Here is a 55,229-nt window from a genome sequence, read left to right as displayed (position 1 = left end):
AATAGCGTATTGGCGCGCTGTGGGAAGCGCGTCTTTCACATAATCATGCCATTAACCGCGTGCGTGCAGGGAACCAGGACGCGTTAGCGGTCGTCTGGCGACAAAACGGATAACACAATGAATAACAAGATTAAGTCCCTGACCTTATTGGTCAATCTGGGCATTTACGGGGTAGCGCTACCGCTTCATGCAGAGGAGCCGCCTGCTGGGGATGACACTATCGTTGTTACCGCTGCCGAGCAGAATCTTCAGGCTCCCGGCGTCTCGACCATCACTGCCGATGAGATCCGCAAAAATCCGCCTGCCCGTGACGTCGCTGAAATTATTCGTACCATGCCAGGGGTAAACCTCACCGGTAACTCTACCAGCGGCCAGCGCGGCAACAGCCGTCAGATCGATATTCGCGGCATGGGTCCGGAAAACACGCTGATCCTGATTGATGGTAAACCTGTCACCAGCCGCAACTCGGTACGTCTGGGCTGGCGCGGCGAGCGTGATACCCGTGGCGATACCAGCTGGGTACCGCCGGAGATGATCGAGCGTATCGAAGTGATCCGTGGCCCGGCGGCGGCACGCTACGGCAACGGCGCGGCGGGCGGCGTGGTCAACATCATCACTAAGCAGTCGAAAAACGAGTGGCATGGGGCATGGGATACCTACCTCAACGCGCCAGAGCACAAATCCGAAGGTTCAACCAAGCGCACTAACTTTAACCTGACCGGTCCGTTGGGGGGTGATTTCAGCTTCCGCCTCTATGGCAACCTGGAAAAAACGCAGGCCGACGCCTGGGATATCAATAAAGGCCATGAATCCTTACGCACCGGCAGCTACGCCGGTACCATGCCGGCTGGGCGCGAGGGGGTGAAAAACAAAGATGTGAACGGTCAGCTGCGCTGGGATTTTGCCCCCATGAACTCGCTGGAGCTGGAGGCGGGCTACAGCCGTCAGGGCAACCTCTACGCGGGCGATACTCAAAATACCAACACCAACGCGCTGGTGAAAAAGAATTACGGTAAAGAGACCAACCGTCTCTATCGCCAAAACTACGCTTTGACCTGGAACGGCGGCTGGGATAACGGCGTCACCACCACCACCTACGCGCAGTACGAGCACACCCGTAACACGCGGAATAACGAAGGTCTGGCCGGTGGCACCGAAGGGATCTTCTCCGACGAGAACTTCTCTAATATCGACCTTGCCGACGTGCTGCTGCATAGCGAAGTCAACCTGCCGCTGGATCTGCTGGTCAACCAGACCCTGACGCTGGGCAGCGAGTGGAATCAGCAGCGCATGAAGGATCTGGCGTCCAACACCCAGTCGCTGACCGAAGGCGGCACCCTCGCCGGGGTTAACCCAACCAACCGCAGCCCCTACTCCCAGGCAGAAATCTTCTCTCTGTTTGCGGAAAACAATATGGAGCTGACCGACAGCACCATGCTGACGCCGGGCCTGCGTTTTGACCATCACACCATCGTGGGCGATAACTGGAGCCCGTCCCTCAACCTCTCCCAGGGGCTGACGGACGACATTACGCTGAAAATGGGCATCGCCCGCGCGTATAAAGCCCCAAGCCTGTATCAAACCAACCCGAACTACATCCTCTACAGCCGCGGCCAGGGCTGCTACGCCAGCGCCGGTGCCTGTTACCTGATGGGCAATGACGATCTGAAAGCAGAGACCAGCATCAATAAAGAGGTCGGCCTGGAGTTCAAGCGCGACGGCTGGCTGGCGGGTGTGACCTGGTTCCGCAACGACTACCGGGACAAGATTGAAGCGGGTTATGCGCCGATTGGCAGAGCATCGAAGGCCACTACGGACGTTTATCAGTGGGAAAACGTGCCTAAAGCGGTAGTAGAAGGCCTGGAGGGGACGCTGAACGTACCGGTGACCGACACCGTAAACTGGACCAACAACCTCACCTACATGCTGCAAAGCAAGAACAAAACCACTGGCGATCGTCTCTCTATCATTCCGGAATACACGCTGAACTCAACGCTGAGCTGGCAGATCCGTCAGGATATCTCCGTGCAGTCCACCTTCACCTGGTACGGCAAGCAGCAGCCGAAGATTTACAACTACAAAGGCAACCGCGCCACGGGCAGCGAAACCGATGAGGTGAGTCCGTACAGCATTGTTGGCCTGAGCGGCACATGGGATGCGACTAAAAACGTCAGCCTGACGGCTGGGGTGGATAATCTCTTCGACAAACGTCAATGGCGTGAGGGCAATGCCCAGACCACGGGCAACGACACGACGAAATCCTATATGTACGGTGCAGGCGCAGCGACCTATAACGAGCCGGGCCGCACCTGGTACATGAGTGTAAATACGCACTTCTAATCAACAGCAGTAAGATCTTAAGCGCCTCTTCAGTATGGAGGGGCGCATCATCCCGCCGAATATCACTCTCCCAACGCCTAATAATAGACACGATAACTTACAATTTAAGGAAATTCTTAGATTGCCCCTCTATTCCACTTTCGCTAAATTGCCTGAGTAGTAAACATATACAGATCACGTTTTCGCCTTTAAAAAAATCAATTACCCATAAATCACTGCTATTATTGAAGTTATTAAAACACTCGTTTGTTAAATAGTGTTATACAATTGATAAAACAGTCTTATTAGCAACAACGCTTAAGCACTACTAATGCTTTTCCTTCTTCATTCAACACATAAAATGACTATGCATATGCTCTTAAATAAGTGGCGGCTCGACTCATCGCTCAATGCGTTGGTCCACGTTGAAACAGGTGAAATTCAGCGACTAGGTGAATTTCACTATATTCTTCTGGAAACGCTGGTGAGCCACGCTGGCGACGTTTTATCGCGCAATTTTCTTATCAATACGGTATGGAAAAACCGGGTGGTGGGCAATAACAGCCTGCCGACGGCTATCTATGCCTTACGAGCGGCGTTGGGTGACGACGGCCGCTTACAGGAGATCATAAAAACCGTACCGAAGAAAGGCTATGTTTTTAATAAAGATTTTATTACCTACACTGATGTAACCGCTACAGCAGAAACAGTGCGTCAGGAAGAGAACAGCGCGTTTGCGGCGGCGTTATGTCCCGAGCAGCCCGAGCAGCCCGTGAAAGAGAGGCAAGCCGTTATAAAATCAAAAAAAACTATTTTTATATCAATCATAGTTATCATAGCACTGGTTTTTGTCGTGAAATCATATTCCCACCTTGTCCATATTAATCAAACCATTAAAACGCTCTCTGCCCACACGGGATTGATTGTGAAAGAGGAGACAACGAAGGACTACTCACGCATCCGAATTTATCATCTGCATTCGGGTAATGACCCAGGCCATGAAGCACAGCTGGCGAAACATATGCCTGATGCGCTGAGCTCGATAAATCGGATGCTGCAGGCGAAGCAGATGACGGCTGTTTTCTACTACAGTGAATCGGTCGCTAAATTATCCATTAGTTTTATAGTTCAAGATAATTGCCATAATCAATATCAATTAATGTTGGGCATTCAGAACTGGCAAAATAGCGTAAAAGATTTGAATGATGTTGTTTATCAAGCGACTGAGAAAACTATTAATGAAATTCCTGCATGTAATTAATCCTTTTTTATTTTTAACATTCACCATATTAATAAGTTGCTTCTCGCTATCGGCAGCGGCCATTGTGCGAACCGACGTGGTTTTTTATGATTTAGCGACGGCTAACCAGCGTAGCTACAGGTTAGACATGCTTCCTACGCCAGGTGGCGCACACGCTACGCTGCAACGCGATGACAGCGCATTCGCTTTGTCAACGGATATTGCAACCTGCTTAAATACTCAGCCGTCCGCAGACCCGAAGGGGTATCTGCGGCTGAAGGCGCGGGATACCCAGCACGCCGATCCGGCTCTGGCCCCGTTTATGAACTTTACGCAGAATAACAGGCTGCGCGTTACGATGAAGCCGCTACCGAACGCGCAATACCTTCTGCTGGACAGGGACAGCCTGACCGTAGTGGTAGTGGATCCCACCATGATGACCATTAGCACAGCGGGATGCCAGCGCTAGCCGAGCAGGTTTTGCACCGTCAGCGCCGGAAGATTAGCCTGGCCGTTTACCGCCTGTGCCAGCGTAGCGTAATCATGGCCGACCCATGCGAGGGTCTGCCCCAGCGCGGCCGACGCCCGCTCTGCACCCTGTGCGTCAGGAATACGCGCCATCTCATCCATACGCTGGCGCGCCCTCTCCTGCGCCGACGACAGCAGCTGCCGCTGCTCCCCCACCTGGCCAAGCAGACTCTGCACCCTGCCCTGAAGGCCGTCACGCGACCCCGTCTCCAGCGCAGCGCCTAACGCTTCAGAGAGGGCAGGCTCAGCATGAAGAACGGGCCGCTCCGGATGTGCCCCTTGCGCATCGGCAACGGTAAACGAACGCTGTATCTGCGACCAGCCAGCCTCAGCGGTAGTAAATGTCCATCCTCCCTCGCCGTAGCGTGGCATAATGCCCGTCCGCTGCAGCGCGTGTTTAATCTGCATAAGCGGATTGAGCGTGTCGGCCGGATTAGCCAGCGATACGGCCGCCAGACGCCGCCCGCCCTCCGCGTCAGCGCTGAACATCAGCGACACCGGCTGGCTGCTCTCCTCTAGCAGCGCGGCCAGCGCCGGGGCATGGAAGATCACCTGCGGCTCCCCTTGCAGCACCGGCAGCAGCTGTCTGTCTATCCGGCCCGCTGAGAGCTGAACCCGGTTAATCAGCAGGTCCTGAAGCGCTTCGCTCTCGCCTCCTCGCCGCCCGCCGGAGGTGGCATAGCGATGATCCAGCAGCGCTTTTTCCAGCCGGGAGAGGTAGCTGTCCGCCTGCTGGAGAGCAGTAAGCTGATCGTTGAGCTGCACGCTGTAGCGCTGGGGACGAATGGCGAGCAGCGGCGAGGCAGGATACTCCTCGCGCCCAGCCCGTCTGGGGATCGGCGGCACCCGTAGCGGGTCGCCGATCTGCGGCGGAGCGAGTTCCCCGCCAGCGGATCGCGTCGTTGTCTGTAAGCCAACCTGCATGGTCACTCCACCGAGCTGCATTAAATAACGTTAAACAGCGAAAGATCGCTGACTTTAGCGTAGGTCTTCATCGTCGCCTCCATCGCCATCTGCAGGCCGGTAAAGGTGACCGTTGCCGGGCCATAGTCAAGATCGCCAAGCTGGCCGATCAGCACACTGTTGCTGTCGGCTACGCTTGTCTGCGCATCGCTAAGCATGGTCAACGTATTCTGCCGCTCACCCAGGCTGGCAATGACGCTACTAAGCGATTCAGAGGCCGCGTCGAGGGTGTCAATGGCATGGGTAATATCGCTCTGCAGCTGTGGGTCTGCCGGATCGACGCCAGGGTTCTGCAGCTCCGCAGCCAGATCGCCAAGGGTGTTTAACACGTCCAGATTCGCACCAAACATGTCGCTTACCGTCACGTTGGTCTCGATCTCAATGCCGCTGGCAACCGTCGCTGTCCGGTGCTCGCCGTTGCCCTGGTAAGCATACTCATCCGGCTTGCCGTCACCGTCGGTATCGTCATAGCTTACGGGCGGGGTGGTGTTTTTCGTGCCGCCAAAGAGATAGTGGCCCTGCCCGTCCTGATAGTTCAGGGAGGCCATCATTGACCGGGTCAGGGAGGCGATCTCCTGGCCGAGGTTAGTCAGCGTCTCCGGCGTGGTGGTGCCGTTCGCCGCCTGGATCAGATCGTCGCGAATGGCCAGCAGGCTGTTGTTGACGCCGTCGAGCAGGCTCTCCTGCTGGCTCAGGGTTGCCGAGACCGCCTTAATATTGCTCTGGTACTGCGTGATAGCGGACTGCTGGCTGTTAAGCTGGTTAAGACGGGTCATGGCGATGGGATCGTCCGACGGCAGGATCGCCCGCTGGCCGGTGGCCATCTGGGTAACCACGTGATCCAGCCGGCCGGAGAGCTCGGTGAAGCGGCTGGTCATAGAGGTATAGGCTTGTTGAGTGCTTATGCGCATAAAAAGTGTTTTCCCACTGGGTTAAAACATCTCCAGCACGGAGTCAAAAATCTTCGCGCCGGTAGAGATGACTTTCAGGTTGGCCTGGTAGATCTGGGTGTAGGCGATCAGATTGACAGCCTCCTCGTCCATGCTAACGCCGCTCACGCTGCTCCACTGGTTCTGCGCTTCGCTGTAGACGTTGCTTGCCGACTCGGCCTCGGTCTGGTTCTGACGGCTGTAGATGCCAATGTTGCTGATAATGCTGGTGCAGGCGCTACCGACGGTGACTGTGCCAAGGTTGGCGATGGTCAGCGGCTGGCCAGCAATGCCAATCAGCGCCTGTAAATTGTTGCCATTGCCGGGGGCGTCTGGGGCGCTGGAGAACGCCAGCTGGTCTGGCGTGATATCCGGGTTGATCATCAGCGGGCCGTCCGGGCTATCCCCAGCATAAATAAAAAGCGGCGCGCCGGGGTTGCCGTTGAGATCGTATCCCGCCGCCAGCTGGCTATTGACCGCCGTGGTAAACTGCTGGGCAATGCTGTTGATGGTGTCGGTGAGCGGATCCAGCACCTTGTGCTGGTAGTCAAAGAGCGCCCCCAGCGAGCCGCCGGTCGCCATCGTCATGTTGCTGGTTGTCCCGGCAAAGGTGAGCGTCAGGCTCTGCTCTCCCCCGCTGCTACTCTCCATCTTAATGGTGGCGCTCTGCTGACCGCTCACCAAGGGCTGACCGTTTTGCAGCGTAACGTTGTAGTTACCCCGGTCGTCGATATTGACCTGAATATCCACCATCCCGCTGAGCTGCTCAACCATTTGGTCACGCGCGTCGTACAGCGCTGAAGGGTTGTCGCCGTTGGCCTCGGCCTCGGCGATCTTCTGGTTGTAGTCCGCAATACCGACGGTCAGGGTGTTGATCTGCGAAATAGTCGCCTGCTGCTGGCTAACAATCTCGCTGCTCTGGGAGTGAATATAGCGGGTAGTATTATTGAAGCGCAGCGCCAGAGCATTGGCTTCGCTGAGTACCTGCTCCCGCAGGGCCGGATCGTCCGGCGTGGTAGAGGCGGCATTCAGCGCTGCAAAGAAGTTGTCGAATCCGGCATTCAGGCTGCTGTTCTCGTCGCTGAGCACCGTCTCCAGCTGGGTCAGATACTGCTGCTGGGTGGTGTAGTAGCCATAGTCGGTGGCGGCAAACCACACCTGGTTGACCAGGTACGGGTTTGACACGCGGCAGATGCTGTCGACCTGCACGCCGTTGCCGGCGCTGTTCAACGCCCCCGGACTGGCCCCCATCGTGCTGGTCTTTGCAACCTGCCGCGTATAGCCTGGCGTCATGGCGTTGGCCGTATTCTGCGCCGTAACGTTAAGCTGCACCTGAGCCGCCGACGCGCCGCTGTAGCCTATATTGATCATATCCATGCTGTGAATCTCCTTGCTGTCAATCACGGTGCGCCGAGAGCTGCTTAACGAGCAGCTCCGCAATACCGATACTCTGCTGATTCGCCAGGCTATCGCAGAGCGCATCGTCGTACACCCCCTGCATCATGCGCCCGGCATCGCTGTTGAAAGGGTTATCTTTAGACTCAAAAAGGGCATTCACCTTTCGCATCTCCTTAAGCATCTGGCGCATAAAGATCGCCTCAAACTGCTGGGCGGCCTGCCTGAGATCGTTCTCACGTACGGCGGACGTATCGGTAACGTCGTCAGCGCCCTTGCGCAGAGAGGTTAAAGCGTTAAGGGCATCCATTAGATCACCTCCAGGTCGGCATCCAGCGCGCCCGCCTCGTGTAGGGCCTGCAGGATCGACATCACGTCATCCGGCGAGGCACCGAGGCTGTTCAGCACGTTCACCAGCGTCTTCAGGCTGCTTGACTCCGGCAGCGTGACCATCTGCGCGCGCGGGGTAGTTACATTGACGCTGCTTTGCGGTGTGACCGCCGTGCGGCCACCGGCCAGCGCGTTAGGCTGAGTGACGCTGCTGCTCTCGGTAATCGAGACCGTCAGGCTGCCGTGCGATACCGCCGCGGCGTGAATCTTCACCCCCTCGCCCATCACCACCGTGCCGGTACGGGCGTTGAAGACGACCCTGGCGCGCACGCGCTCCGGCGTAATCTGCACGTCCTGCAGCTGCGACATAAAGGCCACCCGCGCACCTGGGCTGGTGGGCGCCGTCACCTCTACGCTGGTGGCACTCTTCGCCGTTGCCAGCCCGCCGCCGAAGGCGCTGTTGATAGCATTGGCAATACTGTTAGCGTCCTTGAAGCCGGGACGCTTCAGGTTAAGCATGACGGTGTTGCCCATCTCAAAATCGCTGGCGATCTCGCGCTCCACGGTGGCACCGTTGGGGATCAGCCCGGCGGTGGGCGTGTTGACCGTCACGCTGGAGCCGCTGGCCCCGCTGGCACTCATACCCCCTACCACCACATTGCCCTGTGCCAGGGCATAGATCTCACCATCCGCGCCGTGCAGCTGGGTCAGTAGCAGCGTGCCGCCGCGCAGGCTTTTCGCGTCGCCAATAGAGGAGACCGTAACGTCAATGCGCTGCCCCCGGGCGTACATGGGGGGCAGCGTGGCGCTGACCGCCACTGCGGCGACGTTTTTCACCTTGGGATCGATCTTGTTCGGCAGCTGCACCCCAAACTGGCGCAGCATGTTGGTAAGGGTCTGGTTAGTAAACTTGACCTGGTTTTTATCACCGGTCCCGTCGAGACCGACCACCAGGCTGTAGCCAATCAGCTGGTTGCCGCGCACGCCCTGAATATCGATCAGCGAGGCCAGCGGCTCCGCCACTGCCGGCACAGCGTAGAGCAGCAGTAGAACGAGCGGGACGATACGGGCGCATCCTGAAAAACAGCGCATAACATCTCCTGGGTTATAGCGGGAACAGCGGGTGGTTAAAGAGACGGGTCAGCCAGCCCGCCGCGTTGGCATCGCTGAGCGCCCCGCGTCCGGCATAGGAGATACGGGCGTTGCCGATGCGCTGGGAAGAGACCGTATTGTCGTTACCGATGTCGTCAGCTCGTACCAGCCCGCTCAGACGCAGATACTCGTCGCCCTGATTGAGGGTAAGCCACTTCTCACCGCGGATCTCCATCACCCCGTTGGGCAGCACCTGGTGCACGGAGACGGTGATCGACCCATGCAGGCTGTTCTGCTGCTGGGAGCTGGCGTTGCCGTCAAAGTCCCGCGAGGCCTCGGCGGAGCTGGCCAACTTCTCCTTTGCTTTTCCAAACACCGTCGGCACGCCCACGTCGAGGCTGCTCTCCTTGCCAAAATTGGTTTTGGCCTGCTTGCTGGACTGGGTGGACTCTTCGAGGATCACCGTCAAAATGTCGCCTACCCGGTAAGCACGCCGGTCGGCGGTCAGTGACCAGCTATAGCCAGTCTCGAACACGCCACCTGCCCGCCCCTCTGGCGTCGGCTGGGCCTCCATTTTGGGCGGCGCGTAGGCCTGGTCATCCTTTTTGACCAGGAGCGCCGGCGATTCGCAGCCCGTCAGCCCTGGAAGCAGCGCCATTAACCACAGATATCGTTTCACGTGTGTGCTCGCTACAGATTCTGATTGATGTACTGCAGCATCTCATCGGCGGCAGAGACCATTTTGGCGTTCATCTCATAGGCGCGCTGGACGGTGATCATCGCCACCATCTCGTTGACGATGTCGACGTTGGATCCCTCCAGCGCGCCGCCTTTGAGCGTGCCCAGTGCGTCCTCACCCGGCGTCCCCTCCGTCGGCTGACCGCTGGCCGCCGTTTCGAGATAGAGGTTATCTCCCTCTGCCAGCAGGCCCGCCGGGTTGGTAAAGTTCACCAGCGTGATCTGCCCCAGCTCGCTGGGATCGCTGTCGCCCGGCATTGTGGCCATCACCGTGCCATCCTCGCCGACGGTGACGTTGGTAGCATTGGCGGGAACGTCGATCTCCGGCTGCAAGGGGAGCCCCTGGGCGTTAGTCAATACGCCGTCGGCATTGACCTGCAGATTACCGTCGCGGGTGTAGGCAATGTCACCGTTAGCCTTCTGCACCTGGAAAAAGCCTTGCCCCATGATAGCGACGTTGAGCGGGTTGTCGGTGGTTTCGATATTGCCTTCGGTAAAGGTTTTCTGTGTCCCAACTACGCGTACGCCGCTACCGTACTGAATGCCGGTGGGGGCGATGTTGTTTTGATCCAGCATGGCCCCGGGCGCTCGCTGATTCTGGTAGAAGAGATCCTGAAACATTACCCGGTCGCGCTTGAAGCCGTTGGTATTAACGTTGGCGATGTTGTTGGCAATGGCGCTCATCTGGGCATCTTCCGCCGACAGGCCGGTTTTACTGATCCATAGTGCTGCATTCATGCTGCGGTATCCTTAAATTAGAGACGCAATCAGGAGCCGCGTAGCAGGCGGTTGCCTGCCTCGCTCAGATCCTGGGCCGCCTTCATCATTTTGATTTGGGCTTCGAACTGGCGGCTAAGCGAAATGGAAGCCAGCATTTCCGTGACCGCCGTAACATTGCTGCCCTCCAGGTAGCCGCCGCTGACGTTGATGTTCTCATCCAGCGGCGCACGGCTGCCGTCCGCCGTCACGATCATTCCCTGGCCATTTTTAGCCAGGTTCTCCGGCGGAATGGTCACCAGCTTCAGGCGATCGATATCCATAGTGGCGGTGACGTCGCCGTCATCCGGCGTAATCGACAGCGTACCGTCGCGGCCAAAGGAGGCGATGGCGTTGGGCGGCAGCACGATCGGGCCGTTATCGCCCAGCACCGGATAGCCGTTGATAGTGAGCTGACCCGCCTCGTTCTGTACCATATTGCCGTTGCGGGTATAGACCTCGCTGCCGTCGCTGTTCTGCACTGCGATATAGCCCTCCCCCTGAATCGCCACATCCAGCGGACGGCCGGTCCTCTCGGCAGCGGCGGAGCTGGCATCGACGCCGCTGGTCTGCGGCTGGACCATCACGCGGGTGGCAAACCCCAGGCCCCTAACCGCCTCGCTCTGGGACAGCGCTATATCGGCACGAAAGCCGGTGGTATTGGCATTCGCCAGGTTGTTGGCGCTAATCTGCTGCTGCATCAGCGAATGGCTGGCCCCGCTGACGGCGGTAAAAAGTAAACGATCCACTGCTCTGCTCTCTTTCCGTTACATCGCCTGGAATAGCGCCTGGTCCAGCTCGCTGCTGGCCGAGATCACCTTGGTATTGGCCTGGTAGTTACGCTGCGCGGTCATCAGATCCACCAGCTCGCTGGTGATATCGACGTTGGAATTCTCCAGCATCCCCGTAGAGAGCGCCCCGAAGGTGCCGCTGCCGGGCGTTCCCACCAGCGGCGTGCCAGACTCGCCGGTCTGAACCCACGCCGTTCCGCTGATGGCCCGTAATCCGTCCTCGTCCGGAAAAGTCGCCAGTACCAGCTGGCCCTGCAGCATGCGTTCCCCGTTGCTGTAGGTGGCATAGATTTTACCGTCGCCGTCCACCTGCACGCCGTTTTGCTGCGCGGAGGCGTATCCGTCGGCGGCATTAGTGGTGACCGAAAAAGCGGAGCCGTACTGGGTACAGGCTGCATAGTCAAAGGTCATCGCAATGGGTGCTGCACCCGGCGCGCTGAAGGTCATCGGCACCGCTGCCGCCGGGCTAACCAGCTTGCCCTGCTCGTCAAAGGCCAGCGTCGTGGTGGTGGGCTGGGTCGCCCCATCAAAGCTGTAGTGCACCTCCCAGCTGTTATCCGCCGTTTTGGTGAAATACTGGCTGACCGCATGCTCGTTGCCCAGTGAGTCATAGACCGTGGTGGTGTAGGTGGTGTTATATGACGCGGCGTTGGCCGGGTCGAACGGCACCGCGCTGGTATCAATGGCCGTATCGGCGGCGTTGAAGTTAGCGCCAAAGGTCAGAGTGCTGGTTGCCCTGGCGGGTAGCGAGCCGGTCTTGATCTGCAGATCCGTCACCGTACCGGTTTGCAGCGCCCCGCTCTCATTAACCGGGTAGCCCTGCAGGAAGTCGCCGGAGGCGTTGACAATATAGCCATCCTTATTTGTGTTGAACGATCCCGCCCGGGAATAGGTGACGTTGCCCGCGCTGTCCTGAAGCATAAAGAAGCCGCCGTCGTTGATTGCCAGATCGAGGGCGTTACCAGTAGAGACCATAGAGCCGCCGCGGGAGATGCTCTGGGCCGTTCCGGCCACGCTTACCCCCATCGCCTGGGTTCCGGCATACATGGCGGAGAAGTCGGTAGTCATGGACTTGTAGCCCACCGTTCCTGCGTTGGCAATGTTATTACTGATGCCATCCAGCTGCTCATTCACCGCGTTCAGACCGCTAGCTGCAATGCTGTAACTCATAACTTACTGCTCCTTTTAAATTGTCAAACTATGTCCTGGGTCGGCGTCTCATCCGGCGTGCCGAACTGGCTGATCATGGTGAAAGGCACCTCTCCTACGCCACTGACGTTGAGCAGCGGCGTGCCGCCATCCAGCGGAATGCGCACGTCGGTCACCATCCCCGTCACCTCGACCGGCACCTCCTCCTCCCCGGTATCGGTGACCACCGACACGCTGTAGTCGCCGGAGGGAATACCGTAGTCCGCAGGGTCGATGCTAAAGGGGACGCCCCCCGGGCCAAACGACGTTCCCGTCAGTGGAATGTCGTAGTCGTTTCCGACCTCGTCGGTGAGATGGATATCAACTCGGGTACAGGCGTCATCCAGATCGATACGGCCCTGAATAGCGCCGTCACCCACCTCCAACGTCGTGGTCTGGACCATGATTGGATCGCCCACCATCTTGCCCAGCGCCATCACCTGGATATTGCTCATCAGAATGGCGTTGGTGTTCATCTCCGTGGCGACCTCCTCCGCCATCGCCACCTGGGCCATAGAGGCGAGCTGGGTCACGTACTCGGTGGGATCGGTCGGATCGGTGGGATCCTGGTTCTGGATCTCCGCCACCAGCAGGGTCAGGAAGGTGTCGGCCATCGACGTGGCGGTCGTCGTTGTCGTGGTCGTCGCTGTCGTTGTCGCAGCTGTAGCGGTCGTGCTGGTTGTGCTAGTTGTGCCTGGCCCGGCATAGGGTGCGTTCAGCGATACGGACGAACTCATGTGCTCTCTCCCAGCTTCAGCAGGCTTTGCTGCATGCTTTTGACGTTGTTCAGCACGTCAACGCCGGTCTCAAAGTTGTGCGAGGCTGACATCATATCGGCCATCTGCTCGACCACGTTGACGTCCGGATACCAGACGTAGCCATCCCGGTCGGCGAGGGGATGGTGTGGTTCATAGCGCCGCACCGCGCTGCCGCTCTCGATAACGTCCTGTACGCGTACGCTGGCTCCCGTCAGATCGTGCTGCCCCGCCTGCACCAGGCTGCTGTGGTAAACCGAGGCGAAGACTGGGCTGCGCGATTTATAGACCGCCGCCTCACTCTGCGCCGGCGAATCCGCGTTGGCCAGATTGCTGGCAACGGTATTGAGCCGCACTGTCTGGGCGGTCATAGCCGAGCCGGCGATCTGGTAGATGTCAGAAAATGACATAGCTATTTCCCTTCGATAGCGGTTCTCAGGCCGCTGATAGACATATTCAAAAAGGTCAGGCTGCTCTGATAGTCGAGGCTGTTTTGTGAAAACCGCGCCTGCTCGCTATTCAGCTCTACCGTATTGCCATCCTGTGTCGGCTGCATCGGCAGGCGGTACATCACCTGCGCGTTAGGCAGCGTGCCGCCGCGATTTGCCCGTTGCATCTCGCGGACAAAATCAATATCTTTGGCCTTGAAATTTGGCGTATCGACGTTCGCCAGATTGGCGGTAAGCAGCTCGGTCCTCGCAAGACGTAGCTTCACCGCCTGTGGGTGTACACCCAGTGCTTTCTGAAAGCTGATCCCCATTGTGCATTGCACTCCTTTCCTAATAACGCATGCGCGTGCCTATAAGGCAAAAAACGTGCCAAATATTAAGTTATTGAAAAGGTTTACTTTATGTACACTGCAGCCGCTGTCCGGAAAGTTTTTTTCCGCATCCTGACCACCGTTCTTTTTTCCGCCCCGCCGCTCGTCGCGGCGCAGACCTCACCGCCCACGGCTCGCCAGCAGATCAATGAGCAGGTAGTGCATCTCGCCGGAGAGGCCATCGCCGGGCTGGCACAGCGCGCGAGCTGGCACGACTACCGCTACACCCTCAACGTGCTTATTCCCGGCAGCGTCGCCGCCCTGCCCGCCTGTAGCCAGCCGCTGCGCCTCAGCGGCGAGCCTCTCCAGCAGAAAAATCTGGCTCGCCAGCGCTACAGGGTAGCCTGCGGCAGCGGCGCGTCGTGGCAGGTATTAGTCACCGTTAAGGCCGACCTCTACCTGCCGGTGGCAATGGTCGCCAGAGAGATTGCCCGAGGTGAAGCCATTACCGCCGACAAACTGGTAATGAAGCGGTATAACATCAGCAACCTGAGCGGCGATCCGCTACTGAGCGTGGGCGACGCGGCAGGACGGCTCGCCAAACGTACTTTGCGCCCGGGGAAGACGCTGCTGCGTAAGCAGCTGCAGCAGCCGCTGCTGGTAAAGCGTGGCGCGGCGGTGACTATCGTTTCGCAAACGGACGGCATCAGCGCGCAGACGGCGGGCGTAGCGCTAAAAGAGGGACGCCTGCAGGAGAGTATTAAGGTGCAGAACAGCAGCAGCGAGCGGGTGATTGATGCCATCGTTGTTGGTCCCGGTCGGGTGAGCGTTGGCGGTGGCACGCAATAATTTTTTCACTGCCGCTTAAGTTTTTGCTTTACGCTGCCGCTTTCCCTGCGTAACCGATAAAAACGTTCTGCGATGAGAAACCTATGACCCTCACAACTCCTGGCATAACACCCGGGCAGCTTGCCTCCTGCGATGCGGCAGCGCTCGTCCCGTCGCCGCCCGAGGCGGCAAAAGTCGAACCTGTTGCCCCTGCCCCATCCTGTGCAGACGATATCACCCAGCAGGGTCTGCAGGCGGCGCAGCGCAGCCTGACGGAGGCTTCCGTCTCTGACATCGACGCGGAAAGCGTGGGTCAAATGCAGGCGCTGCTGGCGTCGCCGCAGTTTTCCATTGACGCCGATGCGCTGGCCTCTGCCATGCTGGACTTTTTCAGCACCAGGGGGGCGTAGTGAGCGCCAGACTTGAGCAGGTGAAGCTGCTACTACGCGGGATCCGCCTCGATAGCGAACGTTACCAGCAGCTCTACACCCTGCTGGAGGAGCAACGCATGGGCATGATCCGCCGCGCCAGCGATGCGCTGGCTGTCGTGAATGGGCAGATTGATCTGCTCTACCCCGCGCTGAGCGCGAGCACCCGCACCCGCCATGAAACGCTGCTGTCACTGGGCGTTACGCCGGATAGCGCGGGCATGGCGCAGGTGTTCAGCTGGCTGCCTGCTGCGCAAAAGGCGGCAGCGAACCAGGCGTGGCAGCAGCTGGCGGGTAGCGTTGCGGCGTGCAGACGCTTCAATGAGAAAAACGGCGAGCTGCTGATCCGCCAGTATGCATTCGTGCGGGATTTTTTGGGTTTTGAGCCTGACTTTATCTATCGCCCCTGACGTCCAACCCGCAGTTGGGTTGACCCGGTGATGACCATCGTTACCGCTCCTGCTCCGTCAGGCGCTGGGTGCGCAGCCAGCTTTGGCTGGCGATCTCATCAACCTCTTTCTGTTCGCGGCTGGCCTGCTCGCTGGCCGCCCTCTCTCGCTGATCGTCGAGTGTCAGAGCGACAATTTTCTCCTGGCAGGCCGCCTGCAGGAGGCCTTTTTGCAGCTGCTGCATTTTGATCTCCGCCAGCGCCTGCTCCTGCTCCTGCCACTTCATGACGCGCAGCAGGTTACCTTTATAACCCGCCATATTGCTTAGCGTCTGAGGGCAAAAATGAGGCTGCGCCTCGGCACGGGTCTTCGGCATGAGCTGCCTTAGCGCCCTGAGGTTGTTCTCGTACTGGATAGCGACCTGCCGCTGCCGGGCCAGCGCCACCGTTGTGGTTTGCACCGTGCTGTCGCGAAGGCGTTGAAGCTGGGCAAGCGTGTCAAGCATCTGCTTCACGAGTTCTCTCTCTGCGCCTGTGGAGAGGGAAACAGCGCGGCGATTTGCGCCTGCACCTGCGCCAGCGGAGCCGGTTCGTTTACCTGCTGGCGCAGAAAACGTTCAATGGCTGGAAAGCATTTCACGGCCCTGTCAACCAGCGGATCGGCCCCCTCGACGTAGCCGCCAAGCGGGATCAGCGGTTTGATCTCCATGTAGGCGGCATAGTGCCGCTTAAGCTGGCTTACGGCCTGCTGGTGCCACTCAGGGGTAATCTGCGTCATGCAGCGGCTGATTGACTGCCCAATATCGATCGCCGGATAGTGCCCGGCCTCGGCAAGCTTGCGGGTTAAGACGATATGGCCGTCCAGCACCGCCCGCGCGCAGTCAACGATGGGATCCTGCTGATCGTCCCCCTCCGCCAGCACGGTGTAGATGGCGGTCATGGAGCCGCTGCTGTCGCTGTTGCCCGCGCTCTCCACCAGCCGGGGGATCATGCCAAACGCCGAGGGCGGGTAGCCTTTAGTGGCTGGCGGCTCCCCCAGCGAGAGGGCAATTTCTCGCTGGGCCATGGCGTAGCGGGTGAGGGAGTCAACCAGCAGCAGCACGTCAAAGCCGCGATCGCGAAACCAGGCGGCAAGCGTATGGCACAGCTCGGTCGCCTTCAGGCGCATCAGGGGCGACTCGTCCGCCGGTGCGACCACGACGATAGATTTAGCCAGCCCTTCGTGGCCCAACGCCCTATCGATAAACTCTTTTACTTCGCGGCCCCGCTCGCCAATCAGTCCGACCACCACAATCTGGGCGCTGGTCTGACGGGTAATCATGCCAAGCAGGACGCTTTTGCCGACGCCGCTCCCCGCCATCAGGCCAACCCGCTGGCCTTTGCCAATAGTCAGCGCGCCGTTGATCGCCTTTACCCCGACGTCCAGCGGCTCATCTACGGGTCGGCGGGTTAAGGGATTGACCGTCGGTGCCATGGAGGGCAGCGGATGAATACCGCCCAGTCTGCCTTTGTCATCGATCGGCTCGCCCAGCCCGTTAACCACCCGACCCAGCCAGCTTTCGCCGACCAGCAGCTGCCTGGCCTTCTGCTGGGGAAAGACGCGCGCCCCTGCCATCAGCCCTGTCGGCTGTTTAAACGGCATCAGATAGGTCACGTCGCGGTTGAAGCCCACCGCCTGCGCATCGATAAAACCGCGCTCCGCGCTCTCGATGCGGCAGAACTGCCCCGTCGCCAGCTGGCAGCCCACGCTCTCCAGCAAAACTCCGTTCATCCGCACCAGTCTGCCCGCCACGCGGGTAAAGGAGATAGACTCAATGGAGCGCAGCGCGTCGTCAAAGGGATGCGGAGTGTTCATCCGTCTCTTCCGGGGTCAGGGTCTCTTTCAATACCGTCATGCACTGCTCAAGCCGATGTCCACAGCCAACGTCCAGCTCCGATGCATCGGTCACAATGCGGCACTCTCCGGCGGCCAGCTCCGTTGAAGCCGTCAGCCCCCATGCATTAACCTTTTCCGGTGCCACGCTCTGGATGCGGCTAAACTCATCGGCGCTAAGATAGACCTTCAGCGGATCCGGCACGGCGGGCATAGCAGCGATAGCCTCCTCCACCAGCGCCAGCAGCTGGGTTGGCTGCAGCGCCAGCTCGCAGCGGATCACCTGGCGGGTGACCTTCTCCACCAGCTGCAGCAGATCCTCCCGCTGCTTACGCTGAAGATGGGCAAAATAGTCGTTGAGGCTGCCGACAATCGCCTCCAGCGGCTGGGCGGCCTGGGTAAACTGTGCCAGTCCATCCCGCTGCCCTACCAGGCTACCTTCAGCAAAACCTTGCCGATAGCCTTCAGCCTCTCCTTTTGCCAGCCCCTCCTGAAAACCGGTCTCCTGCCCTTCGCTGACCCCCTCAGCAAAACCCTTCTGTAGCCCCTGCTGATAGCCGTCCATGAGCTGGCGCTGAAAGTCGGCGCTGCCTCCCCCCGGTGCAGCACGTTGGGCGGCCGCATTGCGCGGCGGGAAGCGGTGGAGGCGGTAACGGCCCCGTAGTGTCTGCATCGGTTCTCTCCCTACTCTGCCGTCTGCTCGGCGAAAAGCTGAAGCTGGATCTCACCCGCCTCCTCAAGCTCGCGGGCGACGGCCATGATTTCACGGCGGATCTGCTCAATGCGGCTGATGGGCACCGGCCCCAGCCGCGCGGTGATGGTCTCTAGCTGCTGTGCCTGGCGTTTCGGCATCACGGCAAAAACGGCACGCCGGAGCGGCGGCTCGGTGCCTTTTAACGCCACGGCCCACTCCTCCATTGGGATCTCGTCGAGCAGGCGGCGGCGCACCTCTTCGCTCTGTCGGCTGAGGATAAAGAAGTCGTACATCTCATCCTGCAGCTGTTCCAGCACCGTCGCATCCAGCTCGCGCAGGCGATCGAGGATCTGCTGCTGGTTACCCTGAAAGCGATTGACGATATCCGCCGCCTGCTTGATCCCTTTTACCTTTGAGCCATGTTCGGAGAGCACCGACAGGCCGCGCTCAATCAGGCGGTCCAGCTCATCGACCACGTCGCGGTTAACGTCGTTGAGCCTGGCGATGCGGTAGAGGATCTCGTTCTGCACGGCGTCGCTCATGTAGGTGAGCACCGTGGCCGCGATCTCCGGCGTCAGAAAGGCCAGAAACACGGCCTGGAGCTGGAGGTGCTCCTCGGCAATCAGCACCGCGAGCTGACGGGGATCTACCCACTGCAGGCGTGCCATGCGCGAGCGGATCTCATCCCCATAGATGCCGTTGATTACGCTGCTGGCAATCTCCCCGCCCAGCGCTTTATTGAGGATCCCTTGCAGCATCATGCGCGACGCGCCGTTGATCCCGCTCTGCTCGCGAAACTCGTCAAAGAAGTTGTTGATCACCCTTCTCGCCTGGCTAGTTTTTACCCCGGAGAGACGAGCCATATACTCACTCAGGCGCACCACCTCCTCGCGACTCAGCTTCTGCATCACCGTGGCCGCCGCCTCTTCACCCAGGCACAGCAGCAAAATGGCCGCCTGCTCAAGGTAGCTCGCGCCGCCAGGGCTTTTATTTACTGTCAATTCGCTCATTGCTGGTAATCCACTGTCTGATCACTTCGGCGACGCGGTCGGTATCGCTAATCGCCAGTTTTTTAAGGAACTCCAGCTTGGTTTCAAGACCAGAGCTCTGCGACGGCAGGGCATCATCGCCGGTAAACGAGGGCAGCTCCACGCCTCTGCGCTCGTCGTCATCCAGCGTTGCTGGGAGTGAGGGGCCACTGCTGCCTGCTGTTGGCAGCGTTGCAGGCTTCGCCTGGCGCGTAGCGATAAGGTGCTTCATCAGCGGACGCACGATAAACAGCAGCGCCAGCAGCAGCAGTACGCCGCTACCGCCGAGGCGGCACCACGCAAGGATGTCACTGTTCTGCCACCACTTCACCGGCGGCAGTACGACTCTCTCCTCCGGCACAAAATGCATTAGCGACAGCGACAGCCTGTCTCCCCGGGACGCATCAATTCCGGCGGCGCTATTGAGCATCGCCGTAACCTGGGCCGTCTGCTCTGGCGGCCAGCGCTTAACGGCGGCGGCATCCTGATTGAGCACCACGGCAACGTTCAGACGCTTAAGTGCAAAACCCGGATGCTGGATATGCTCAACGGTACGGTCGTAGCTGTAGTCCCGCTGGCTCTCCTTATGTTCCGACAGAGTGGCAGAGGGCTTCTGAGCCGTCGCTTCCGTGGCCTGTGCCGGGACAGCCTCCGGAGGTCGGTTGCTGAGCGCTCCGGGAATGCCAACGGCGAGACGATCGCTACTCTTATCCTCGGAGCTCTGCTCCCGGTTAACCTTTGGCGTATCGCCGTAGCGCTCCCGGGTCTCTTCGATATGGCTCAAATCCAGCTCTGGCATAACGCTAATGCGGAAATTATTTTTACCTACCAGCGTGGTCAGGACGTTAGCCAGGCTGGCGCGGGTTTGATCCTGAATACCGCTCACTAACTCGTTCGCTTTGTGGACGCTGGCTGCGGCGTTGCCCCCCTCCGCAACGCCCTCCGACAGCAAATTCCCTGCCTGGTCCACGATGCTGACCTGAGCAGGTAACAGTCCCGGCACGCTACCGCTTACCAGATGGATAATGGCGTTGACCTGCTCGCGGCTCAGGCTGCTGCCATAGTGCAGGCGCACCATGACCGAGGCGCTGTTTTGCGGCGTGCTGCTGATAACAAACGAGCTCTCTTCGTTCAGCGCAAGGTGAACGCGGGCCGTTTCTACCGCATCCAGCGACATGATGCTCTGCGCCATCTCCCCTTCCAGGCTGCGCTTGTAGCGAATATTTTGCACAAACTGGCTGCTGCCGAGCACTTCGTCTTTGTCCATTAGCTCATAACCCGCCGGGCTGATCGCCTGCACACCCTTGCCCGCCAGCGTCATGCGGATGCTGGAGAGCTGCGAGTCCGGAACCAGGATCTGGCCGCTGGCGGGGTCAATTCGATAGGCTATTTTTTCCCCGTCCAGCACGGTGATAATTTGTGAAAGCGGCAGATGCTCCTGGGTACCAAACAGCGCGGTATAGCCGCCGCTGCTGCTGTGCCACAGGCCACCGACGATAGCTGCAGTGAGCAGCGCCGCGCCAGCCGCCAGGGCAACCCATTTACGGTTGCCCGGAAGCAGAGAGGCGAATGCAGTAACGGCGGCATTAACAGAGGACAAAAATCTCTTTTTCATTTTTATACAGACATGTTCATCAGATCGTTAACACCGCTCGCCACCTTGTTTCTGACCTGAACAAGCGCCGAGAACGCAAGGGAAGCCTGCTGGCTGGACAGCATCGCGCCAATCAGATCGTCACTTTGCCCGCTGCTCACCGCGTTTCGCTGGGCGCTGGCGCTCTGCTGGAGGCTGTCAACGCGCTCAAGTGCATCACGCATGATCTGATGAAAGCTTACGTCAGAGAGAGAGCCTCCATCCGGCACCACGCCGGGAAGCGTATGCGCGGAAAGAGGTAAAGCAGCAGCAAGGCGTCTCATGCCACTCATCTCCTGCTGCATTAAGGAGAGCGAGATGTTACCGATTGTTTTCATAGGGGAGTGCTCTTTCGTAAAATAGGAGATAGTCAGCATCAGAAGCAGACTTCAATGCCATGCTTGCGCATTGAGGCGAGCCGGTAGCGCAGCGCCCGCGGCGTGATGCCTAAGCAGTCGGCGATCTGCGAGCGATTACCCTGGTATTTACGCATCAGGTCGGCGATATAGTGATACTGCGCAACCCGCCCGTGCCGCTGTAACTCCTGACGGCTGGCGTTAAGAGAGTGAATGGGGGTCTCTGCAGTCGGACAATCGACGGTCTCCTCCTGTGTATTGAAGGGGATCCCCAGCGCGCTGGCGTGGATCACCCCGTTCTGGTTTAACACCATGCCGCGCTGAATGGCGTTTTCGAGCTGCCGCACGTTGCCGGGCCAGCAATAGTTCAACAGCGCCGCTTTCGCGCTCTCTGCGAGACAGATATTTTTACCAATGGTGTGGGCATATTTTTTTAGAAAAGCGTCGGCCAGCGGCAGAATATCCCCGACCCGTTCCCGCAGCGCCGGCACGGTAACGGGCACCACGGAAATGCGATAAAAGAGATCCTCGCGAAAACGCCCTGCGGCCACCTCAGACTCAAGGTTTTTATTGGTGCTCGCCATGAGGCGAAAGCTGAGGTTAATTGTTCGATGGCTGCCAAGGCGTTCAACCTGCCGCTCCTGCAGTACGCGCAAGAGTTTTGCCTGCAGCGGCAGGGGCATATCGCCAATTTCGTCCAGCAGTAAGGTCCCATTATTCGCCAGCTCAAATTTTCCCGGCAGAGTATTCACCGCGCCGGTAAACGCGCCTTTTTCATAACCGAAGAGCGTTGATTCCAGCATCGACTCAGGTATAGCCGCACAGTTAATTGCGATGAAAGGTACGGTACTATTTTCGCCAAACGCTGTCGTATGAATATATTTAGCGACGCACTCTTTTCCAGAACCAGTTTCGCCCATTAGCAGCACTGGAATATTGAAATGGGCAACGCGCCTGGCTAAGGAGAATGTTTTAATGCTGGCAGGAGCCTGAGCAATAAAGTTCGACATGGGTTTCTCGCATTTACGAATTTTATCTTCATGCGAAGATATCACCATGCTTAAATTAATTTGCTAATAAATAACTTAAAATCAGATAAAGCAATACAAATCAATTGATTACATAAATAATCAGCAGCCATCAAAAAAAATTCAAAGAAGCATCAAAGCAATAATTAATATTTAATAATATTTATCGCTGCACTATCTATTGTATACCCTTACCATCTCCGTTTAAATAGCGGCACTTTGCAGGGCTGTGCATCATGCCACGCAAATAAAGAATAGCGGCAATTTTAGCCCGTAACTTAAATAGCAAAGGCGTTTTTTTTGCCCAACTCGCTGCCATAAACAGCAAAACAACCGGCCTGGTTATTCGGTATCAACAACAGAGAATATGTACCATGTTGAAGTACAGCCAGAACAGTACCATAAGCAAGCTTGATAGCCACCGTCTTGGCCGACCCTATCACCGCCTGCCCAGCCTGTTCGTGAGCAAATTTGATATTCTGGAGTCACGTATTGGTAACTACTTTCTCAAAAAGCATCGCTCAAGCTTAACGCTGAAAAAGATGGCGTGTACGGTCGATATTAAAAACAAAAACGCTGACCTGCTGGCATCACATATTGGCCATCTCGCCTTTGATATTGACAGGCCGCTGCTGTTAACGCTTTTGAATAATTTTTACGGTCTGGAGAGCGAAGAGAGCGCCAGCCCGCAGGCCGCACTGCTGCCGACAAAAACCGAAGCGCGGCTACGCATCCGCCTGGCGCTCGATCTTTGCCATATCCTTTTTCATCAGGAGACATGGGGATTACCGCTCAGTGTAAAGATGGACAGCAGCACAATTATTAGCCAGTGGGCATGCCAGGTGACCTTTACTCTGGGCGACGATGCGCACAGCAGCTTTCATATCCTGCTGGATAACGCCCATACCGACTGCTTTCTTAACATGCTGCGCCAGAGGGATCGGCATCAGACCGATGCTGGAGCCCCTGGCCGGCAAAACCGCAATCGGGCCGTGGTAACCAAACTGATCGAGACGCTGCCGCTGAGCCTGAACGTTAAAATCGCCGGGCTAAGCATGGACGTAGCTTCCCTGACCGCAATCAGAGCCGGGGATATATTCCCGCTCACGCTACCCGATACGTTCCCGGTCTCTATCGGGCAATCGTCGCTGTTTCACGGACTGATTGTTGAAGATAACGACAAACTCTATCTGACTCATATTACGCCTACCGTTCCTGAGAAGTCCTATGAATAATCCTACCGATCCCCTTGACCAGGGCTTTGAATTAGCCGGGGAAAGCGCCGAACCCTACGACACTGCGCCAGCCCGTAGCGCACCGGCGTTAACCGACTCTATGGCGCTGCTTAAGCGTATTCCGGTTACCCTGACGCTGGAGGTGGCTTCCGTCGAGGTGATGCTCGCCGATCTGCTCAATATTGATGACGACACGGTCATTGAGCTTAATAAGCTGGCGGGAGAACCACTGGATATTAAGGTCAACAATATCCTGCTGGGCAAAGCCGAAGTGGTGGTAGTCAATGAAAAGTATGGCCTGCGGGTAATTGAGTTTAATACCCGCGATATTAACGAACTGACCACATGATCCGCACTGTCTGCCTGCTGCTGGCCGCCAGCACGCTGCTGCTCCTCTCTCCTGCGGTATATGCGCAGGGGGGCGATATCTCGCTGCTGCAGGTGATCAACCACGGCAATACCCAGGAGTACAGCGTCAAGATCCAGATTTTAATTCTGATGACGCTGGTGGGCCTGCTGCCCACCCTGCTGCTAATGATGACCTGCTTTACGCGGTTTATTATCGTGCTCTCGCTGCTGCGTCAGGCGCTGGGCCTGCAGCAGACGCCGCCGAACCGCATTTTAATCGGCATTGCGCTAGTGCTAACCCTGCTGGTGATGCGCCCCATCTGGCTTAACATCTACGAACACGCGGTCGTCCCCTTTGAACAGGACACCATAACACTGCCACAGGCGCTGGAGACCGCCGCCGCACCGCTCAAGCGCTTTATGCTGGCGCAAACTAGCAAAAAGGCGATGGCGCAGATAATGACCATTGCCAACGCGCAGGGGGATGCACAACAGCAGGATCTCTCCATCATCGTGCCAGCCTATATGCTCAGTGAGCTTAAAACTGCCTTTCAGATTGGCTTTATGATCTACATTCCCTTCCTGGTGATTGATCTGATCGTCGCCAGCGTGCTGATGGCGATGGGGATGATGATGCTCTCGCCGCTGATCGTCTCACTGCCGTTTAAGCTGATGGTCTTTGTGTTGATTGATGGCTGGGCGCTGACCGTCGGTACGCTGACCGACAGCATTCGCGGGCTGGGGTTAGGGTAATGAGCGAGGTATCGTCATGTTAACTATCGATACCGCCGCCGATCTGGTCGCCAGCGGCATCAAGGTGGTGATTGTGCTGGTCTCAGTGCTGGTGGTTCCCAGCCTGCTGGTCGGCCTGTGCGTCAGTATCTTTCAGGCTGTGACCCAGATTAACGAGCAGACGCTCAGCTTTCTGCCGCGGCTTATCGTGACGCTGATCGTGCTCGGCGTCTGCGGAAAGTGGATGATCGTCCAGCTCAGCGATCTCTGTACCCATCTCTTCGCCCAGGCGGCGCTGATGGTAGGCTAGGATGATCCAGCTTGAGGTAGTACAGTTCAGTAACCTGGCGCTGGGGCTATGGTACCCCTTCGTGCGCATTATGGCCTTTCTCCAGTACGGGCCGATTTTTGACAGCAAAGCCTTCAGCGTGCGCATTCGTATAATTATCGCACTGGCGCTGGCCATTGTCCTGACCCCACTGGTACATCCGCCCGTGCCGGAGGGGCTGCTGAACCTGCATACCCTGATCCTTACCGTCGAGCAGATCCTCTGGGGCCTGCTGTTTGGCCTGATGATGCAGTTCATCTATCTCACGCTCCAGCTCGCCGGGCAGATCCTCTCCTTCAATATGGGTATGAGCATGGCGGTAATGAACGATCCCAACAGCGGCGCATCCACTACCGTGCTGGCAGAGTTTATTTATATCTATGCGGCTATCCTCTTCTTCGCGTTGGATGGGCATCTGCTGCTGGTGAGCATTCTCTATAAGGGCTTTCTCTACTGGCCGCCCGGCAACGCGCTGCAGCCGCAGACCCTGCGCAGCGTCGCTCTCGCGCTGGGCTGGGTATTCTCCTCCGCGATGCTGCTGGCGCTGCCGGCGACCTTTATCATGCTCATCGTTCAGGGCGGATTTGGCTTGCTGAACCGTATCTCCCCGGCGCTGAATCTTTACTCGCTGGGCTTCCCCATCGCCATGCTGGCCGGGCTTATCTGCTTTGCCGCCCTGCTCTCCGCCCTGCCAGATCACTATCTGCATCTGGTTAACCGCGTGCTGGCGGAGTTTGACGCCCTGCGGGGGACGCATGGCTGAGGCTGCAAGTGGTGAAAAGACCGAAAAGCCTTCGGCGCAGAAGCGGCGTAAGGCACGGCAGGAGGGCCAGCTTCCCCGCTCGAAGGATATGGGGCTTGCTGCCAGCCTGCTGGCGGCTTTTATCGTGGTCAGCAACAGCTTTCCCTGGTATCGCGACTTTGTGCATGAGGCATTTCTGACCGTGCGTCAATATGGACAGCGTATCGACGATCCGGACATTTTGGGTCAGTTTTTGCAGCATAATTTGCTGATCCTGCTCAAATTTATCCTGACGCTAACGCCGATACCGCTGGCGGCGCTTATCGCCTCGCTGATACCGGGCGGCTGGATCTTTTCGCTAAAAAAGATCGCACCCGATCTCAGCAAAATCAGTCCGCTGAAGGGGATAGGTCGTCTCTTCTCCAGCGAGCAGGTTATTGAGGTCGGCAAGATGATGATTAAAAGCGGGCTGGTTCTGCTGTTGCTCACGGTCAGCCTTCATCGCTACTTCCCTGCTTTGCTCGATCTTCAGGCCCGCTACTTTACCCCGGCGGTACACGAGGGGCTGTCGCTCTATCAGGACGTGATGCTGAACGTGGTGATGCTGTTTATCCTGTTCGCCATTCTTGACGTTCCTCTTGCTAAATATATGTTTACAAAGGGGTTAAAGATGACAAAGCAGGAGGTTAAAGACGAGTATAAAAACCAGGAGGGGAGCCCGGAGATCAAAGCCAGAGTGCGCCGCCTGCAGCGGCAGATGGCGCTGGGGCAGATCCGCCGCGTGGTCCCCAAAGCCGACGTGGTCATTGCCAACCCCACCCATTTTGCGGTGGCGTTGCAGTACGATCGGGCGCGGGCAGCGGCCCCGTATGTGGTGGCAAAAGGCACTGACGAGGTGGCGCGCTACATTCGTGAGGTTGCCCGGGAGCATCGGGTTGAGGTCGTCGAATTCCCGAAGCTGGCTCGTGCGGTCTACTACACAACCCAGATAAACCAGCAGATCCCTTATCAGCTTTTTCGCGCGATCGCGCACGTTCTGACCTATGTCCTGCAGCTTAAATCCTGGCGCGCCGGCATACAGGATCGCCCCGCGCTTAACCGTCATATCTCCATTCCCAAAGAGGTCCTGAAGCAGGATGCAGAAACAGATTAAACACGTTCTGACGGCGCTGCGCAGCAGTCGACCCGGCGCGCCCTTACTTCTACTCGCCATCCTGGCGATGGTGATCCTGCCGCTGCCGCCCATGCTGCTGGATGCGCTTTTCACCTTTAACATTGTGCTGGCGGTACTGGTGCTGCTGGTCAGCGTCTCAACGAAACGACCGCTCGACTTCAGCCTCTTTCCAACGGTGCTGCTCATTACAACACTGATGCGCCTGACCCTTAACGTCGCCTCTACGCGTGTAGTACTGCTGTACGGCCACGAGGGGATCGGCGCGGCAGGCAAAGTGATTGAATCCTTCGGCCAGGTGGTCATTGGCGGCAACTTTGTGGTCGGATTTGTGGTGTTCATTATCCTGATGATCATCAACTTTGTCGTAGTGACCAAGGGGGCAGAGCGTATCTCTGAGGTATCGGCGCGCTTTACGCTGGATGCCATGCCAGGTAAACAGATGGCTATTGATGCCGATCTCAACGCCGGGCTGATTAACCAGGCCCAGGCTCAGGCCCGGCGTAAAGAGGTGACCAGCGAGGCAGATTTTTATGGCGCAATGGACGGCGCGTCGAAGTTTGTACGCGGTGACGCCATCGCCGGGATGCTGATCCTGGCCATCAACCTGATTGGCGGCGTCTGCATCGGCATTTTTAAATACGATCTGAGCGCCGAAGCAGCGTTCCGGCAGTATGTGCTGATGACCATTGGCGATGGCCTGGTCGCGCAGATCCCCTCCCTGCTGCTGTCAACGGCGGCGGCTATCATCGTTACCCGGGTTAGCGACAGCGGAGATATCTCCAGCGCCGTCAAAACCCAGCTGCTGGCCTCGCCGGCGACCATCTACACCGCAGGTGGGGTGATGTTCGTGCTGGCGGTGGTTCCGGGCATGCCGCATCTCCCTTTCCTGCTCTTCACCGCCCTGCTGCTATTTACCGGCTGGCGGCAGAGCAAGCGCCCCCGAACGGCGCAAACCGACGAAGAGAGTCTGGTCACCCTGAGCAAAACGCTGACGGAAACCCCTGAGCAGCAGGTGAGCTGGGAGACGATCCCGCAGATTGAGCCTGTCAGCCTGAGCCTTGGCTACCGACTGGTCTCGCTGCTGGATAAAGCCCACGGCAGCCCGCTTACCCAGCGCATACGCGGCTTACGCCAGGCGCTCTCTGAGACCAACGGCCTGCTGCTGCCGGAGATCCGTATCCGGGAGAACTTTCGCCTGAAGCCGAGCCAGTACGCTATCTATGTCAACGGCATTAAGGCCGACGGCGGCGAGCTTCCCGCAGACCGCCTTATGGCGCTTCCCTCGGCGGAAACCTATGGCGAAATTGACGGCACGCCGGGAACCGATCCGGCCTACGCGATGCCCATCACCTGGATTACGGCGGAGCAAAAAACGAAGGCGCTCAATCTGGGCTATCAGGTCATCGACCCGGCGAGCATTATCGCCACTCATCTGAACAAGGTGCTTACTCGCTATCTTCCTGAGCTTTTTAACTATGACGACGTAACGCAGCTGCACAACCGTCTTGCCTCGCAGGCTCCGAAGCTGGCGGAGGACGTGGGTAGCGCGCTGAGCTACAGTCAGTTGCTCAAGGTCTACCGGGCGCTGCTTGTTGAGCGTGTTCCGCTGCGCGACATTGTGACCATAGCTACCGTGCTGGTTGCCAGCAGCGCGGTGACGAAAGATCCCATTTTACTGGTGTCGGACGTGCGCCTTGCCCTGCGCCGCAGCATCACCCACGGGCTGGTGCGCAATGAGAAGCTGGCGGTCTACACCCTGAATAACGAGCTGGAAAATCTGCTGATCGGGGTAGTGAACCAGGCACAGCAGAGCGGGAAAGTGATGCTCGATAGCGTGCCGCTGGACCCGAATATGCTCAGCCAGTTCCAGCAAAATATGCCGCAGGTTCAGGAGCAGATGAAGGCGGTGGGCAGAGAGCCGGTGCTGCTGGTGGCCCCGCAGCTGCGTCCGCTGCTGGCCCGCTATGCACGCCTGTTTGCCAGCGGCCTGCAGGTGCTCTCCTATAATGAAGTGCCGGACGAACTGGAGATTAAAATTCTCGGCACGCTCAGCTAGGCAAGCTAACGCACGGTGCCGTTCAGCAGGATGCGCCTGCCGCCCATGTAGTGCGCCTGCCAGAACGCATCCGTCAGGCTACTGATGCGAATGTGTTTGCCGGTACGCGGCGATTCGATAAAGCGGCCATCACCGAGGTAGACGCCCATATGATCGGCCTTATCTCGGGTATGAACAGCAAAAAAGAGCAGATCGCCACGCCGGAGGCTGCCATCCGCTACCCTTCGCGCCTGGGGATAGTGGTACATCTCGTTGGCGGTTCGCGGCAGCTTTGCCGCCAGCAGCGGGTTAAAGGCATAATAGACCAGCCCGCTGCAGTCAAACCCCTCTTCCGGCGTTTCTCCTCCCCAGACATAGGGCTTGCCAAGCTGTGCCTGCAGGCGCTCTATTACCCTCTCGGTAACGGTGTGCAGCCAGTCATTAGCTAACCTGCCTGTTCCATCACGAAGGTGCGGTGTATCTCCCCGCCTGGGGAACGTAAACCACTCGGGATGGCGCTTCAGAGCGGCGCGGTTCTGCGCCCGCAGCGCGGCTTTCGCCGCATGGCTACCGCGGATCACGGGGGGTGAGGCAGGCTGTTTCGCCCTCGCCTTCGCCAGCAGGAGCCGGTTCTGCATCCGCTGCTGGGGGGTGGTTTTAGCCGCGGCATCCAGGGGAAACGCCGCGGCGAAGGCGGTAGCAATAAGCAGCTTTGTAAGCAGATGCTTAATCCGGACCATGCGTAGCCTGCTGAACAGGGTTCTGCTCCAGCCTGCTGGCCAGCGGCTTAACGACCTTCTCTCCCTGCGCGCCAAAGAACTGGTAGAGCGTGTCGGAAGCCGAGCGGGTCAAGATCATGATCTCAATACGCCGGTTGCCTGCCCCGTCAGGATTGTGGGCATCAAGCAGCATCCGATCGGCCATCGCGCTGACCTGCATCACCTTATCACCCGGCATTCCCGCCTGCTCCATCACCCGTCGGGCAGAGAGCGCGCGATCGCCAGAGAGGTTCCAGTTGTTATAGCCCGCCCCCTTGTAGCGCATGGCGTCGGTATGGCCCGTAATAATCAGCTTGTTATCCAGCGAATTGAAAACCGGCGTTAGCTCGGTCAGCAGCGCCCGGAAGAATGGCGTAATGGTGGCGCTGCCGCGCTCAAACATGCTGCGCTTCTGGTTATCCTTGATTAAAATACGCAGCCCCTGGGGAACAATCTCCATCTCAAGATTACTCTCCATATGGGCCTTCAGGGCAATCTCATTGATGCTTTTAGCAAGCTCGCCCAGCTCCCGCGCCGATTTTTGTCTCATGCGCACTGCCGCGCTGCTGGCTTCATGCGTCTTTTTTAGCTCCGCCTGCGGGTGGCTCTCGGCTGGGGCGGCCAGCTTACGAGGAAGGTGGCTCAGAGGAGCCACCATCCCACCGCCGAAGAAGATAGACTGCCCATGCAGCGCGGCAACGATCTCCTTACGTTCAGACTGGCTGACGCTGTTGACGATCCACAGGGTCATAAACAGCGCCATCATAGCGAGGGTAAAGTCAGCGAAGGCTACCTTCCAGGCTCCGCCGTGATGCCCGGCGTGGCGCTTTTTGATCTGCCGACGGATAATGGTGGTCTTTTTACCCCGATCGCGCCGGTTAGGCATCGCCATTACTCCTCCTCCTCCAGCATGGCGTTCACCCAGGCATCAAGGTTGGCAAAGGTTGGCTTTGACGCCAGATGTAGCAGCTTGCGTCCCGCATCTACCGCCAGCAGTGTCGGCTTGCCCCCCGCCTGAGCCACCAGCACGGTGCGTACGCACTCCAGCAGCGAGTGCTCAGCCCGCGCCTGCTGCTCCATTGCATTCGCCAGCGGATCCATAAAGCAGTAACAAAAGAAAACGCCCAGGAAGGTGCCCACCAGCGCCGCCGCCACCTTCAGGCCGATCAGCGCAATCGAACCGTCAATAGACTGCATGGTAATAATGATACCCAGCACCGCCGCACAGATACCAAACCCTGGCATCGCTTCTGCCGTACGCTGCAGCGAGCGTGACGGGGTGAGCAGCTCCTCCTCAATAGTGTCCAGCTCCTGATCGAGGATCCCCTCCAGCTCGTGCGCGTCTATTTTTCCCATCGCCATCAGGCGAAAGTTATCGGCGATAAACATGACCAGCCGCTTCTGTTTTAATATCAGCGGGAATTTCTGGAATAGCGTGCTCTCCTCCGGCTGATCAATATGCTGGTCAAGCATACGTAACCCGCCGGTTTGGACCATTTCAAGCAGCTCATACAGGCACATTAAAAGCTGACGCTGGAATTCAGCACCGAGGTTTTTCTTGCCGATCACGCCCCTAAGTTGGTGAGCAATTTCACGCAACACGTGCAGTGGATTCGCGATTACCATTGACCCAATGCCAGCGCCGATAATGATCATAATCTCTGCTGGCTGCCAGATAGCCACCAGCTGACCGCCCTCGATAAAATAGCCGCCAAAAACGCAGCCTAATATAATTAACAATCCTAATATCTTTTGCATGAATATCCTGAAGCGGTTAGTGACCGGAAAAATAGGTGCGTAGCTTTTCCGCTATCTTTTTATTTAGCTGGCAAATTCTGGCTTCGGTTAACCCCAGCACCAGGGCAATCTCTTTTAAATTCATATCCTGCTGATAATAGAGGTAGAGGATCTGCTGCTCTTTTGCCGACAGCGTCTTAAGCGCCCTGCTCAGCATATGCTGGTTAACAACCTGCTCCTCCAGCCCACGCCCCTGAAGCGGCAGCTCTCCGTGGCGATCGCTGAGCAACGCATCAAGGCTTTCGAGCGCGTCGGCCCCCTCCAGCGCAAGATAGTGCTGATACTCATCGGCGTTTACGCCGTCGGCTGCAAGTTCGGCAGGCGTCGGCTCACGCCCCAGCGCTTTACGCCGCTCCCGAATCAGATCCTTAATCCGGTAAAACTTCTGCCGGAGCGGGCGCGGACGCCAGTCAAGACTTCTCAGTGCGTCCAGTACCGCTCCCCGAATGCGCTGCACCGCGTAGCCGCCAAAACCGTCGTCGGGTTTGCCGTAGCGGCGCAGAGCCTCGAGCAGGCCGATCAGCGCAATCTGCTGCATATCCTCGCGCTCCATCACGCAGCTGCACTGTGGTGCGAGCTGCCTGACGACTTTGCGTACCAGCGGCAGATAAGCCTGCAGATAGTGGCTCTCTTGGGCAGGCGTCAACGGAGGCAGGGTCTGAAATGCTTGCCTCTCCCATGCGGCTGATTCCAGCATCACTGGAAAACCAGTTTATTAATTAAAATATCGCTATAGGGTTCCGGGACGGCCCTTTTTTTTAACTCGCGATCTAGCGCCGCGCTTAGCAATAGTTTTATATCATTTACTTTTAGCGTACGTAGTTGCTCATATTGCATATCCGCCAGCGTTGCCAAAATAATGCTCTGATAAAGCGGCTCGTCGGCTTGGATCTTTTTTGATGCTGCCTCGCTTTCCGCCACCAGAGTTAGCGCCAGCAGCATATAGCGATCCTCTCCTGCGTCATCGCTGAGCGTAATTACCGACTCCTTCAAGGTGACGAAAAGCTCGGTTTTATGCTGTTTTTTCCTCTGTACCTCGCTCTTTGCTGCGGTGTTTTCGACGGCAGGGCCGTGCGTTTGCATATAATTAAAAATAAACCATGCAGCACCGCCGCCGACAGCAATAAAAAGCGCAATGCCACCGAGGCATGCGAAAACTATTTTTTTCATTTGATTATCACACTTTAATTAGGACATCTTCGCTTTTTTGCAGGCCGCTCCGATCGGCCTCGAGTTCGATAGCAGAAACGATCTGCGCAGGCGTTTGCCGGTTATCCTGCTGCCGCTGCCGCTGAGACTGCGACTGCGACTGCGACTGCCCGTCAGGAGAGACCTGAACCTCTACCTGCACAAAGTTCTGCTGGCTAAGCTGGACCCGCAGCGCCTCACTGCTCTGCTGCAGGGTGCGGCAGACCTCCGCCTGGGATGCGCCGATGTGCACGGTCAACCTGCCCGCCTCCAGATGAATGGCGATCTCCAGCTTGCCCAGTGACGGCGGATCGAGGCGAATGGTTGAGATCTGCTGCTGCTGACCAATCTGAAACTGGATGTTCTCTTTCAGCATGTGGATGAGCGCTTCCCCCCACTGGGCGGCGCGGGTATCGAGGCTGATTACCCGCTCCGGCTGCATTCTCATCGGCGAGATGCGTGCCTCGTCGGCGATACGGTGGTGATTTACCTCCGGTGAAGCGGGTTCCGGCCTCTGCTGGGCAAGCCTCTCCTTCACCCTATGGCGTAGCACATCGGACCGGTGCAGCTGGGGAGCCTCTCTCTGCTCGTTTAACGAGGCGACCGGCGGTAGCTTTTCGGCGACCAACTGCATCTGGCTTGCCAGCTGTTTCGGCGTCGTGGTTGCTATCTGCGCTGGCAGCACAGCCTGTATGCCCTGCTCCGGCACTGCCGCCAGCGCCATTTTCTCTGCCGCGATGGGGCGTTCAGGCGTTAAAAGCATGCCCATCAGCGCCTCCAGTGCCTGAGGAACCGCCTTATCCTGCTGACCAGGTTTCGTCAGCTTTAGCTTTACAGCAGTTGCAGGCTCTTTTGCGCCATCGACTACCGTTTGCAGGCGCTCCCGAAGCGCGCCCTGCACCACGTCCGGCAGCGTAAAGAGGGACGCCTGCGGGCTGTCTCCAGCCTGTGGCTGAACGGCGACCGGCGCTAGACGCTGGACCCGCGCACCGGTGATTAAGCTCAGAATATTCATGGCTGCTCCGATACGGTATTCATCAGCGAGTAGGCCAACACACCTTCACGCTGCTGGCGGTGTTTTTCCATCCGCGTTTGCAGCAGCGCTGCCCGCTCGGTTCGCCGGGCGATGATGTCGCCGTAGGCCTGACGCAGCCGGGCCTTTAGCGCTTCCAGCTCATCCTGCGGGGGCTGGCTCTCACAGTAGGCATTGAACAGCGTCATCAGGCGAGTATGGAGAGCAGGCATCCTGCGCCAGCGCTGTTTATTCAGCGCCTCGTCCATGGCGCTCAACAGTTCATCGATCTGCTTATTCACGATTTGCGTCTTCCTCTGTTAACTCAGCTTCTTTGCCAGCCCCTGCCAGCCCTCATGCAGATTGGTCAAAATCAGCGCCACTTCGTCTATTTTTTGCGTATTGAGTTCGCTGCTGGCCTCATACAGGCGGTAGACGCAGTGGTCATAGAGCCGCGCCAGGTTGAGCACCAGCTCGCCGCCGCGCTCAAACTCCAGCGAGCTGGTCAAAGCGTTAAGAATGTCGATGCACTTGTTAATGCTTTTTGCTTTGCGATCGTAACGTCTGTGGGTGATATGGCTTTTGGCGCGCTCCAGCTCCTCAAGCAGGCCAGCGTAGAGCACCAGCACAAGATCCAGTGGTGAAGCCGAGGCCGTGCGGGAAGCCAGATCGATCTCTTTATACTGGTCGTAGCCGTTATCAGAAGCGTACATTCAGTTAATCCTCTCTCTTTCCGGCTGGCTCAGATAAATGCCGCCATGCTGACCTGCATCGAGTTGATCGCTACCATCGTCGAGGTGTACTCCTCAAGGTAGCGATCGTAGGAGGCGTTATAGGTCTCTTTAAGCTGGTCAATCTTGCGGACTAGCTTGTCCTGCTCCTCTTCAACGGCATTCTGTCGCTGAACAATGATGCCGCTGTTATCATCAAGCCAGGTCTCCATTATGCTGTCGAGCTGAGCGGTCATGCTGTCGTCGCCAACGAACAGCGAGGTTAACCCTTCCGGGTTCTTGGCCATCGCCTCGCTAAACTGCTGGGAGTCGATCTGCAGATGCCCCTCTGCGTCAAGGGCGATGCCGTAGTCGAGCATGGAGACGCCGTTATAGCTGGCGTGGGTAATCCTCTGGATCTGACGCTCCAGGGAGGAGATGCCCGCATCGCCGGCAAAGGGGCCTGCCGCCTTGCCGTTACTGCCAAAAGAGGTTAATGAATCAAGCGTATCGACCAGCGTATTGCAGGCATCGACAAAGGTCTGCACCTTCTCCTCTGATGCCGAGGCGTCGTTTGCCACGGTAAAGGTGAGGGGGCCATCCTCCTCTGACGTTTCGGTGAAGGTAATGGAGACGCCGGGAATGAGATCGGTATAGGTATTAGATCCGCTGGTAATCTCGATGCCCTCTTCCGCTGAGCTGCCGAGATAGATAATGGCGTCCTGCGCCGCAGAGAGATCTCTTTGGGCGTTAAGATCGGCGGCAAAAGCCGAGCTGGGATCGATGCCGCTGGTGGAGACGGTAAAACCTGACGCTGCGCCAGTCGCATCGGCAGTCAACATCAAGGTTGTTGAATCACCCGTGTTGACCAGCGCGGCGGTGACGCCCGGATTCTCTTCCGAGTGGTTGATAGCACTGCATAGTTCGCTGACCGACACGCTGCCGTCGGCATTGCCGTCCGCCTGGGCGAGATCGATATCCATCTCATTGGTGCCCATTGTAATCGTAAAGGTGCCGCTGTTGGGGATATCGCCGCTGCCGATGGAAAAGGTGCTCTGCTGGGCGGTGGCGAGCTGCTGGACATAAAAGGTGTAGGTGCCTGCCTGCGCCATTGAGTTCGCCGTAATGGTGGCGGAATCATTGCTGGCCGAGGCCGAATTGACCACCGGACCGCTGGTGGTGCTGTTCAGCGCGTCTACTGCCGACTGAAACGAGGTCAGGGCGCTCTGCAGCGTTGAGAGCGCAGCGCTTTTGGTGTCCAGGGCAGTTTGCTGGCGCTCCAGCTGATTCGCCCGGGTAGAGATATCTATCAGGGCAAACTGTTTAGCTACTACTTGCGGGTTTATCATCGTCGCTCCGTTTATTTACGCATAGTCATAGCAATAATGATGCCAACTTTTATTTGTTTGAATTCAAAAGATTAAATGTAATGAAAGGAAATATCGCTTCCGTAGAGAGGAAAAAACTGTTCCCTGCCTGGCCATGCAGGTAAAACAGCCACACCGCTCGAAAGCGGTGTGGCTGAGTAAGAGGCTCTGGCTTACTGGAGCAGGCTAGAGACCATGCCGGACATGCTGTTAGACTGCTTGAGCATGCTGATGCCGGTCTGCATTAGCACCTGCTGTTTCGACATATTTGAGGCTTCCGTGGCGTAGTCGGTATCCATAACGTTGCCGATGGCCACTTCGGTGTTGTCCTGCATACTTTGCAGGTTGGTTGCCGTACTGCTCAGGCGGTTCATGGTGGCACCGAGGGTGGACTGAATGGTACCGACCTCTTTCATCACGCTCTGAATCGAATCAATGGCGGCATTTGCTGTATCCGCCGTCAACAGCTCGCTGCCGCTGGCTGCGGTACCGCCTGCGCCATCGGTACCATAGTCGCCGCTAAATGCCGCGCTCAGCGTACCCAGATCTGTTGCCAGCTGGGTGAGTTGAGTTGAGATATTGATGGTGATTTTATCGGTAGACTGGGAGCCGACCTGGTAGGTAACACCGGAGGTATTGGTGAACTGACCACTTTCAGACGGATTGAACAGGTTGGTGCCGCCGTTGGTGGTGTTCTGCAGCATGTCGGACATCTCCTGTCCCAGCTCGTCGAACTCCGACTGCATTGCCGCACGGTCATCATCGCTGTACGTTCCGTTCGCTGCCTGGGTAGCGAGTTCATCCATGCGCCCCAGAATATTATTCATCTCGTCAAACATTCCGTCCGCGGTCTGCAGCATCGCGGTGGCGTCGGCAATATTACGCTGGGCCATGGCCATGCCGCTGGCCTGGGTTTGCATGCGGTTGGCGATCTGTTTTCCTGCGGCATCGTCCGCCGAAGAGTTGATGCGGTCGCCGGTGGCCAGACGCTCCATTGATTTGCTCAATGAGGCGTTGCTTTTGTTGATGGCGTTGACTGCTGCCATAGAGGCGGCGTTGGTATTAATAGATAACATCGTTCTGCTCCTTAAGTGAGTGGGTCTCAACTGAGATACAGAACTAAAGCGGCGCTGGGCTTAAAAAATTAAACGTGAAGTAAAAATTATTTTTGCCGGTGGGAAAGGCCCTCTTCGCCGTTGAGCTATTGCAGCTCGGTTGAGCATAAACTCGCTCTATACTTAGTAAAAACAGACAACAGCGAGTTTATCTATGCCTCTACCCGACTTTCATCGTTCTGACGCCTTTACCCTGGGGATTGAGCTGGAGCTGCAGGTGGTTAACCCGCCGGGATACGACCTTAGCCAGGACTCCTCCACGCTGATTGATGCCGTTAAGGCCGAAGTCAAAGGGGGTGAGGTGAAGCACGACATCACCGAAAGCATGCTGGAGATCGCCACCGGCGTCTGCGGGGATATCCACCAGGCCGCCGGGCAGTTCTCCGCCATGCAGCAGATCATCCTGCGGGCCGCCAGCAAACACCATCTGCAAATATGCGGCGGCGGCACGCACCCCTTCCAGACGTGGCAGCGTCAGGAAGTATGCGATGACGAACGCTACGCGCGTACGCTGGAGATGTTTGGCTATCTGGTGCAGCAGGCGACGGTATTCGGCCAGCACGTTCACGTGGGCTGCCCGAACGGGGACGATGCTATCTATCTCATGCACGGCCTGTCGCGCTTCGTGCCTCACTTTATCGCCCTCGGCGCGGCTTCGCCCTACATTCAGGGCACCGACACCCGCTTCGCCTCGTCACGGCTCAACATCTTCTCCGCGTTTCCGGATAACGGTCACGCTCCCTGGGTCAGCAACTGGTCGGAATTCGAGGGGCTGTTCCGCCGCCTCAGCTATACCAGCATGATCGACAGCATTAAGGATCTGCACTGGGATATTCGCCCCAGTCCGCACTTTGGCACGGTTGAGGTACGGGTGATGGATACCCCACTGACGCTTGGCCACGCGGTGAATATTGCCGGATTTATCCAGGCGATTTCCCACTGGCTGCTGGCCGAGCGACCGTTCAAGATGCAGGAGCGCGACTATCTGCTCTACAGGTTCAACCGCTTCCAGGCCTGCCGCTACGGCTTTGCCGGAGTGTTGACCGACGTGCATACCGGCGAGCAGGTGACCATCGGTGAGGATATCCAGCGCCTGCTGGACAAAATTGCCCCCTATGCCGACAAGCTAAACGGCAGTAGCGCTCTGGAAGCAGTGGCGCAGTTTGTGCGGCGTGGCAAGAGCGAGGACCAGCTGATGCGTGATTTCGTGGCCGACGGCGGCTCGCTGATTGGGTTGGTGCAGAAGCATGCGGAGATCTGGGCGGCGCAATAGCGCCAGCCTGGTTGCGCCAGGGTAGTAAATGGCTGACAATATCGTTTTAACTGACGATTAACATCACCATGACGCACCCGCTTGAATCCCTGATGACGGCCGCCGGTATTTTACTGCTGGCCTTCCTCTCCTGTCTGCTGCTGCCCGTTCCTTCACCGGGTAGCGCCCTGACGCAGCAGCTCATCGCGACTTTCCACCTGGTGGATGCTGGCCAGCTCTATACCCTGCTGTTTTGCGCCTGGTTTCTGCTGCTCGGAACCATTGAGTACTACGTGCTGCGCTTTATCTGGCGGCGCTGGTTCTCGCTGAACCACTCGTCCCGTTAAGTTACGCAGGCCGGGTCAGCAGCGGCTTAATGCCGCGCCTGGCCGTGATTCTCTTTGCGGTAGGCTCCCGGCGGCTGGTTAAAGGTGCGGGTAAAAATGCGCGTGAAGGTCTGCTGGGAATCAAAACCATACTTAACGCAGATATCAAACACCTTCTGATCGGTATCACGCAGCTCCTGGGCCGCCAGCCGCAGCTTGCGCTCGCGGATATAGCGCCCCAGACTCTCGCCTTTGTATTGCATAAACAGCCGTTGCAGATGCCATTTTGAATAGCCCGCATGGCGCGCAATGTCATCAATGCGCAGCGGCTGGTGCAAATTGTCGTCGATCCAATCGACAATCGTATCGATAACCTGAGCGGAAATGTTCATACCGGGCTCCTCTCTGCGCTTTAATGCGCTGAAGCTTGATTATGAGTGAGTAAGCACTCATTATAGAAAGAGGGAGAAAGTCGTCAAGATGATTTTCGATCTTTGACACAGGCCGTTGCGGAGCGGCAGATCTCATGTTTCAATCAGGGTTTAACCGTGTGTGAGGTAAAGTGTAGTGGCTCGTCCGAAGAGTGAAGATAAAAAACAGGCGTTACTGGAAGCGGCAGCCGAGGCATTTGCCCAGTCAGGGATCACCGCCTCTACTGCCCTGATAGCCCGGAACGCGGGCGTCGCAGAAGGCACGCTGTTTCGCTACTTCGCCACCAAAGATGACCTGCTTAATGCGGTTTATCTTGCGCTGAAAACCGACCTCTGCCACGCCATGCTCGACGGCCTCGATCGCTCTCTCAGCGAAGCCAAGGCGCTAACCCGCTATATCTGGAACAGCTATATCGACTGGGGCATTCTGCATCCCGTTGGCCATCGGGCGATCCGTCAGCTGGCGGTGTCGGGCAAGATCACCTGCGCCACCCAGCAAAATGTGGATGAGCTCTTCCCGGATCTTCACACGCTTTGCCGTCGCTCTGTGCTGCCCATTTTTCTTACCGAGGCTTTCCACGCCTTTGGCGATGCCCTGTTCCTCTCTCTTGCCGAAACCACCATTGAGTTCGCCAGCCGCGAGCCCGAGAAGGCGGACGACTTCAAAGCCCACGGCTTCGAAGCGATGTGGCGCGCCCTGGCGGACAGCAGTAGCAGCAGCTAAAGCGCACGATTTTCACTTATTTTTTCTTCGCTGAATCTGTACGCTACAGCGCAGCCTAACTTATCCCAAAAAAATATCAGGAGCATTTATGGATATCGTTTCCATCGCCTTGCAGCGCTACTCAACCAAGGCTTTTGACGCCAGCAAAAAACTGACCGCCGATGAGGCGGAGAAGATCAAATCGCTGCTGCGCTATAGCCCGTCGAGCACCAACTCACAGCCGTGGCACTTTATCGTTGCCAGCACCGAAGAGGGCAAAGCGCGGGTAGCCAAATCCGCGGCGGGCGGCTACGTGTTCAACGAGCGTAAAATGCTGGATGCCTCTCACGTTGTGGTGTTCTGCGCAAAAACCGCCATGGACGACGCCTGGCTGGAGAAGGTTGTGGATCAGGAAGACGCCGACGGTCGCTTCGCCACGCCGGAAGCAAAAGCCGCTAACCATAAAGGCCGCACCTTCTTCGCCGACCTGCACCGCAAAGATCGCCAGGATGACCATGAGTGGATGGCGCGTCAGGTCTACCTCAACGTAGGTAACTTCCTGCTGGGCGTTGGCGCTATGGGCCTCGACGCGGTGCCGATCGAAGGGTTTGACGCTGACGTGCTGGATGCCGAATTTGGCCTGAAAGAGAAAGGCTTCACCAGCCTGGTGGTCGTTCCGGTAGGACACCACAGCGTGGAAGACTTCAACAAGGCGCTGCCGAAATCCCGCCTGCCAGAAGAGACCGTGGTTACTGAGATCTAATTCGATACCGGCTCGCTCCCCGGCTTTTTTCATCAGACCGGGGAGTTTCAGTACAGCAAAATCTGCGGATGTTTTACCCCGCAGGCCAGTGCATAACGCGTCAATGTATCCAGACTTGCCCGTGTAATATTGGTCTCCATTCTGGATACTGTCGGGGCGCTCACACCCATTCTTTGTGCAACCTGCGCGCGGGTAAGGCCAGCATGATGACGCCATTGCGCCAGCATTGTACGTAAACGCTCTTTACGCTCCTGAGCGTCAAACGCAGCCTGAACGTCAGGCTGAGCTAGCATTTCAGCTTTCAGCTCATCCCAGTCAATAATCTTCTTGCTCATTCTGCATCTCCTGTAGCCGCTTAAGCGCCAGGCGTATCTCCGCCGGGGGCGTCTTCTGTGTTTTCTTAATAAAAACACGTAGCAAAAAAATTGTCTGCTTCTGCTGGAAAACATATATGCCTCGGCTATGAACAGGCCCCAGCGTGCGGATCTCAAAAAGACCATGAGCGAGAGGTTTACTATCAGGCTCTCGTAAAGCGGTGGGGTTATGCCGAAGCTTTTCTATTTTTCCGATCATTTTTGCCTGCACTGAGGCAGGCAATGCCAGTAGCTCAGCTCTGACGTCCGCATGGACACATACTCTGAACACCATTTTTCGTCCCTGAATATTAGCATATAAGGCAAATTGCCTTAAAGGCTAACCTGCCACTCACGCACTACCTTATGCGTTTTTGTGACAGCGTTCAGATCGGCGCGTTAAACATGGAAAGAGGCTCGAAAAATATTCTTCCCGGTTGGGTTACAGCCTTGCCAGCACCTGCTCGCCTGCCTCATCGATCGGTAGATAGACCAGCAGCCGCGAACCGTTACGCGGTGCGGAGTACCAGTACATCTGCTGAAGCTGGAATTCGCCCAAATCAGGGTGATGAAAGGTTTTAATCTGGTTTTCGACGCCGCGCACCTCATAGCGCTGATGCCAGAGCGCCTCAAACTCCTCCGAGGCGGCAAAAAAGCGCGCCAGCTTGTTCTCCCATGCCGCTTCCCCCCGATGCTCCGCCATCGCCGCGCGGAAATAGGAGACAAAGGTTGGCAGCACGTCCCGGTTTGCCAGGCGGCTACGCCAGCCCGGATGAGTCAGATAGAGATAGATACAGTTGCGATCGTCTTCCGGCAGCGTCGCAAAATCGACACCCATTAGCCGACAAAAGGCGTCGTTCCACGCCACGATATCGAAATTAGGTTTCTGAATGCTGGCCGGCTGCGGCAGGAGGCTGTCCAGCATTCGTCGCGCGCCGGGGCTGATCCCTTCGCATGGCGTCAGATTGGCCGACTCCACCGGCGGCAGGCCCGCCAGCACGAAAATATGCCGCGTCTCCAGCGGGCTGCACTGCAGCGCATCGGCCACTGCCTGCATGACCACAGCCGACGGATTGACCTCCCTGCCCTGCTCAAGCCAGGTATACCAGGTCACGCCAACGTCCGCCAGCATCGCTACCTCCTCCCGACGCAGGCCCGGCGTGCGCCGCCGTCCGCTGCGCGGGAGCCCCAGCCGCTGCGGATCTAAGCTCTCCCGTCGCGCGCGTAGAAAAGCGCCCAGCTGTTTACGGCGATCGTCCTGGCGCGTCTGTGCCATGTCCAGCTCGCTGTGGCTTATCAGGCTCATCGTCTCTCCTGCCTCTCTTCAGCATGGTAGTGCCAGTACCAGTATAATCAGGAACTGGTACCCGTTTATTCAATCAGCGATGCTACGGCCATTCGCTGAATGACGCAATGGAGCTACCATGAAAACGTCTACTGTTTCACCCGGCCGCGCGGGACTCGTCCTGCTGCTAACTGGCCAGATGCTGCCCCTGATCGACACCTCGATCACCAACGTCGCTCTCGACTCTATCACCGCATCGCTGCACGCCAGCGCCACCCAGCTGGAGCTTATTGTCGCCCTGTACGGCGTGGCCTTTGCCGTCTGTCTGGCGATGGGCAGCAAGCTGGGCGATAACTACGGTCGCCGCCGTCTGTTTATGTGGGGCGTGGCGGTATTTAGCTTCGCCTCTCTGCTGTGCGGCATGGCAAACTCTATTACTGCCCTGCTGGCGGCCCGCACGTTGCAGGGTGCGGGAGCGGCACTGATCGTTCCACAGATCCTCGCCACCCTGCACGTTACCCTGAAAGGTACCGCCCACGCGCGGGCTATCAGCCTCTACGGCGGGATCGGCGGTATCGCTTTTATCGTCGGGCAGATGTGCGGCGGCTGGCTGGTGTCGGCAGATATCGCCGGACTGGGCTGGCGTAACGCCTTTTTCATCAACGTGCCGATTGGCCTGCTGGTGCTGGCGTTGAGCCGTCGCTACGTGCCCGAGACCCGTCGCGATGAACACTCGTCCATCGACTGGCAGGGCACGTTTATCCTCGCCCTGATCCTCTGCTGCCTGCTGTTTCCCATGGCGCTGGGGCCAGAGCTGCACTGGCCGTGGTCGATGCAGCTGATGCTGCTGGCTACGCTGCCGCTGCTGGTGTGGATGCGGGCTAGCGCGCTGGGCAAGCAACGACGTGGCGAACACCCGCTGCTGCCGCCGCGCCTCTTGCAGCTCGCCAGCATTCGCTTTGGCATGGTGATCGCCCTGCTGTTCTTTAGTGCATGGTCCGGGTTTATGTTCTGCATGGCGCTGACCATGCAGTCTGGCCTGGGAATGGCCCCCTGGCAGTCGGGGAACAGCTTTATTGCTCTCGGGGTGGCCTACTTCCTCTCGGCGATGTACGCCCCGAAGCTGATTGCGCGCCACAGCATGGGACGGATCCTGCTCTCTGGCCTGGCGGTACAGATCGGCGGCCTGCTGCTGCTGATGGAAACCTTCCACTACTACGGACAGGCAACCACCGCCCTGACGCTGGTGCCGTCCACCGCGCTGATTGGCTACGGCCAGGCACTGATCGTCAACTGCTTCTACCGGGTGGGAATGCGTGATATCACCGCTAACGATGCCGGGGCGGGCAGCGCCCTGCTCAGCACCCTGCAGCAGGCGACGCTGGGCCTTGGCCCGGCGGTATTTGGCTCGCTGCTGTTAGTGCTGGTGCGTCACCATCACGGCAGCTATCCCGAGGCCATTATGGGTTTTCTCGGCGTTGAGGCGATGATGATGCTGCTGCTGGCGGCGATTGCCGTTGGCCTGCGCCACCATCTGAACCGTAGTCCGGCCATCGCCACGTCATAACCTTAGGCACTGGCGCGTTCGATAAAGCGCCAGTCCATCATCACTCTTTCCGCCGGGGTATCGGGGTTGTCGATTTTGTTGAGCAGCAGCGCCACGGCCTTACGGCCAATCTGCAGGGAGGGTTGCGCCACGGTGCTGAGCTGGGGTGAGACCATCTCGGCCAGCGGCGTGCCGTCAAAGCCCACCACGGCGATGTCGTCTGGCATAGTCAGCCCTGCCTGGGCTATCGCCAGCAGCGCGCCAGCCGCCAGGGTATCCGAGACGGCAAACACCGCATCCGGGCGCTCATCGGCACGCAGCAGCGTCTCCATCGCCACTCTACCGGCATCAAAGCTCAGCTCGCTGGCGTACTCCACCGCCCTCCAGCCATGGCCGTTTTGCTCCAGCACGCTGTTATAGCCCTGCTCGCGCAGGCGGGCATATTTATAGCTGAGATCGTGGTTGATCAGGGCAATACGCTGGCAGCCACGGTTAATCAGGTGCTGGATCACGTACCGGGCGGCGTCAATATCGTTAATCCCGACGCAGGAGACGCTTCCCTCATCGGCATACTCGGCGCACTGCACCCAGGGTGCCTGGCCAATCATGGTCGTCAGCTCCGGCAGCTTAGAGAAGGCATCCATAGTAATGATCCCATCGACGATTTTTCCTGACAGCAGGGTCAGCGCCGAGCGGGAGCGCGCCATGTCAGAGCCGGTATTGCACAGCAGAATGCGGTAGCCGTTCTTCTCCGCCTCCTCTTCAATGCCCTTGACCACCTCGGCGCAGAACGGGTTGGCAATATTCGACACCAGCACAAGGATCATATAGCTCCGGGCAGTGCGGAGCTGGCGGGCCAGCAGGTTAGGCTGGTAGTTGCTCTCTTCAATCGCCGCCAGCACGCGCTCGCGGTTTTGCGGTTTCACGGAGCCGCTATGGTTAATGACCCGGGAGACCGTCGCTACCGACACTCCTGCCAGGCGAGCGATTTTTTGAATTGACATAACGACGACACATCCTGCGATTAGCGCTTTAGATAGCAGGCTACCATAAAACCCTTGCCCGGCGAACCGGCAGTGCGCCGGGCTACGGTTTAGCGGGCCACCCGCACCCAGCGCTGCTGCTGATGGCTTTTTATAATGGCATCAATGATAAACATCACGTCGGCACCATCATAGAAAGAGGCAAACCGACAGGCGCTGGCCTCCGGCATCGTTCCCGCCCGCACCGCCTGGTAGAAGTTCGCCATCATGTTCTTAAAGGCGTCGGGCCAGCCCTCAATGTGCCCGCCGGGAAAGTGTGCGCTGCCAGCGACGTCGGGTGTCATCAGGCCCGGATCGTCGGTGAGGATCTCATTGGGGCGCTGACGATGGCCAATCCACAGCTGCTGGGGGATCTCCTGATCCCAGCCCAGCGAGCAGGCGCTGCCGTTGACCTCAAAGCTGAGACGATTTTTGCGCCCCGCGCTGACCTGCGAAACGCTGAAGCAGCCTTTGCTGCCGTCGGCGAAGCGCACCAGCACCGATCCGCCGTCTTCGGTGGTGACCGGGCGATCCTCATACTGCGCCTCGCCTCCGCCAGCGCTGAAGGTCGCCCCGCCGTCCAGTCGCGCCTTGCGGGTCGGCCAGACGATCGCCAGATCGGCCATCACCTCGACAATGCTTTGCCCGGTGACAAACTGCAACGTATCGCACCAGTGCGAGCCGATATCGGCCACTGCCCGCGACGTGCCGCCCTGCGCGGCATCCACCCGCCAGTTGTAGTCCGTCTCCAGCAGCATCCAGTCCTGAAGGTAGCTGCCGTAGACCGAGAACAGCCGCCCGAGCCTGCCGTGGCGTTGCAGGCTGGCCGCCTGCTGAACCATGGCAAACTGGCGATAGACAAAGCTGACCCCGTGCACCACGCCCGCCTGCTCCGCCAGCGCCACCAGCTCCCTGGCCTCTTCCGGGGTCATACAGAGCGGTTTCTCCGAGAAAACGTGCTTACCGGCGCGTAAAATCCGGCGGTTAATGTCGGCATGAAGATGGTTAGGGGTGCAGTTATGCACCACATCAATACCGGGATGGGCGAGCATGGCGTCAATGTCGCCAAAGGCAAAGGGCACGTTGAGCGCGGCGGCCTTCTGCTGCGCCGACGCCAGGGAGCGATCGCAGAGGGCCACTACCTGTACATCCCCCAGACGACGCAGAGCTTCAATATGTGCCGGACCAATAAACCCGCTGCCAACAATGCCTACGCCGATCATAACGTATCTCCTAATCCCAGCATGGCCCGCACGCTGGCCCGGTCGCTGCTGCCCGCCGCGAAATCATCAAACGCCCGGTCCGCCACCGGAATAATGTGGCGGCGGATAAATTCGCAGCCCTCCCGCGCTCCGGCGTCGCCCTGTTTCAGACAGCACTCCCACTCCAGCACTGCCCAGCCGTCGTAGCCGTATTGCGTCAGTTTGCTAAAGATTGCGCCGAAGTCTATCTGCCCGTCCCCCGGCGAGCGGAAGCGCCCGGCGCGATTGATCCACGGCTGATAGCCGCCGTAGACGCCGCTGCGCCCGTTGAGACGAAACTCCGCATCCTTAACGTGGAAGGCTTTGATGCGCGAATGGTAGATGTCAATAAAGGCCAGGTAGTCTATCTGCTGCAGCAGAAGATGGCTGGGATCGTAGAGCATATTGCAGCGCGGATGGTTATCTACGGCGGCCAGGAAGCGCTCGAAGGTGACCCCGTCGTGGAGATCTTCACCCGGATGGATCTCAAAGCAGAGATCGACCCCGTAACGATCGAAACGATCCAGAATGGGCCGCCAGCGGCGAGCCAGCTCGGCAAAGGCCTCATCAAGCAGCAGGGCATTATGCGGCGGCCACGGGTAGAACCAGGGCCATGCCAGCGCCCCGGAGAAGGTGGCGTGGGCGCGCAGGCCGAGCCTTTGTGAGGCCACAGCGGCCTGGGTCACTTTCTCCACCGCCCACGCCTGCCGCGCGGTGGGATTGCCCCGCAGATGCTCGGGCGCAAAGTTATCGAAGGCGGCGTCGTAGGCCGGATGCACGGCCACCAGCTGGCCCTCCAGGTGCGTTGAAAGTTCGCTGATGACCAGCCCGTAGGATGCCAGCGTGCCCGCGATCTCATCGCAGTAGGTCTGGCTCAGCGCGGCCAGCTCCAGATCGAAAATATGCCGATGGTTACAGGGAATTTGCAGCGCCTTATAGCCCAGCCGCGCTGCCCACTCCGCCAATCCCTCCAGGGTATTAAAGGGTGCCTCTTCTCCGATAAACTGCGACAGAAAAATCCCCGGTCCCTGAACTGTTTTCATACTACCCTCCGCAATTAAGCCCGCTTTGTGTCGTCATATTTGAATGTAAAAAGGAAAACCAGTGCGATAACGGCAGCGGCAACGGCCGGGATCCACCAGAAGGTGACCCACGCCTGGGGTACAGCCTGCCCGGCGACCAGCCGGTTATAGAGCGCACCGGAGATCTGCGAGCCAAGCAGCATCCCGATGCCGTAGGTGAACATGACGATCATACTTTGCGCCTGGCCTTTCACTTTTTCCCCGGCCACGCGATCGGTATAGATAAAGCCTACGACAAAGAAGAAGTCATAGCAGACCCCGTGCAGCAAAATACCGAGGTAGAGCAGGAACCGCGTCTCCTCGCTTACGCCGAGGGCGAAAAAGGCGTAGCGCACAAACCAGGCACACATGCCGATGAGCAGCATGTACTTCACGCCGAGGCGGCGGAACAGCAGCGGGATCACCAGCATAAAGACGATCTCAGACATCTGGCCGAAGGACATCGCGGTGCTGACGTCCCCTACCCCGGCGTCCGCCAGGTACGAAGCGGTGTAGGCGTAGTAGGTGCCGAGCGGTACGGAGATGAGCATGGCGCAGAGCGAGAAGACAAAGAAGTGGCGCGTTTTTAACAGGGCAAAGGCATCGGCGCAGAAGAGATCGCGCACCGCCACCGGCAGCCCTTTGGCGGGCGCAGGGGTATGCGGCAGCGTCAGGCTATAGAGCGCCAGCAGCACCGAGCAGGCCGCCGCCACCATAAAGATATTGACGCTCGCCGCAATGCCGGTGACGCCGATAAACACCCCTGCCACGATCCAGCCGATGGTGCCAAACACACGCACCACCGGGAAGGTTTTATCAACGTTTGCCAGACTATGGAAGGCAATATTGTTGGTTAGCGCCAGAGTTGGCATGTAGCAGAGCGTATAGCCAAACAGCAGGCCAATCAGCAGCGCACCGTTCTGGGCGATTAGCGCCTGCGGGACAAACCAGAGAATGGCTGCCCCGGCGAGGTGCATCACCGCCATCACCTTCTGCGAGGCGAAGAAGCGATCCACCAGCATTCCCAGCACAAAAGGCGAGAGAATCGAGGCGATCGGCCCGGCTGAAAAGGCGTCGCCAATCAGCAGAGCCATATTGTGCTGGGTCATGACGAGGCCCAGCGTGACGGACCAGCTTCCCCAGATAAAGAACTGGAGGAACATCATCAGGGACAATCTTGGCACAAGCAGGCGATGCTGCACCTGCCCTTTTCCGCTACTTTCGGTTGTTGACACCATTTTATCGCCTCACCTGTCAAAAGTAATCGATTACAAAATGCGAACAATAAAAAAGTAATCGATTACAAAATGATTTGCCTGCGGGTTAGATGAGATCTGGGAGAAGGGTCACGATAAATAGTACACAGGAGGTAGCCCGGCAAGCAGCGCGCCGCCGGGCAAAGCGTTAGCGAGCCTTGCGGCGCAGCAGTTTGAAGGCGATAAACAGGAAAACGATCCACGCCGGCAGCAGGATGGCGGACATCCGCATGCTGTCGATGGTGCACATCAGCCCCAGAATCAGCACTAAAAAGGCGATACAGATATAGTTGCCTGCCGGATAGAGCAGCGCTTTAAACTGCGTCACCCGCCCCTGACGGCGCATCGCCGCGCGGAACTTGAGGTGCGCGAGGCAGATCATGATCCAGTTCAGCAGCAGCGTTGCCACCACCAGGGCCATCAGCAGGCCAAAGGCCTCTTTCGGCAGCAGGTAGTTGATGACGATCACCAGCGAGGTGATAGCCGCCGAGAGAAACAGCGAGTTAACCGGCACGCCGCGGGCGTTAACCCGGGTTAAAAACGCCGGGGCATTGCCCTGCACCGACAGGCCAAACAGCATTCGGCTGTTGGAGTAGACGCCGCTGTTAAACACCGAGAGCGAGGCCACCAGAATGATAAAGTTCAGCGCCGAGGCAACGATGTTGCTGTCCAGCTCGTGGAAAATCATCACAAATGGGCTGCTGTCAGCCTTCACATTTACCCATGGGTAGAGCGCCAGCAGCACCACCAGCGAGCCGATGTAGAACAGCAGGATGCGGTAGACCACCTGATTGACCGCTTTCGGGATGGTCTTCTGCGGATCGCGCGCCTCGGCGGCGGTAATACCGATCAGCTCCAGACCGCCGAAAGAGAACATGATCACCGCCAGGGACATAATCAGTCCGTGCCAGCCGGTGGCAAGGAAACCGCCGTGCTGCCAGAGGTTATCGACGCTGGCGTGTTCACCACCGTGGCCGGAGAAGAGCAGCCAGAGGCCAAAGCCGATCATCGCGATAATCGCCAGCACCTTGATCAGGGCAAACCAGAACTCCATCTCACCGTAGAGACGGACGTTGACCAGGTTGGCGGCGTTGATGATGATAAAGAACGCGGCGGCCCAGATCCACGTCGGCACGTCCGGCAGCCAGTACTGCATATAGATACCGGCAGCGGTCAGCTCGGCCATGCCAACCAGCACAAACATCACCCAGTAGTTCCAGCCGGAGAGGAAGCCCGCGAAGGGACCCCAGTATTTCCAGGCAAAGTGAGAGAACGAACCGGAGACCGGCTCCTCGACCACCATCTCGCCCAGCTGGCGCATAATTAGAAAGGCAATAATCCCGGCGATGCCGTAGCCCAGCAGCACCGCTGGCCCAGCCATTTGAATTGCCGGCCCGATGCCCAGGAACAGCCCGGTGCCGATAGCGCCGCCCAGCGCGATAAGTTGAATATGACGGTTTTGCAAACCCCGTTGCAGCGTCGGCCCAGTCCCCGACGCGCCATCTGCCTGTTGCTGGCCAGATGCGATTGACGCGTTTTTCACGCCCTACCCCTGTATCTTTTTAAGAAAGGGGCATCTTTTAACACTTAGCGTTACCGGTAGCAAGCGAACGAAAAGGCTGGCGTTGCCGCCAGCCCGCCCGTCTCTGACCTAGAAGTCGTAGCTCATGGAGACCTTCAGGGTACGCGGATCGCCCCGGAAGATGTAGGTGCCGAGATCCTCAACGCCGGACCAGTACTTCTCATTGGTCACGTTATCCACGCCCACGCGCCACACCATCTCGTTAGCATCCTGGTTCAGCTGCATCCGGTAGCGGACGCCCAGATCCAGCGTGGTGTAGTCATCCAGCTTTTTGGTATTGGCGGCGTTGGCATACTGTGAGCCGGAGTGATTCACGCGCGCCGTGGCCGTCAGGCCCTCTACCGGCTTGATATCGTACTCGGCGCCAAACACCATAAAGACGCCAGGAACACCGATAGCATCCTTGCCGTCGTTGATACCGTTCTGCGTTTTGGTCATCTCGGCATCGACCCAGGTGGCGCTGCCGTTAAGGCGCAGGCCGAACACCGGCTCACCAAAGACATTCAGCTCTACGCCGCGGTTGCGCTGCTCGCCGTCAAGCTTGTAGGGGCCGCCCACACCGTACTGAATGGCAGAGGGCTTTTTGATCTCAAACAGCGCCAGGGTGCCGCCGATGCGACCGTAGTCGATCTTGACCCCCACCTCATTCTGCTTCGAGTGGGCAATGCCTGTGCTCTGGCCAAAGTTAGAGGCATCTCTCGGGGCTACGCTGCCCGGCTGTAACGCTTCGGTATGGTTAGCGTAGAGCGACAGCGCTTCCCACGGCTTATAGACCACGCCGTAGGTTGGCATCCAGCGGCTCTCTTCATAGCGCGAGCCGCTATCCTCCGCCCCGGTGGCGTTGTTGTAGTTGCGCACCACCACCTTCTGGTTGCGGGCACCGACCGTGAAGAGCAGGCTGTCATCCAGCACGCCCAGGGTATCGCTCAGCAGCCAGCCCTGGGTACGGCTCCGGCTGGTGGTGCGCGGATCGCCATAGTTACCGCCAAAGCTGCTATTGGCTGGCATCGCTACATCGCTGGGATGGTAGATGTTGACGATCGGGTTGGCGGCAGCGGAGGACATCCGCCACGCGGTTCTGTCGCGCTTGATTAGCGCCGAGTAGCCGACGTTGATTTTATGCGAGACAAAGCCGGTATCGACGTCGCCGCGCAGACCCAGCATGCCGCTGTTGGCATCAATATAGCGGTTGGTATCCAGACGGCTCGCCGTGGCGTCGCCGCTGGCGTTGATCAGCTTCGGCGTGCTGTAGGTGCCAATTTCATGGGCCTGCTGCGCCCCCGTGGCGGCATAGGCAGTCCAGGCGTCGGTCAGGTCATACTCGGCGCGGGCCACACCAAACTGGTTGTCGATGTCGCTGTAGTTCCACTTTTGGCTGTAGTTCTTGCTGGGATCCGGCACGTCGGGAATGAAATTGACGCCGGTAATATTGACGCCCATGCCGCTGCCGTGGAAGGTCTTTTTCTGATAGCCCGCATCCAGCGAGGTACGCAGACGATCGCCCCGATAGTCGAGGCCAATCGAGGCCAGCGTGGTGCGGCGACGGTCGTGATCCAGCGGCGCTTCGCCCTCGCGATGCAGCAGGTTAATACGGGTGCCAAACTGGTTGTTATCGCCGAAGCGACGCCCCAGATCCAGCGAGCCGCCGACCATCGCCTGGCTGGTGTAGTCGACGCCGACGCGGGTGGTTGGCGTATCTTCCGCATGCTTAGGCTCAAGGTTGATCATCCCGCCCACGCCGCTGCCCGCTGCGCCATTCAGCAGACCGTTGGCCCCTTTAAATATCTCGACGCGCTCGATCATCTGGGTATCCACCACCTGGCGTGGCACCACGCCCGGCAGGCCGCTCATGGTCATGTCGTCACCGTCGAGCTTAAAGCCACGAATGCGATAGGTTTCAGCCGAGTTGCCGTAGCCCTGCACCGGCTGGACGCCTGCGTCGTTGCGCACCACGTCGGCAATGGTTTTGGCCTGCAGATCCTGTACCGCTTTTGCGGTGTAGCCGATGACGTTAAAGGGAACGTCCATCGCTTTCTGCTCGCCGAGCATCCCCAGACGACCGCCGTGGGCGACCTGACCGTCCAGATAGGCCGGAACCGGCACATCGCCGCCGGGGGTAAACTCGCTGGCCGGCGTCGCCTGCACCACTAAGGTCTCTTCCTGATTGGGTTTACTGGTGTCAGCGGCTGCTGCCTGCGCCGAATGGGCTACCGCGCCGATAGCCAGCGCAAGTAAGGACTTGCGCAATGTGAGAGCGTTAGTTTTTATGTTTCGCATCATTAACTCATACAAGAGCGTGGGTTAAAAAAATGGCCCGTTGCCGGGCCGATTGCACTACTGATTCAGCGCGATACGCACAACGCTGTCCGGACCATTGGTCGAGTGATCTTTATTGAAGGCCTGTTTAACGGTGGCATAGAGCGTCTGACCGTCGGCGGAGACCAGCAGGCTGTTCGGATTCGACGGCAGATCCCACGACTGCTTCACTGCATAGGTGGTGCCGTCGAGGCTCAGGAGCTTGCCGGACTCACGCTGGCTGATGTAAATCTCATTGCGTTTCGGGTTGAACTTCACCGCCAGAGAGTCACCTACGTCGAGCTGCTTAATTACCTTGCCGGTGTGGATATCCAGCACCAGGGTGGTTTTTGCCTTTGAGTTATCGGTCACGAACAGGCGGCCAGTGGCGCTGTCTTCCGCGAAGTTAAGCAGCAGGGCCTCTTTTTTCCCCAGCGGCTTCCAGCGTTTTTCCACGCGGTTGTTGCGCGGGTTGATCACCAGGATTTCACCGCCGCCGTTAGCAGCATAAATACGCTGGGTTTGCTCAGAGTAGTGTAGGCCGGTCATCCATTTACCGGTGTTTTTGATGCGGGTTTTCAGCTTCATGGTCTTCGCGTCCACGATCCAGATCAGGGCCGGATCGGCTACCGCGCCGATGTAGAGCAGACCGTTATGCAGCAGCACCTGACGCGCGCCGTACGGGAAGCCCTCTTTGTTACGCTCCGGGAAGATCGCCCGCGCCAGCACTTTGCCATCGGCGGTGCTGATGGCGCTGATGCCCGCATCCAGCGAATTGGTGACGTAAAGAGTTTTACCGTCCGGGGCGATATCCATGCCGAAGTTTTTCAGATCCGTATGGGTCGATCCGATCGTTTTTAAGGTTTTAGGATCGAGCTTGTAGACTACCCCGCCCTGCACGTCTTTGAACCCTTCTGCGCTGGCTACGTACAGCGCATCGCCCGTTGGACTTAATGCCAGCTCATACACCCCCTCCGCCAGATCGCGCTTCACGACGTTACTCTGCTGAGCCACTGCTGCCTGCGGTTTTTGCGCCTCGGCGGCGGGTTTTGCGCTGGCGGACGGGGTGGTATTGCAGCCGCTCAGCGCCATTGCCAGGCAGAGGGCCAGGGCAGAGGTTTTCATTTTCATCAGGAGCATCCTTAACCGTTCAAAGTCATTCATCAGGAAGGTAGCGCGCAAGCCAACGGGCTTATCTAAACGCTAAAGAGAATGAGAACTATACTCATTATAAGTATGCAATCAAGAATAATTACCTTGAAAAAGCGATAACGCGCCAGCGCGACGCGCTGGCAGGCAGAAGTGAACTGAAGGGAGGCTTTTACTGTTTGGTCAAAAGAAGTGGCATTCGGCAGGGGGCGAAATCGGTATAGCCTGCACAATGGCCCCGATAGTCCTCGAAGGCATCGACAAACTGGCTACCGTTCCATAAAAATTGACTCTTTGTCTCACTCACGCCAGTGGAGTTACCCAGGAAGACGCCCTCTATCATGCCATCGTGATAGATGTCGTTGCTGTTATCTATCCACTGGATGATTTTTTTCAGGTCCGGTGAGACGATATACCAGAGGTTTCCCGCGTTATAGGCCCCTTTCCAGCAGGATGCGTAGATCAAGGTATGGTCTGCATCCAGCTTTGCTGCGAACCACTCTTCCTGCTCGAGATCCTCCGAACAGTCGCTCCCCTTCCCTTTCAATATGGCTGGAAGCAACTGTTTTTTGAAGGTGTTCAGCTGATCCGGGCTGAGTTTATGCCCTTCGCTATCAAGGACAGGCATCTTTTTGAGTACCGGTACGGCTTTGGGCAGAGGAACCTTGCTTTCATCCCGCTCGCCTTTACTGAGTATTGCCCCCTGCGTGCCGACTCGCCCCTGAAATTCATCCATTTTCAAAAGAACAGCGTTTGAACCCGCAGATGAAAATGTATATGTGTCCACGCTATCCCTGAAGGTAATCTTTCCTTTGTTGGATAACGCCGCCATAAAGGCACCGTATTGGCTTTCGTTCATCTTCCAGCTAACGTCATCACCTTTTTCGAGGGGGCCGAGAGACGTTTTATCGATGATAATTTCTGGCGCTGGCTTCTGTTGAGCATTCCTCGAGGGGTCGTTGTTGGTTAACAGAACCCAGTTTTCCACTTTTGTCGCCGGGCCAGCCTGGCGGCTGAGCATCACCATGGCGACGTTTTCATTACTCATTACGTTTTCGGTGTAGCCTGCAGCCCGGCAGCTCAACGTATTGTCACAGCCCAGCTCCCAGTCACCATGAGAGAAAAAGACGTTTTCCTGGCTGCTTTTTGCTATCGACTGCGTAGACAGCAGTGCGGATATAGCGAACGTCAAAAAAACAGATACACGCTTCATGCTGTTTAAAATCTCATCCTGCTTCATTTCACATCCTTTCATTAAAACGGCGAGGCGGTAAGGTAAACAGCACCAGAGTATATAGAGCCCCGCACCCTATAGGTAGCGACCCTATTAAAGATGGGGTTGCAACTTCAGATGATAAAGATTATCTTTCTCATCACTGAATAGTTGAGTAAATAACTCAGGTATTCAGTACGACATTGCTCACATTGCTTCCAGTATTTACTGCCCGCCCTGCGCGGGCTTTTTTTTGCCTGCGTATGGGCGTGAGTTATGGCTACAGTTTGCCTTTAGGCTCGATAAAATAGCGTTGTAACCTCAAGCAAGTGATTGAAATAAAAGCGTCATATTACGGACTTACTCTAGGATAAATCTTACTTGCTGGAACAACGTCGGTCACCATGGAAATCCCTCTCTCCTCGCGCCAGTTAAACGCAGGCATGTTGCGCATCGCAGTACCGCACGTGACGCCCGAATCCAATAATCAGCAGGTGATGGCGCTCTTTAGCGAACACAAGACGCTGATCGGCCTGCCGGTGCTGGAAAACAGTCGCCCGCTCGGCATGATCAACCGCCATATTTTTCTCTCCCAGATGAGCCGCCCTTTCTTTCATGAGCTCTACGATCAAAAGAGCTGCATCGCCTTTATGGATAAGACGCCGCTGATCGTCGAGGCCAGCGCCGGGCTGGAGTATCTCGCTGAGCGGGTCATCGAAACCGGCGATAAGGCGGTGACCGAAGGCTTCATCCTGACCGATGAGGGGCACTATCTGGGGATTGGCCTGGGCATCGACCTGATTAAAACGGTCTCCGATCTGCAGGCCAAACAGCATTTTCAGATCATGCAGAGTATCGAGTATGCGCGGGTGATCCAGGAGTCGATGCTGAGCCGCTCCCGGCAGGGTATTGAAGAGAGCCTTAAAGAGTGGTGCCTCTACTGGCAGCCGCGAGACTGCGTGGGCGGCGACATCTATGCTTTTCAACGCGATGAGAACGGCTGGCTGGTGGTAATTGCCGACTGCACCGGACACGGCGTGCCCGGCGCGTTTATGACCTTTATTTTCGCCTCGGCGCTGGAGAAAGCCCTCTCTCTGGCCCCGGCGAATGAGCCAGAGCGCCTGCTGGCGATCGTCAATCGGCACATCAAGCAGACCCTGAGCCAGCTGC

Annotated in this window: 60 protein-coding genes (1 of these 60 running past the window's edge); 19 read left to right on the top strand and 41 right to left on the bottom strand. The window is 57.9% G+C overall.

The genetic code is table 11. The annotated features are described in order from the left end of the window. The first annotated feature begins 117 nt into the window (after positions 1-117). The 3 genes from WFN61_RS01130 (at position 118) to WFN61_RS01120 (ending at position 4,028) form a co-directional block, all read left to right on the top strand. Positions 118-2,340 (top strand): TonB-dependent siderophore receptor, encoded by a 2,223-nt coding sequence (locus WFN61_RS01130; protein ID WP_144813807.1) that lies wholly within the window; start codon positions 118-120, stop codon positions 2,338-2,340. 346 nt (positions 2,341-2,686) lie between these two features. Then, a complete protein-coding gene (locus WFN61_RS01125) occupies positions 2,687-3,580 on the top strand; it encodes a winged helix-turn-helix domain-containing protein (protein ID WP_186370511.1) in 894 nt (297 codons plus the stop codon). Between the two features lie 127 nt (positions 3,581-3,707). After that, positions 3,708-4,028, top strand: coding sequence for a hypothetical protein (locus WFN61_RS01120; protein WP_257756830.1), 321 nt, complete (start codon positions 3,708-3,710; stop codon positions 4,026-4,028). Here WFN61_RS01120 and WFN61_RS01115 read toward each other — a convergent pair. From WFN61_RS01115 to WFN61_RS01060, 12 genes are read right to left on the bottom strand one after another with little or no spacing between them, the layout of a single operon-like run. Continuing rightward, positions 4,025-5,011: a flagellar hook-associated protein gene (locus WFN61_RS01115; RefSeq protein ID WP_337037249.1), complete on the bottom strand. Its 987-nt coding sequence runs from the start codon at positions 5,009-5,011 to the stop codon at positions 4,025-4,027. The two genes, WFN61_RS01120 and WFN61_RS01115, sit on opposite strands and share 4 nt — an antisense overlap. Before the next feature lie 20 nt (positions 5,012-5,031). Further along, positions 5,032-5,961, bottom strand: a complete 930-nt coding sequence (flgL, locus tag WFN61_RS01110; RefSeq protein WP_257756827.1) for a flagellar hook-associated protein FlgL — start codon at positions 5,959-5,961, stop codon at positions 5,032-5,034. Positions 5,962-5,982: 21 nt separating this feature from the next. After that, positions 5,983-7,356: a flagellar hook-associated protein FlgK gene (gene flgK / locus WFN61_RS01105; protein ID WP_312175764.1), complete on the bottom strand. Its 1,374-nt coding sequence runs from the start codon at positions 7,354-7,356 to the stop codon at positions 5,983-5,985. Between the two features lie 19 nt (positions 7,357-7,375). Then, a complete protein-coding gene (locus WFN61_RS01100) occupies positions 7,376-7,684 on the bottom strand; it encodes a rod-binding protein (RefSeq protein WP_337037244.1) in 309 nt (102 codons plus the stop codon). Continuing rightward, positions 7,684-8,796, bottom strand: a complete 1,113-nt coding sequence (locus tag WFN61_RS01095) for a flagellar basal body P-ring protein FlgI (protein WP_337037243.1) — start codon at positions 8,794-8,796, stop codon at positions 7,684-7,686. The genes WFN61_RS01100 and WFN61_RS01095 overlap by 1 nt, the downstream gene beginning before the upstream one ends. Positions 8,797-8,809: 13 nt before the next feature. Continuing rightward, on the bottom strand, positions 8,810-9,475 hold the full coding sequence (gene flgH / locus WFN61_RS01090) for a flagellar basal body L-ring protein FlgH (RefSeq protein WP_257756823.1): 666 nt from the start codon (positions 9,473-9,475) through the stop codon (positions 8,810-8,812). Positions 9,476-9,486: 11 nt separating this feature from the next. Then, a complete protein-coding gene (gene flgG / locus WFN61_RS01085; protein ID WP_144813839.1) occupies positions 9,487-10,272 on the bottom strand; it encodes a flagellar basal-body rod protein FlgG in 786 nt (261 codons plus the stop codon). Positions 10,273-10,301: 29 nt separating this feature from the next. Further along, positions 10,302-11,039, bottom strand: a complete 738-nt coding sequence (locus tag WFN61_RS01080) for a flagellar basal body rod protein FlgF (RefSeq protein WP_144813842.1) — start codon at positions 11,037-11,039, stop codon at positions 10,302-10,304. Between the two features lie 18 nt (positions 11,040-11,057). Then, positions 11,058-12,251: a flagellar hook protein FlgE gene (flgE, locus tag WFN61_RS01075; RefSeq protein WP_257756820.1), complete on the bottom strand. Its 1,194-nt coding sequence runs from the start codon at positions 12,249-12,251 to the stop codon at positions 11,058-11,060. A 23-nt stretch (positions 12,252-12,274) separates the two neighbouring features. Further along, entirely contained in the window at positions 12,275-13,006 is a 732-nt protein-coding gene (locus WFN61_RS01070) for a flagellar hook capping FlgD N-terminal domain-containing protein (RefSeq protein ID WP_337037240.1), read from the bottom strand. Further along, positions 13,003-13,434, bottom strand: a complete 432-nt coding sequence (gene flgC, locus WFN61_RS01065; protein ID WP_144813852.1) for a flagellar basal body rod protein FlgC — start codon at positions 13,432-13,434, stop codon at positions 13,003-13,005. Before flgC ends, WFN61_RS01070 begins: the two co-directional genes overlap by 4 nt. A 2-nt stretch (positions 13,435-13,436) precedes the next feature. Then, entirely contained in the window at positions 13,437-13,784 is a 348-nt protein-coding gene (locus tag WFN61_RS01060) for a flagellar basal body protein (protein WP_144813855.1), read from the bottom strand. Positions 13,785-13,874: 90 nt separating this feature from the next. Here WFN61_RS01060 and flgA point away from each other — a divergent pair, with 90 nt between their 5' ends. The 3 genes from flgA (at position 13,875) to flgN (ending at position 15,450) form a co-directional block, all read left to right on the top strand. Continuing rightward, the gene (gene flgA / locus WFN61_RS01055) at positions 13,875-14,633 is read left to right on the top strand and encodes a flagellar basal body P-ring formation chaperone FlgA (RefSeq protein WP_337037236.1); all 759 of its coding nucleotides are present in this window, start codon (positions 13,875-13,877) and stop codon (positions 14,631-14,633) included. 83 nt (positions 14,634-14,716) lie between these two features. After that, on the top strand, positions 14,717-15,022 hold the full coding sequence (locus WFN61_RS01050) for a flagellar biosynthesis anti-sigma factor FlgM (RefSeq protein WP_337037235.1): 306 nt from the start codon (positions 14,717-14,719) through the stop codon (positions 15,020-15,022). After that, positions 15,022-15,450 (top strand): flagellar export chaperone FlgN, encoded by a 429-nt coding sequence (gene flgN, locus WFN61_RS01045; protein WP_337037232.1) that lies wholly within the window; start codon positions 15,022-15,024, stop codon positions 15,448-15,450. The genes WFN61_RS01050 and flgN overlap by 1 nt, the downstream gene beginning before the upstream one ends. 40 nt (positions 15,451-15,490) lie before the next feature. Here the strand turns inward: flgN and fliJ are convergent, their stop codons facing one another. From fliJ to WFN61_RS01010, 7 genes are read right to left on the bottom strand one after another with little or no spacing between them, the layout of a single operon-like run. Continuing rightward, a complete protein-coding gene (gene fliJ, locus WFN61_RS01040) occupies positions 15,491-15,943 on the bottom strand; it encodes a flagellar export protein FliJ (protein ID WP_257756812.1) in 453 nt (150 codons plus the stop codon). Further along, the gene (gene fliI, locus WFN61_RS01035) at positions 15,940-17,283 is read right to left on the bottom strand and encodes a flagellar protein export ATPase FliI (protein ID WP_144813872.1); all 1,344 of its coding nucleotides are present in this window, start codon (positions 17,281-17,283) and stop codon (positions 15,940-15,942) included. The genes fliJ and fliI overlap by 4 nt, the downstream gene beginning before the upstream one ends. Next, positions 17,261-17,974 (bottom strand): flagellar assembly protein FliH, encoded by a 714-nt coding sequence (gene fliH / locus WFN61_RS01030; RefSeq protein ID WP_144813875.1) that lies wholly within the window; start codon positions 17,972-17,974, stop codon positions 17,261-17,263. The genes fliI and fliH overlap by 23 nt, the downstream gene beginning before the upstream one ends. Before the next feature lie 11 nt (positions 17,975-17,985). Beyond that, positions 17,986-19,005, bottom strand: a complete 1,020-nt coding sequence (locus tag WFN61_RS01025; RefSeq protein ID WP_144813879.1) for a flagellar motor switch protein FliG — start codon at positions 19,003-19,005, stop codon at positions 17,986-17,988. Next, positions 18,983-20,638, bottom strand: a complete 1,656-nt coding sequence (gene fliF / locus WFN61_RS01020; RefSeq protein WP_436880810.1) for a flagellar basal-body MS-ring/collar protein FliF — start codon at positions 20,636-20,638, stop codon at positions 18,983-18,985. The genes WFN61_RS01025 and fliF overlap by 23 nt, the downstream gene beginning before the upstream one ends. A 2-nt stretch (positions 20,639-20,640) precedes the next feature. Then, positions 20,641-20,994 (bottom strand): flagellar hook-basal body complex protein FliE, encoded by a 354-nt coding sequence (locus WFN61_RS01015; RefSeq protein WP_337037226.1) that lies wholly within the window; start codon positions 20,992-20,994, stop codon positions 20,641-20,643. A 38-nt stretch (positions 20,995-21,032) separates the two neighbouring features. Continuing rightward, complete coding sequence (locus WFN61_RS01010) at positions 21,033-22,070, bottom strand: sigma-54 interaction domain-containing protein (protein ID WP_374543537.1); 1,038 nt, start codon at positions 22,068-22,070, stop codon at positions 21,033-21,035. Between the two features lie 344 nt (positions 22,071-22,414). On the opposite strand from WFN61_RS01010, the gene WFN61_RS01005 reads away from it, so the two are divergent. From WFN61_RS01005 to flhA, 7 genes are read left to right on the top strand one after another with little or no spacing between them, the layout of a single operon-like run. Continuing rightward, complete coding sequence (locus tag WFN61_RS01005) at positions 22,415-23,275, top strand: FliM/FliN family flagellar motor switch protein (RefSeq protein WP_312175736.1); 861 nt, start codon at positions 22,415-22,417, stop codon at positions 23,273-23,275. Further along, a complete protein-coding gene (locus WFN61_RS01000; protein WP_144813891.1) occupies positions 23,268-23,624 on the top strand; it encodes a FliM/FliN family flagellar motor switch protein in 357 nt (118 codons plus the stop codon). Before WFN61_RS01005 ends, WFN61_RS01000 begins: the two co-directional genes overlap by 8 nt. Beyond that, positions 23,621-24,376, top strand: a complete 756-nt coding sequence (gene fliP, locus WFN61_RS00995; protein WP_144813893.1) for a flagellar type III secretion system pore protein FliP — start codon at positions 23,621-23,623, stop codon at positions 24,374-24,376. Before WFN61_RS01000 ends, fliP begins: the two co-directional genes overlap by 4 nt. Positions 24,377-24,392: 16 nt before the next feature. Next, positions 24,393-24,665 (top strand): flagellar biosynthetic protein FliQ, encoded by a 273-nt coding sequence (locus tag WFN61_RS00990; RefSeq protein ID WP_144813896.1) that lies wholly within the window; start codon positions 24,393-24,395, stop codon positions 24,663-24,665. A 1-nt stretch (position 24,666) separates the two neighbouring features. Next, entirely contained in the window at positions 24,667-25,446 is a 780-nt protein-coding gene (fliR, locus tag WFN61_RS00985; RefSeq protein ID WP_144813899.1) for a flagellar biosynthetic protein FliR, read from the top strand. Continuing rightward, on the top strand, positions 25,439-26,578 hold the full coding sequence (gene flhB / locus WFN61_RS00980) for a flagellar biosynthesis protein FlhB (protein WP_144813904.1): 1,140 nt from the start codon (positions 25,439-25,441) through the stop codon (positions 26,576-26,578). Before fliR ends, flhB begins: the two co-directional genes overlap by 8 nt. Then, the gene (gene flhA, locus WFN61_RS00975) at positions 26,562-28,655 is read left to right on the top strand and encodes a flagellar biosynthesis protein FlhA (protein ID WP_257756807.1); all 2,094 of its coding nucleotides are present in this window, start codon (positions 26,562-26,564) and stop codon (positions 28,653-28,655) included. The genes flhB and flhA overlap by 17 nt, the downstream gene beginning before the upstream one ends. A gap of 5 nt (positions 28,656-28,660) precedes the next feature. Here the strand turns inward: flhA and WFN61_RS00970 are convergent, their stop codons facing one another. The 10 genes from WFN61_RS00970 to WFN61_RS00925 form a co-directional block, all read right to left on the bottom strand. Next, entirely contained in the window at positions 28,661-29,374 is a 714-nt protein-coding gene (locus tag WFN61_RS00970) for a C40 family peptidase (RefSeq protein ID WP_186370512.1), read from the bottom strand. After that, complete coding sequence (lafU, locus tag WFN61_RS00965; RefSeq protein WP_337037217.1) at positions 29,361-30,284, bottom strand: putative lateral flagellar export/assembly protein LafU; 924 nt, start codon at positions 30,282-30,284, stop codon at positions 29,361-29,363. The genes WFN61_RS00970 and lafU overlap by 14 nt, the downstream gene beginning before the upstream one ends. Further along, entirely contained in the window at positions 30,284-31,150 is an 867-nt protein-coding gene (gene motA, locus WFN61_RS00960) for a flagellar motor stator protein MotA (protein WP_144813913.1), read from the bottom strand. Before motA ends, lafU begins: the two co-directional genes overlap by 1 nt. Positions 31,151-31,166: 16 nt before the next feature. Next, a complete protein-coding gene (locus WFN61_RS00955) occupies positions 31,167-31,886 on the bottom strand; it encodes a FliA/WhiG family RNA polymerase sigma factor (protein WP_144813916.1) in 720 nt (239 codons plus the stop codon). Then, a complete protein-coding gene (locus tag WFN61_RS00950; protein ID WP_144813919.1) occupies positions 31,886-32,359 on the bottom strand; it encodes a flagellar basal body-associated FliL family protein in 474 nt (157 codons plus the stop codon). The genes WFN61_RS00955 and WFN61_RS00950 overlap by 1 nt, the downstream gene beginning before the upstream one ends. A gap of 7 nt (positions 32,360-32,366) precedes the next feature. Beyond that, positions 32,367-33,392: a flagellar hook-length control protein FliK gene (gene fliK / locus WFN61_RS00945; RefSeq protein WP_313448191.1), complete on the bottom strand. Its 1,026-nt coding sequence runs from the start codon at positions 33,390-33,392 to the stop codon at positions 32,367-32,369. Next, positions 33,389-33,691 (bottom strand): flagellar protein FliT, encoded by a 303-nt coding sequence (locus tag WFN61_RS00940; protein WP_312175716.1) that lies wholly within the window; start codon positions 33,689-33,691, stop codon positions 33,389-33,391. The genes fliK and WFN61_RS00940 overlap by 4 nt, the downstream gene beginning before the upstream one ends. An 18-nt stretch (positions 33,692-33,709) precedes the next feature. Beyond that, the gene (gene fliS / locus WFN61_RS00935) at positions 33,710-34,102 is read right to left on the bottom strand and encodes a flagellar export chaperone FliS (RefSeq protein ID WP_257756801.1); all 393 of its coding nucleotides are present in this window, start codon (positions 34,100-34,102) and stop codon (positions 33,710-33,712) included. Between the two features lie 29 nt (positions 34,103-34,131). Beyond that, on the bottom strand, positions 34,132-35,448 hold the full coding sequence (gene fliD / locus WFN61_RS00930) for a flagellar filament capping protein FliD (protein WP_144813928.1): 1,317 nt from the start codon (positions 35,446-35,448) through the stop codon (positions 34,132-34,134). A gap of 191 nt (positions 35,449-35,639) precedes the next feature. Continuing rightward, the gene (locus WFN61_RS00925; RefSeq protein WP_144813930.1) at positions 35,640-36,542 is read right to left on the bottom strand and encodes a flagellin N-terminal helical domain-containing protein; all 903 of its coding nucleotides are present in this window, start codon (positions 36,540-36,542) and stop codon (positions 35,640-35,642) included. A gap of 193 nt (positions 36,543-36,735) precedes the next feature. Here WFN61_RS00925 and WFN61_RS00920 point away from each other — a divergent pair, with 193 nt between their 5' ends. Together WFN61_RS00920 and WFN61_RS00915 are read left to right on the top strand one after the other, a co-directional pair. Beyond that, a complete protein-coding gene (locus WFN61_RS00920; RefSeq protein WP_312273032.1) occupies positions 36,736-37,854 on the top strand; it encodes a YbdK family carboxylate-amine ligase in 1,119 nt (372 codons plus the stop codon). Between the two features lie 68 nt (positions 37,855-37,922). Next, the gene (locus WFN61_RS00915) at positions 37,923-38,180 is read left to right on the top strand and encodes a DUF1158 domain-containing protein (RefSeq protein ID WP_144813936.1); all 258 of its coding nucleotides are present in this window, start codon (positions 37,923-37,925) and stop codon (positions 38,178-38,180) included. Positions 38,181-38,206: 26 nt separating this feature from the next. Here WFN61_RS00915 and WFN61_RS00910 read toward each other — a convergent pair whose 3' ends face one another. After that, positions 38,207-38,551 carry a RamA family antibiotic efflux transcriptional regulator gene (locus tag WFN61_RS00910; protein ID WP_144813938.1) on the bottom strand — a complete coding sequence of 115 codons (345 nt, stop codon included), beginning with the start codon at positions 38,549-38,551 and terminating at the stop codon, positions 38,207-38,209. A gap of 175 nt (positions 38,552-38,726) precedes the next feature. On the opposite strand from WFN61_RS00910, the gene WFN61_RS00905 reads away from it, so the two are divergent. Further along, a complete protein-coding gene (locus WFN61_RS00905) occupies positions 38,727-39,314 on the top strand; it encodes a TetR/AcrR family transcriptional regulator (RefSeq protein ID WP_257756799.1) in 588 nt (195 codons plus the stop codon). Between the two features lie 88 nt (positions 39,315-39,402). Then, on the top strand, positions 39,403-40,056 hold the full coding sequence (gene nfsB, locus WFN61_RS00900) for an oxygen-insensitive NAD(P)H nitroreductase (RefSeq protein ID WP_144813944.1): 654 nt from the start codon (positions 39,403-39,405) through the stop codon (positions 40,054-40,056). Between the two features lie 47 nt (positions 40,057-40,103). Here nfsB and WFN61_RS00895 read toward each other — a convergent pair whose 3' ends face one another. The 3 genes from WFN61_RS00895 to WFN61_RS00885 form a co-directional block, all read right to left on the bottom strand. Next, entirely contained in the window at positions 40,104-40,391 is a 288-nt protein-coding gene (locus tag WFN61_RS00895) for a helix-turn-helix domain-containing protein (protein WP_144813947.1), read from the bottom strand. Then, positions 40,372-40,701: a type II toxin-antitoxin system RelE/ParE family toxin gene (locus WFN61_RS00890; RefSeq protein ID WP_312235075.1), complete on the bottom strand. Its 330-nt coding sequence runs from the start codon at positions 40,699-40,701 to the stop codon at positions 40,372-40,374. Before WFN61_RS00890 ends, WFN61_RS00895 begins: the two co-directional genes overlap by 20 nt. Positions 40,702-40,851: 150 nt before the next feature. Then, complete coding sequence (locus WFN61_RS00885) at positions 40,852-41,685, bottom strand: helix-turn-helix transcriptional regulator (protein WP_337038076.1); 834 nt, start codon at positions 41,683-41,685, stop codon at positions 40,852-40,854. Positions 41,686-41,833: 148 nt separating this feature from the next. On the opposite strand from WFN61_RS00885, the gene WFN61_RS00880 reads away from it, so the two are divergent. Next, positions 41,834-43,261 (top strand): MFS transporter, encoded by a 1,428-nt coding sequence (locus WFN61_RS00880; protein WP_337037208.1) that lies wholly within the window; start codon positions 41,834-41,836, stop codon positions 43,259-43,261. A 2-nt stretch (positions 43,262-43,263) separates the two neighbouring features. On the opposite strand, the gene WFN61_RS00875 is transcribed toward WFN61_RS00880, so the two are convergent. From WFN61_RS00875 to WFN61_RS00840, 8 genes are all read right to left on the bottom strand, one after another. After that, a complete protein-coding gene (locus WFN61_RS00875) occupies positions 43,264-44,244 on the bottom strand; it encodes a LacI family DNA-binding transcriptional regulator (protein WP_144813957.1) in 981 nt (326 codons plus the stop codon). A gap of 89 nt (positions 44,245-44,333) precedes the next feature. Next, positions 44,334-45,485, bottom strand: a complete 1,152-nt coding sequence (locus tag WFN61_RS00870; RefSeq protein ID WP_337037206.1) for a Gfo/Idh/MocA family protein — start codon at positions 45,483-45,485, stop codon at positions 44,334-44,336. Continuing rightward, positions 45,482-46,546 (bottom strand): sugar phosphate isomerase/epimerase family protein, encoded by a 1,065-nt coding sequence (locus WFN61_RS00865; protein WP_312235070.1) that lies wholly within the window; start codon positions 46,544-46,546, stop codon positions 45,482-45,484. Before WFN61_RS00865 ends, WFN61_RS00870 begins: the two co-directional genes overlap by 4 nt. 14 nt (positions 46,547-46,560) lie before the next feature. Next, positions 46,561-47,802, bottom strand: coding sequence for an MFS transporter (locus WFN61_RS00860; RefSeq protein WP_144813966.1), 1,242 nt, complete (start codon positions 47,800-47,802; stop codon positions 46,561-46,563). Between the two features lie 166 nt (positions 47,803-47,968). Next, positions 47,969-49,363: a phenylalanine transporter gene (pheP, locus tag WFN61_RS00855; protein ID WP_313448196.1), complete on the bottom strand. Its 1,395-nt coding sequence runs from the start codon at positions 49,361-49,363 to the stop codon at positions 47,969-47,971. 108 nt (positions 49,364-49,471) lie between these two features. Beyond that, complete coding sequence (locus WFN61_RS00850; RefSeq protein ID WP_286172124.1) at positions 49,472-51,679, bottom strand: TonB-dependent receptor; 2,208 nt, start codon at positions 51,677-51,679, stop codon at positions 49,472-49,474. A gap of 57 nt (positions 51,680-51,736) precedes the next feature. Beyond that, positions 51,737-52,828, bottom strand: coding sequence for a YncE family protein (locus WFN61_RS00845; RefSeq protein WP_337037200.1), 1,092 nt, complete (start codon positions 52,826-52,828; stop codon positions 51,737-51,739). A gap of 190 nt (positions 52,829-53,018) precedes the next feature. Beyond that, positions 53,019-54,086 (bottom strand): DUF1176 domain-containing protein, encoded by a 1,068-nt coding sequence (locus tag WFN61_RS00840; RefSeq protein ID WP_312274015.1) that lies wholly within the window; start codon positions 54,084-54,086, stop codon positions 53,019-53,021. Between the two features lie 377 nt (positions 54,087-54,463). Between WFN61_RS00840 and WFN61_RS00835 the strand changes: the two genes are divergently transcribed. Further along, positions 54,464-55,229, top strand: partial view of a SpoIIE family protein phosphatase gene (locus tag WFN61_RS00835; RefSeq protein WP_257756789.1) — the 5' portion only. 443 nt of this gene lie beyond the right edge of the window; 766 of the gene's 1,209 nt are visible here — the first part of the coding sequence; its start codon is at positions 54,464-54,466; its stop codon lies off the right edge, out of view.

This window comes from Pseudescherichia sp. AS216 (genome assembly GCF_037152055.1).
Taxonomy (GTDB): domain Bacteria; phylum Pseudomonadota; class Gammaproteobacteria; order Enterobacterales; family Enterobacteriaceae; genus Pseudescherichia.
Note: the sequence above shows the minus strand (reverse complement) of the source record. Positions and strands in the feature narration are given on the sequence as shown.

Bases quoted from the DNA above. Each gene is read 5' to 3' on its own strand.
- WFN61_RS01060 (WP_144813855.1), bottom strand. From the start codon at position 13,784: ATGGGGATCAGCTTTCAGAAAGCACTGGGTGTACACCCACAGGCGGTG.
- motA (WP_144813913.1), bottom strand. From the start codon at position 31,150: ATGCAAAAGATATTAGGATTGTTAATTATATTAGGCTGCGTTTTTGGC.
- flgC (WP_144813852.1), bottom strand. From the start codon at position 13,434: ATGTCATTTTCTGACATCTACCAGATCGCCGGCTCGGCTATGACCGCC.
- WFN61_RS01015 (WP_337037226.1), bottom strand. From the start codon at position 20,994: ATGAAAACAATCGGTAACATCTCGCTCTCCTTAATGCAGCAGGAGATG.
- WFN61_RS00880 (WP_337037208.1), top strand. From the start codon at position 41,834: ATGAAAACGTCTACTGTTTCACCCGGCCGCGCGGGACTCGTCCTGCTG.
- flgA (WP_337037236.1), top strand. From the start codon at position 13,875: ATGTACACTGCAGCCGCTGTCCGGAAAGTTTTTTTCCGCATCCTGACC.
- flgE (WP_257756820.1), bottom strand. From the start codon at position 12,251: ATGAGTTACAGCATTGCAGCTAGCGGTCTGAACGCGGTGAATGAGCAG.
- WFN61_RS01050 (WP_337037235.1), top strand. From the start codon at position 14,717: ATGACCCTCACAACTCCTGGCATAACACCCGGGCAGCTTGCCTCCTGC.
- WFN61_RS01115 (WP_337037249.1), bottom strand. From the start codon at position 5,011: ATGCAGGTTGGCTTACAGACAACGACGCGATCCGCTGGCGGGGAACTC.
- flgK (WP_312175764.1), bottom strand. From the start codon at position 7,356: ATGGATATGATCAATATAGGCTACAGCGGCGCGTCGGCGGCTCAGGTG.
- WFN61_RS00910 (WP_144813938.1), bottom strand. From the start codon at position 38,551: ATGAACATTTCCGCTCAGGTTATCGATACGATTGTCGATTGGATCGAC.
- WFN61_RS00970 (WP_186370512.1), bottom strand. From the start codon at position 29,374: ATGGTCCGGATTAAGCATCTGCTTACAAAGCTGCTTATTGCTACCGCC.
- WFN61_RS00875 (WP_144813957.1), bottom strand. From the start codon at position 44,244: ATGTCAATTCAAAAAATCGCTCGCCTGGCAGGAGTGTCGGTAGCGACG.
- WFN61_RS01010 (WP_374543537.1), bottom strand. From the start codon at position 22,070: ATGGTGATATCTTCGCATGAAGATAAAATTCGTAAATGCGAGAAACCC.
- flhA (WP_257756807.1), top strand. From the start codon at position 26,562: ATGCAGAAACAGATTAAACACGTTCTGACGGCGCTGCGCAGCAGTCGA.
- WFN61_RS00955 (WP_144813916.1), bottom strand. From the start codon at position 31,886: ATGCTGGAATCAGCCGCATGGGAGAGGCAAGCATTTCAGACCCTGCCT.
- WFN61_RS00850 (WP_286172124.1), bottom strand. From the start codon at position 51,679: ATGCGAAACATAAAAACTAACGCTCTCACATTGCGCAAGTCCTTACTT.
- WFN61_RS00870 (WP_337037206.1), bottom strand. From the start codon at position 45,485: ATGATCGGCGTAGGCATTGTTGGCAGCGGGTTTATTGGTCCGGCACAT.
- fliS (WP_257756801.1), bottom strand. From the start codon at position 34,102: ATGTACGCTTCTGATAACGGCTACGACCAGTATAAAGAGATCGATCTG.
- WFN61_RS01095 (WP_337037243.1), bottom strand. From the start codon at position 8,796: ATGCGCTGTTTTTCAGGATGCGCCCGTATCGTCCCGCTCGTTCTACTG.
- WFN61_RS01100 (WP_337037244.1), bottom strand. From the start codon at position 7,684: ATGGATGCCCTTAACGCTTTAACCTCTCTGCGCAAGGGCGCTGACGAC.
- WFN61_RS01000 (WP_144813891.1), top strand. From the start codon at position 23,268: ATGAATAATCCTACCGATCCCCTTGACCAGGGCTTTGAATTAGCCGGG.
- WFN61_RS01005 (WP_312175736.1), top strand. From the start codon at position 22,415: ATGTTGAAGTACAGCCAGAACAGTACCATAAGCAAGCTTGATAGCCAC.
- fliH (WP_144813875.1), bottom strand. From the start codon at position 17,974: ATGCAGACACTACGGGGCCGTTACCGCCTCCACCGCTTCCCGCCGCGC.
- flgL (WP_257756827.1), bottom strand. From the start codon at position 5,961: ATGCGCATAAGCACTCAACAAGCCTATACCTCTATGACCAGCCGCTTC.
- flhB (WP_144813904.1), top strand. From the start codon at position 25,439: ATGGCTGAGGCTGCAAGTGGTGAAAAGACCGAAAAGCCTTCGGCGCAG.
- WFN61_RS00845 (WP_337037200.1), bottom strand. From the start codon at position 52,828: ATGAAAATGAAAACCTCTGCCCTGGCCCTCTGCCTGGCAATGGCGCTG.
- flgG (WP_144813839.1), bottom strand. From the start codon at position 10,272: ATGAATGCAGCACTATGGATCAGTAAAACCGGCCTGTCGGCGGAAGAT.
- WFN61_RS00860 (WP_144813966.1), bottom strand. From the start codon at position 47,802: ATGGTGTCAACAACCGAAAGTAGCGGAAAAGGGCAGGTGCAGCATCGC.
- fliR (WP_144813899.1), top strand. From the start codon at position 24,667: ATGATCCAGCTTGAGGTAGTACAGTTCAGTAACCTGGCGCTGGGGCTA.
- WFN61_RS01130 (WP_144813807.1), top strand. From the start codon at position 118: ATGAATAACAAGATTAAGTCCCTGACCTTATTGGTCAATCTGGGCATT.
- fliF (WP_436880810.1), bottom strand. From the start codon at position 20,638: ATGAAAAAGAGATTTTTGTCCTCTGTTAATGCCGCCGTTACTGCATTC.
- WFN61_RS00865 (WP_312235070.1), bottom strand. From the start codon at position 46,546: ATGAAAACAGTTCAGGGACCGGGGATTTTTCTGTCGCAGTTTATCGGA.
- WFN61_RS00950 (WP_144813919.1), bottom strand. From the start codon at position 32,359: ATGAAAAAAATAGTTTTCGCATGCCTCGGTGGCATTGCGCTTTTTATT.
- WFN61_RS01120 (WP_257756830.1), top strand. From the start codon at position 3,708: ATGCTTCCTACGCCAGGTGGCGCACACGCTACGCTGCAACGCGATGAC.
- WFN61_RS00915 (WP_144813936.1), top strand. From the start codon at position 37,923: ATGACGCACCCGCTTGAATCCCTGATGACGGCCGCCGGTATTTTACTG.
- lafU (WP_337037217.1), bottom strand. From the start codon at position 30,284: ATGGCGATGCCTAACCGGCGCGATCGGGGTAAAAAGACCACCATTATC.
- WFN61_RS01125 (WP_186370511.1), top strand. From the start codon at position 2,687: ATGCATATGCTCTTAAATAAGTGGCGGCTCGACTCATCGCTCAATGCG.
- fliI (WP_144813872.1), bottom strand. From the start codon at position 17,283: ATGAACACTCCGCATCCCTTTGACGACGCGCTGCGCTCCATTGAGTCT.
- WFN61_RS01070 (WP_337037240.1), bottom strand. From the start codon at position 13,006: ATGAGTTCGTCCGTATCGCTGAACGCACCCTATGCCGGGCCAGGCACA.
- WFN61_RS00925 (WP_144813930.1), bottom strand. From the start codon at position 36,542: ATGTTATCTATTAATACCAACGCCGCCTCTATGGCAGCAGTCAACGCC.
- nfsB (WP_144813944.1), top strand. From the start codon at position 39,403: ATGGATATCGTTTCCATCGCCTTGCAGCGCTACTCAACCAAGGCTTTT.
- WFN61_RS00885 (WP_337038076.1), bottom strand. From the start codon at position 41,685: ATGGCACAGACGCGCCAGGACGATCGCCGTAAACAGCTGGGCGCTTTT.
- fliD (WP_144813928.1), bottom strand. From the start codon at position 35,448: ATGATAAACCCGCAAGTAGTAGCTAAACAGTTTGCCCTGATAGATATC.
- WFN61_RS00840 (WP_312274015.1), bottom strand. From the start codon at position 54,086: ATGAAGCAGGATGAGATTTTAAACAGCATGAAGCGTGTATCTGTTTTT.
- WFN61_RS01025 (WP_144813879.1), bottom strand. From the start codon at position 19,005: ATGAGCGAATTGACAGTAAATAAAAGCCCTGGCGGCGCGAGCTACCTT.
- fliK (WP_313448191.1), bottom strand. From the start codon at position 33,392: ATGAATATTCTGAGCTTAATCACCGGTGCGCGGGTCCAGCGTCTAGCG.
- WFN61_RS00895 (WP_144813947.1), bottom strand. From the start codon at position 40,391: ATGAGCAAGAAGATTATTGACTGGGATGAGCTGAAAGCTGAAATGCTA.
- fliP (WP_144813893.1), top strand. From the start codon at position 23,621: ATGATCCGCACTGTCTGCCTGCTGCTGGCCGCCAGCACGCTGCTGCTC.
- WFN61_RS00920 (WP_312273032.1), top strand. From the start codon at position 36,736: ATGCCTCTACCCGACTTTCATCGTTCTGACGCCTTTACCCTGGGGATT.
- WFN61_RS00990 (WP_144813896.1), top strand. From the start codon at position 24,393: ATGTTAACTATCGATACCGCCGCCGATCTGGTCGCCAGCGGCATCAAG.